The organism is Streptomyces sp. NPDC047453 (genome assembly GCF_040643155.1).
Classification (GTDB): Bacteria; Actinomycetota; Actinomycetes; order Streptomycetales; family Streptomycetaceae; genus Streptomyces.
Genome location: NZ_JBEYTS010000010.1, coordinates 1 through 56,427, shown reverse-complemented (window position 1 = coordinate 56,427; position 56,427 = coordinate 1). Strand labels below are relative to the sequence as shown.

Here is a 56,427-nt window from a genome sequence, read left to right as displayed (position 1 = left end):
TCAAGGGGGTCGGAGCGACGAAGCGCCGAGCCTGTGAACTGGCCCGGGGCGAGATCCTCGTGGAACTCGACCACGACGACCTGCTGGCGAAGGCGTGTCTGGCAGAGCTCGGCAAGGCGTTCGACGCCCACCCCGAGGTCGTCTTCGTCTACAGCAACACCGCGCAGATCACCGAGGACGGCAAGCGGGACAACGATCGCTTCGACGCGAGGTTCGGCTGGGAGTACGAGGAGGTGAGGGTCGACGGCCGCAAGTACTTGCAGGCCATCTCCCTGGCGCCGACCCCGCACAACGTCGCCTACATCTGGTACGCGCCCAACCATGTGCGGGCGTTTCGCAGGGAGAGCTACGAGAAGGCCGGCGGCTATGACGCCGCCCGTGCGGTCCTGGACGACCAGGACCTGATGTGCCGCCTGTTCCACGTCGGCGACTTCCACCACATCAACCGCTGTCTGTACCTCCAGCGGGTGCACCCGGCGAACACCCAGCGCGATCCGGAGATCAACGCACACATCCAGAGCGAGACGGTCACCTTGTACGACAAGTACATCGAGGCCAACGCCCTCGCCTGGACCCAGCGGCGCGGGCTGCTGGCGCTGGACTTCCAAACGGGCGGCCGCAGGCCGCCCGGCTACAAGGGCGTGGGCCGGGCCCCGGGGAAGAACGTGGACATCGTCGCGTCCCTGCCGGGGAAGCTGGACCTGGCCGACGGCTCCGTCGGCCTGATGCGGGCGGTGGACTTCTTCCCGCACGTGCCCTCGAAGGTGGCGCTGATCAACGAGCTGTACCGGCTGCTGGCACCCGGCGGCATGCTGCTCAGTCTGACGCCCAGCTCCGACGGCCGCGGCGCGTACCAGGACCCGTCGCACGTCGCCCACTACAACGAGAACTCGTTCTGGTACTACACCGACAACCAGTACCGGTCCATGGTTCCCGAACTCGAGGCCCGGTTCCAGTCCTCCCGGCTGGTCACCTACTTCCCGACCGAGTGGCACTCGAAGAACAACATCTCCTACGTGGTCGCCAACCTGATCGCGATGAAGGAGGGCGCCGCCCGGTGCGGCGGACTGCTGCTGGTCTAGGACCCGCGGAACAACAGGCGCCCGGTGGACCATGAGGTTCCACCGGGCGCCTCTGACATCCTGCCGCCTCAGACCCCGACGAATTCCCTTGAGCGCAGGTGACGTCGTGCGAAGTCGAGATTCTCGATCACACGCTCGCGATGCTCGGGGGGCAGCTTGCCGCCTGCCAGCAGGCGTTCACAGCATTCCTCCGCTTCCTGGTACTCCCCGACCCAGTAGGCGGACACCGCGAGTTCGTCGAGTGCGCGCCACTCGTACCAGTCGGACGCGACGAACAGGTGGTCGTCGCTCGGATACGGGAGGCGTGCCGCCTCTCGCGCGAACAGGTGGGCGAGCGGCCAGCGCTGCCCGTTGAGACGGCACCAGCGCGCGAGTTCGCCGAGCGCTTCGGCGCGTTTGGGGCGGCTCTCGTGCGCACCGAGGTAGCGGTCCATCACCTCGGCCGGCGGCCGCCCCAGCTCTTCGGCGAACAACGCCGCGTACAGACGGGAGCAGAAGACCTCCTCGTCCCAGCCGCCCATGCCCGCCCGGCGGTCATAGGCTTCGATCGCCTTCTCGAGCTCACCGGCGCTGCGCCAGGTCTGGGCCAGGTAGAACACATAACGCTCGTTGTCAGGCTCCTTGATCAGACCCTGCTGGAGGATCTCTGCGTCTCCCAGGTACTTCTCCCGCGGGCTTTTGCCCCTGCTGCGTCCCCCTCCGCCCACGATGACGATGGTGGCGCCTTCCAGATTCCCCTGGGTGTACTGCGAACCGCAGTCGAGGTACTCGTGCAGGACGCCGACGTAGCGCCACGGCAACCGGGTCGAGACCAGGGCGCGGCGCCGGTATCTGATGCGCCCGCTGCTGACGCCGACCCAGTAGGCGTCGCGCGTCAGCTCCGGCATTCGAGGGCCGGGCGCCACGTCCATCATGTCGTCGGCGTCCATGAAGAGCAGGTAGTCCGCAGCGGAGCGGGCGAGTTCGATCGCCTCGGTACGGCTGCCGTCGAACCCCTTCCAGGGCCGTTCATGCAGTTCGCCGGGCAGGTCGCTGTAGACGTCGCGGATGATGTCCTGCGTGCCGTCGGTGGAGCCGGTGTCCACGATGACCCAAGTGTCGATCAAGGGCCGTACGGATTCGAGACAACGCCGGATCACCGGAGCTTCGTCCTTGACGATCATGTTCAGACAGACCGTTGACTTCACGGGTGCCATCCAATCCAGCCGCTCAAAGCCACGCAAACAGGCTGGGCCGACACAATCACGACGGCTCGTGCATTCGAGTGGTCTGAACGGCCCGAGCGCCTGCCGAACGGCCGCACCACCAAGGCCGCCTCGTAACGTCGGTGCCGGCCACCTGAGCCAGGCCAACTCCATCCGTCCGCCACCCTCCACGAAAAGTGACCCAGTGAAACGTACGAGATTGTGGGCAGGACTCGCCGCGGCCACGGCGGTTGCCACCGGGGTGACCGTCTGGGCGATTCACTCCCCGTCGGCCGGGCCGTCCGAAGCCAGAGCCGGTTCAGTGGCCGGGAACGCCAAGTCGGCAAACGAGCTTCTGCAGTCCGCCCTTCAGCGCCAACTCAACCGGGATTCTCTTGGGGCTGCCCAGGACTACCGGCGCGTTCTGGAAGTCGACGCCAGGAACAAGAACGCCTGGTACGGCCTCGGGATCATCGATCAGCAGGACGGTAGGACGGCAGATGCCCGGGCAAACTTCGAGAAGGCTCTCGAAATCGATCCGCACTTCATGTCCGCTCTCTACAGCGAGGCGTACATGCTGAGATCGAGTGACCCCGACCGGGCTGTTGAACTCCTCAAGCGGGCCGCTGCCACCAATCCGAAGGCGGCCACGATCCATCTGCAACTGGGTCAGCTCCTGGCGGCGAGGGGCCGCAAGAGCGAGGCCGGCGATGCGTTCCGTCGTGCGGTCGCGGTCGATCACAAGCTCCTCTCCCAGGTGCCGGAAGAGTTCCGGGACGCCGTGAGCCGGTGATTTCCTGGCGGCTCCGCAGGCGCCCGGCGGACCTGAGGTTCCGCCGGGCGCCTGCTACGTACGCCGGGTACTCGTGCGCGCCGCTGCGGCCAGGGCGGCGAACTCGGGTGCGTTCAGTGCGGCCGTCAGTTGGTCGTCCCACGGAGGAAGGGGGACGAGGCCGGCCCGCAGCCAGTTGCCGTGCCCGAGGACGCCGAAGGCCGGGCGGGCGGCCGGACGTGGGAACTTGTCCGAGCCGACCGGGTGGATCCGTTCGGGATCGAGGCCGCTGAGCCGGAAGGCCTCACGCGCCAGACCGCACCACGTGGTGCGGCCGGCCGCAGTGCCGTGATAGATGCCGGCCGGTGCCCACCCGGTCAGCGCGGCACGGCCGAGGGCGGTCAGTTGCCGGGCGAGCGCCCGGGACCAGGTCGGCTGGCCGTGCTGGTCTGCCACCACGTCCAGGGTGTCGCGCCGGGCGGCGAGTTCGAGCATGGTGCCCACGAAGTTCGGGCCATGGGCGCCGTAGAGCCATGCGGTGCGCACGATGTAGCCGGTGTGCGGCAGCAGTTCGACGACGGCGCGCTCCCCCGCCAGTTTGCTTCGCCCGTATGCGTTGAGTGGCCCGGTCGGCGCGTCTTCGGGGTAGGGCCGGCGGGCGTCACCGGGGAACACGTAGTCGGTGGAGACGTGTAGCAGGAGGGCGCCGCTGTCCGCGCACGCGTGTGCCAGGTGACGGACGCCCGTGCCGTTCACGGCCGTGGCCGCCGCCTCGGACCGCTCGGCGGCGTCGACGTCCGTCCAGGCGGCGCAGTTGACGACCACCCGGTGACCGGTGACGGCCACGCGAACGGCCCCCGGCTCGGTGATGTCCAGCTGCTCCCGGCTCAGTCCCGTCACGACGGCGTCCGGATCGGCGGCGAGTTCGGCCAGCACGTCCTGGCCGAGGAGCCCGTGTGCACCGGTCACCAGCCAGGTCGTGCTCATCGCAGCGCGGCCCCCTCCTTCAGCGGCTCCCACCAGGAGCGATGCGTGCGGTACCAGTCGACCGTGGCGGCCAGGCCGTCCGTGAAGGACACCTGCGGGGTGTAACCCAGTTGCTCGCGGATCTTGCCGTCGTCCAGCGAGTAGCGCAGGTCATGGCCCTTGCGGTCGGCCGCGTACTCGACCCGGTCCCAGCCCGCGCCGACCGCGTCCAGCAGCAGCCCGGTGAGCTTGTGGTTGGTCAACTCGGTTCCGCCGCCGATGTTGTAGACCTCTCCGGCCCGGCCGCCCCGCAGGACCAGGTCGATGCCCCGGCAGTGGTCGGAGACGTGCAGCCAGTCGCGGACGTTGCTGCCGTCGCCGTACAGGGGGACCGTTTTCCCGTCGAGCAGGTTGGTGATGAAGAGCGGGATGACCTTCTCGGGGAACTGGCGGGGCCCGTAGTTGTTGGTGCACCGGGTGACCACGACGTCGAGGCCGTGGGTGCGGTGGTAGGCGAGAGCCAGCAGGTCGGAGCCGGCCTTCGAGGCGGAGTAAGGGGAGTTCGGTGCCAGTGGCCACCCCTCGGTCCACGAGCCTTCGCTGACCGAGCCGTACACTTCGTCGGTGGACACGTGGACGAATCGGCCGACGCCGTGCCGGTGGGCCGCGTCGAGGAGCACTTGAGTGCCCATCACATTGGTGCGGACGAACGGACCGGCCCCGTCGATCGACCGGTCCACGTGCGACTCGGCAGCGAAGTGCACCACCGCGTCGTGGCCCGCCATCACCTGGTCGACCACGTCCGCATCGCAGATGTCGCCCCGGACGAAGGCGTAGCCCGGGTGTTCCGCCACCGGTGCCAGGTTCGCCTCGACGCCGGAGTAGGTGAGTTTGTCGAGGACGGTGATCCGCGCCGTCGGATCCGGGTCCAGCTGCCGCCGGACGTACTCCGAACCGATGAATCCGGCACCGCCGGTTACGAGGATGCGCATCATTCTCCGATTTCCTTGCTGCCCGCGACTCCGGCACCGGTGTCTCCTTCCGGTGCCGGAGTCGCGGGCGCGGGCACAACGCGGACGGCGCCCCGGAGCCGAGGCCCCGGGGCACTGTCACTCATTCGCGGGTGAAGCCGGCGGCCGCTACGGTACCGGCGATCGCCCGGGGGTTACGTCGGGTGAACGCAGACCACGTACGCGACGATGTCGCCCGTGTCGTTCGAGGTGGTGGTGGCCTGCCAGCCGATGGGCGGGTTGGTGCCCACTGGGAAGGTCTGGATGAGGTTGCCGTGGCCCTCCACAGCCATCGCACCGCCGCCGGTGGCGAAGTCACCGGTGTGGCAGTCCACGGTCACCGAACGCGTACCCGTTTCGCTCACGACGTAGGTGGTGCCGACCGTACCCTGTGCGCCCTGAGCGCCCTGGTGGCCCTGGTTGCCCTGCTCACCCTGCTCACCCTGGTTGCCCTGGTTACCCTGCGCACCCTGGTTGCCCTGGAAGCCCTGGGGGCCCTGGTTGCCCTGGAAGCCCTGAGCACCCTGGTGGCCCTGGAAGCCCTGGAAGCCCTGGTTACCCTGCTCGCCCTGGAAGCCCTGAGCACCCTGCTCGCCCTGGAAGCCCTGAGCACCCTGGTGGCCCTGGAAGCCCTGGAAGCCCTGGTTACCCTGCTCGCCCTGGAAGCCCTGAGCACCCTGGTGGCCCTGGAAGCCCTGCGGGCCCTGGTTGCCCTGGAAGCCCTGAGCGCCCTGGAAGCCCTGGCCCTGCGCGCCCTGGTTACCCTGCGCGCCCTGTTGCCCCTTCTTGCCCTGTGGGCCCTGCGGACCCTGTTGCCCCTTCTTGCCTTGTGGGCCCTGCGGACCCTGCGGGCCCTTCTTCCCCTGTGGGCCCTGCGGACCCTGCGGACCCGGCTTGCCCTGTGGACCCTGCGGACCTCGCTTGCCATCGTGGCCCTTCGGACCCTGGTGACCTCGCGGACCACGGTCGTTGCGGTGCCCCTCGATGGTTCTTACGTCGTTCGGATCGTCCGTCGCCACCGCCGTACGAGCGTTGGATCTCTCGATCGCGTCGGCGATGGCGACGGTACTCGGGGCGACGTTGAGCGCCATGGCAAGCGCGCTCGCCGACACCAGTGTGGCTGACCTCAAGCGTGAACTTCGGATCGTTCTACGGTTCAAGAGAACCTTCCTCAGCAACTGGGAGGGACCAAACCGCAAGCGCGCGCACTTGGTGCGCTTCGTTCGCATGCGTGTCACGTGCCGTTGGCCACGGACTAGAACATTCTTTGCTCACCGCGGCCGGGAATTTGCGAAGCCAACACACAGCGGGCTGGGCAAATCACCCGAGCAGCCTCAACCGATATCGTTTCCGGCTTCGGATACGTGGCGTGTGCGAATTCGCGTGACACACCTGCCTCAGGCGCTGCCCACGAGCCCGCCGCGATAGCCGCGGCAGTCCTCGAAGGAAGGCAGCAGGCCCTGCCTCTCGGCTTCGTCCAGCGTGGGTGCCGCGGCGTCCTTTTCGGAAAGCCGCATGGCGACGCCCTCGGGCCAGGCAATAGCCAACCTCGGGTCGAGCGGGTTGATGCCGTACTCACGTTGCGGCGCATATCCCTGTGAACACAGATATACGACCGTGGAGTTGTCCTCCAGCGCCATGAAGGCGTGGCCAAGTCCCTCCGAAAGATAGACACTGCGGTGCGTCGTGTCATCGAGTCGAACCGCCTCCCATTCCCCGAAACTCGGGGAGCCGGTGCGGATGTCGACCACGACGTCGAGGATCGCGCCACTGATGCAGGTGACGTACTTGGCCTGCCCGGGCGGGACCGACGCGAAGTGAATACCGCGGACAGTACCTCGAACGGAGCGCGAGCAGTTTGCCTGAGCGAGCCGGAGTCCCTGGCCGGTGGAATCCTGGAATCCCTCGCCCTTGAACCACTCGTGGAATCGTCCTCTGTCGTCCGTGAAAACCTGGGGCGTTTCCACCCAGGCCCCTTCGATGCGAAGTGGTCTCACGTGCACAACTCCTTTCCGCCGGCCGTCACGCGGGAACGCCCGGCCCGGTTGGCAGCAGTTCTTCCCGGCGCAGCCCGCTGCCCGGCTGGGGCATGACGACGGACCGGGGGTCCTCCAGCAGGCCCAGCAGATAGTGGCCGTATCCGCTCTTGAGCAGCGGCTGGGCCAGTTCGTGGAGCCGGGCGTCGTCGATCAGGCCGGCCCGCCAGGCCGCCTCCTCGACACAGCCGATCTTGAAGCCCTGGCGTTCCTCGACCACACGGACGTACTCCGAGGCCTGGACCATGGAGGCGAAGGTCCCCGTGTCCAGCCACGCGGTGCCGCGGTCGAGCCGGACGACGTGCAGGCTCCCGGACTCCAGATAGACGCGGTTGAGGTCGGTGATCTCCAACTCGCCCCGGGCACTGGGCCGCAGGCTCCGGGCGATGTCAACGACCTGATTGTCGTAGAAGTACAGACCGGGCACGGCGTACCGGGACCTGGGCCGGGCCGGTTTCTCCTCGATGGACAGCGCCCGACCGAGTTCGTCGAACTCCACGACGCCGTAGGCCGAGGGATTGGCCACCGGGTAGGCGAACACCCGGCCGCCTTTCAGATCCACGTTGCGGGTGAGACGGGTACCGAGGCCGCTGCCGTGGAAGATGTTGTCGCCCAGGATCAGGGAGACCGGCTCGTCGCCGATGAAGTCGGCCCCCAGCAGGAAGGCCTGGGCGATTCCTTCCGGGCGTTCTTGCGCCATGTACGTGAATCGCAGACCGAGTTGACTTCCGTCGCCGAGCAATCGGAGGAATTGCTGCCGGTCTTCCGGGGTGGTGATGATCAGAACCTCCCGGATTCCGGCCATCACCAGTGTGGAAAGCGGGTAATAGATCATGGGCTTGTCGAAGACCGGCAGCAGCTGCTTCGACACCGTGCGGGTCAACGGCCACAGTCGCGAGCCGGTGCCCCCGGCCAACAGGATTCCGCGCATGGCATCACCATAGGTGAATTGCCCACGAATGCGGCTTTTTGGGCGCGGCTTGCCGCGTCTGCGCCGGGCGTGCCCGCACAGCGCCGCGCGCACGGGCCCGATCGCCGCGGGTACACGCGCGCACGCCGAAGAGGCCGGGTGCGCACGCCATTGTGCGCACCCGGCCTCTTCGGGGGTGTCGCCGCGGCCGGCCGGGCGACGTTGCAGGTCAGGGCAGGTCGGTCAGCCGGCCGCGGGGCTCAGGAGGGGGTGGGTCGAGGACCGCGTCAGCCCAGGCGCTCGACGAGCGAGCGGTACTGGTCCCACAGTTCCTTGGGCGTGTGGTCGCCGAAGGTGTTCAGGTGCTCGGGGACCAGGCCGGCCTCCTCGCGCCACACGTCCTTGTCGACCGTGAGCAGGAACTCCAGGTCGGACTCGGACAGTTCGAGGCCGTCCGTGTCCAGGGCCGCCTTGGTCGGCAGGACGCCTATCGGGGTCTCGACGCCCTCGGCCGTACCGTCCAGGCGCTCCACGATCCACTTCAGGACGCGGCTGTTCTCGCCGAAGCCGGGCCAGACGAACTTGCCTTCGTCGTTCTTGCGGAACCAGTTGACGTAGTAGATCTTCGGCAGCTTGGACTGGTCGCCGTCACGCTGCTCGGCGGCCTTGCCGACCTTTATCCAGTGGCCCATGTAGTCGCCCATGTTGTAGCCGCAGAACGGCAGCATGGCGAACGGGTCGCGGCGCAGCTCGCCGACCTTGCCCTCGGCGGCGGCCGTCTTCTCGGAGGCGACGTTGGCGCCGAGGAAGACGCCGTGGTTCCAGTCGAAGGACTCCGTCACCAGCGGCACCGCGGAGGCGCGGCGGCCGCCGAAGAGGATCGCCGAGATCGGCACGCCCTTGGGGTCCTCCCACTCCGGCGCGATGATCGGGCACTGCGCGGCGGGCGTGGTGAAGCGGGCGTTGGGGTGGGCGGCGGGCGTCTCGGACGCGGGGGTCCAGGAGTTGCCCTTCCAGTCGGTGAGGTGCGCCGGGGTCTCCTCCGTCATGCCCTCCCACCACACGTCGCCGTCGTCGGTGAGGGCGACGTTGGTGAAGACCGAGTTGCCCCACAGCGTCTTCATGGCGTTGGCGTTGGTGTGCTCGCCGGTGCCGGGCGCGACGCCGAAGAAGCCGGCCTCGGGGTTGATCGCGTAGAGCCGGCCGTCCTCGCCGAACCGCATCCACGCGATGTCGTCACCGATCGTCTCGACGGTCCAGCCGGAGATCGTCGGCTCCAGCATGGCGAGGTTGGTCTTGCCACAGGCGCTCGGGAAGGCGGCGGCGACGTACTTGGCCTCACCGGTGGGCGGGGTGAGCTTGAGGATCAGCATGTGCTCGGCCAGCCAGCCCTCGTCGCGCGCCATGACGGAGGCGATGCGCAGGGCGTAGCACTTCTTGCCGAGCAGCGCGTTGCCGCCGTAGCCCGAGCCGTAGGACCAGATCTCGCGGGTCTCGGGGAAGTGCGAGATGTACTTGGTGGAGTTGCACGGCCACGGGACGTCCTCCTGGCCCTGCTCCAGCGGGGCGCCCAGGGTGTGGACGGCCTTGACGAAGAAGCCGTCGTCGCCGAGCTCGTCCAGCACCGGCTGTCCCATGCGGGTCATGGTGCGCATGGACACCGCGACGTAGGCGGAGTCGGTGATCTCGACGCCGACCGCGGACAGCGGCGAGCCCAGCGGGCCCATGCAGAACGGGACGACGTACATCGTCCGGCCCTTCATCGAGCCGCGGAAGATCCCTCCCTTGCCGTCCGCCCCCTGGAAGATCTCCCGCATCTCGGCGGGCGCCTTCCAGTGGTTGGTCGGACCCGCGTCCTCCTCCTTCTCGGAACAGATGAACGTCCGGTCCTCCACGCGGGCCACGTCGGACGGGTCCGACGCCGCGTAGTAGGAGTTGGGGCGCTTGATCGGGTCGAGTTTCCGGAAGGTGCCCTTCTGGACGAGCTCCTCGCACAGTCGCTCGTACTCGGCCTCGGATCCGTCACACCAGACCACGCTGTCCGGCTGCGTCAGTTCGGCGATCTCATTGACCCACGAGATCAGTTCCTTGTGGTGGGTGGGGATGACGGGGGGAGCCGCGATGTCGCGCGCCACGATCGCTCCTAAATGAGGGGTTTTTGTCTTGTCGCCCCGTGGGGGCTGCGACCCGGATGCTTCGTAGCCGCTCATCCGGTGCCGACCGCACTCATTTGATCATCCGACGAGAGCGCCCATCTGTCCAGGGGGCGTCACAGGTGAGCGACGTGAGTAATGCCACGATTCCCGCGATTCTTTGCGTCCACGTTGGATTCGGCTGGAGGTCTTTTTGCGTTCGGCCCGTTCGCCGCTGCTCACCGTCCGGCACTGATTCACGACTTACGGTGTCGTAGGTACGATGCGCGCATGACTGCGTCCGCCTCCGACGCGCCCCTGGACACGCCGGTCGCCGGCCGCGGTCCCGTCGCGCCCTCCCTGCCGCACCAGGTCAAGCCGAAGCTGCGCGGCTGGCTGCATCTCGGCATGTTCCCGGCCGTACTCGTCGCGGGGCTCGCACTCACCGCGCTGGCCGACTCCACCCGCGGACGCATCGCCTGCGGGATCTACGTCCTCACCGCCTGCCTGCTCTTCGGTGTGAGCGCGCTGTACCACCGGGGCAACTGGGGGCCGCGCATGGGCGGCGTGCTGCGCAGGCTCGACCACGCGAACATCTTCCTGATCATCGCGGGCACGTACACACCGCTCACCCTGCTGCTCCTGCCCAGCGCCAAGGGGCAGTGGCTGCTGTGGGGCATATGGGTCGCGGCCGCCGCCGGCATCGCCTTCCGCGTCTTCTGGGTCGGCGCCCCGCGCTGGCTCTACACCCCCTGCTACATCGCGATGGGCTGGGCGGCCGTCTTCTTCCTGCCGGACTTCCTGCGCACCGGCGGCATCGCCGTCCTGGTCCTGGTCGTCGTCGGCGGGCTCCTCTACAGCGCGGGCGGCGTCGTCTACGGCATCAAGCGGCCGAACCCGTCACCGCGCTGGTTCGGCTTCCACGAGGTCTTCCACAGCTTCACGCTGGCCGCCTTCGTGGTGCACTACGTGGGCATCTCGCTGGTGGCCTACCAGCACGCGTAACGCCTCACACCCTTCCCCACCCGGCCACGGCTCACACGAGCCGTGGCCGTTTCCGTGTGCCTGAAAACCCCGAGGGGCCCGGACCGGCGCCGGAAGGAGCCCGGAGCGCATTCGACAGTCGACACCGATTGACATAGCCTCGATTTTGAGAGCTACTCTCATTTACATGGCTACTCTCACCCACGCCGAAGACGTAAGGCGCGATCCCCGCCGCTGGTGGGCCCTCGCGGCCCTGGTCGCGAGCATGCTGGTGCTCGGCTTCGACATGACGATCCTCAACGTCGCCCTGCCGACCATGGCGAGGGAGCTCGGCGCCTCGACCGGGCAGCAGCAGTGGATGGCGGACGCGTACGTCGTCGTCTTCGCCGCGCTGATGCTCCCCGCCGGACTCCTCGGCGACCGGTTCGGACGGCGGCTGATGCTGATCGCCGGGCTCGCGGTCTTCCTCGCCGGTTCCGTGGTGGGCGCCCTGACCGGCGACGTCGGCGGGGTGATCGCCGCCCGTGCGGTCATGGGCGTCGGCGCGGCACTCGTCATGCCGCTGGCGCTGTCCGTGCTGCCCTCGATGTTCGGGCCCGAGGAGCGCGTCAAGGCCGTCGGCGTCATCTCGGCCGCCTCGGCGCTCGGCCTGCCGCTCGGCCCGATCATCGGCGGCTGGCTGCTGAACCACTTCTGGTGGGGCTCGGTCTTCCTCATCAACGTGCCCATGGCCGGCCTCGGCGTCGCGGCCTGCCTCCTGCTGCTCCCCGAGACCCGCGATCCGGCCTCCCCCAAGGTCGGCGCGCTGTCCACGGGGTTCAGCGCGACCGGTCTCGGCGCGCTCGTCTACGCGATCATCGAGGCGCCCGACCGCGGCTGGGGCGACCCGCTGGTGCTCGCCGCGTTCACCGCGGCCGCCGTACTCCTGGCCGGGCTCGTGCTGCGCGAGCGCCGCGAGGCCCGGCCCATGCTCGACATGACGCTGCTCGCCCGGCGCGGCTTCCTGTTCAACGTGATCGCCGCGACCCTGGTGATGTTCGTGCTGAGCGGCCTGATGTTCGTGCTGCCGCCCTACCTCCAGGCCGTGCTCGGCCACGACGCGCTCGGCACCGGTGTGCGGCTGCTGCCCATGATGGGCGGGCTGCTGGTCGCCGCGAAGGGCGCGCAGCCGGTCGTCGCCCGGTTCGGACCGCGGGCCGTGGTCGCCGCGGGACTGGTGGTGCTCGCCTTCGCCGCGCTGCTGGGCAGCCGGACGACCGTGGAGTCCGGCTACGGCTTCACCGCCCTGTGGCTGTCGATCGCCGGTGTCGGCTTCGGTTTCTCCGTCGTCCCGGCCATGGACGGGGCGCTGGCCGCCCTGCCCGCCGACCGGGCGGGCAGCGGATCCGGTCTGCTGATGACGCTGCGCCAGGTCGGCGGCGCGGTCGGCATCGCCCTGCTCGGCAGCCTCCTGGCGAGCGTCTTCCGTCACCGGCTCGACGTCACCGGGCTGCCCGTCGAGACCGCGCACACCGCCGGGCAGTCCGTGGTCGCGGCCCACCTGGTCGCCGAGAGGACGGGCTCGGCGCAGCTGGCGGCCTCCGCGAACGCGGCGTACGTGCACGGCATGGGCCTGGTGCTGCTGGTGGGCGGGATCGCCTCGGTGGTGGCGGCGCTGCTGGCGGCCGCGTTCCTGCCGGGCGCCGCCCAGGGCGCCGTACGAGCCGAGCCGGAGGAGGACCCGGCCATGGCCCGACCCTGACCCTATGCCGGACAATGACCTTCATGACGGCCGCACGTACCACGACCCCAGCCGACCGCCCCCCGATGGGGCTGAGGGAACGCAAGAAGCTCAAGACCCGGCAGGCGATCCGTACGGCGACGTACGCGCTGATCGAGGAGCAGGGGTACGACGCCACGACGATCGAGCAGATCGCCGACCGCGCCGAGGTGTCGCCGTCGACCGTCTTCCGTTACTTCCCGACCAAGGAGGACATCGTCCTCACGGACGAGTACGACGAGATCATGCTGGAGGAGCTGCGGGCCCGGCCCGTTGACGAGCCGTGGATGGACTCCCTCCGGCATGTGATGCACAAGGCCCTTGCGCTGGGAATGACCGACGAGCCCGAGGTGTCCCGGCTGCGCGCCCGGCTGGGCGTCGAGGTTCCCGCGGTCCGCGCCCGGATGATGGAGAGCATGTCGGAAGCCGGCCTGCTCATTCGCCAGGCCATCGCGGCCCGCACCGGCCTGGACCAGGACAGCCTGGAGGTGCGGGTCTTCGCCATGTCCCTCATGGGCGGCCTGATGGAGGTCTCCCTGTACTGGGCCGAGAACGGGTGCAAGGGCGAGCTGGGCGACCTCATGGACCAGGCCATGGACGTCCTGGAACACGGCCTGCCCACCGGAAATCCGTGAGCCCGCGGCCTCGCACCCGTGCCATCCTGTCGGGGTGAACGGTCCCGAGATCCACGTCGGGTTCGCCCCCGGCCTGCACCTGTTCGTCCCGCACGCCCGGCGCCACGGCGCCACGGCGGTCGTCACGGACGGCGTCTCGACGCTCGGCCACGTCGTGGAGTCCCTGGGCGTGCCGCTCACCGAGGTCGGCGCGCTGGTGGTGGACGGCCGTGAGGTGCCGGTGTCGCACGTGCCGCGGGCGGACGAGACGGTCCAGGTGCGCGCCGTCGCCCGGCCCCAGCACGTCCCCGGCGCTCCCCTGCGCTTCCTCCTCGACGTGCACCTGGGCACCCTCGCCCGCCGGCTGCGCCTGCTGGGCGTCGACACGGCCTACGAGTCCACCGACATCGGCGACCCGGCACTCGCCGCCCGCTCGGCCGCCGAGAAGCGGGTCATGCTCAGCCGCGACCGCGGCCTGCTGCGCCGCCGTGAACTGTGGGCGGGCGCCTACGTCTACAGCACCCGCCCCGACGACCAACTCCACGACGTCCTCGACCGCTTCCGCCCCGAGCTGCGCCCCTGGACCCGCTGCACCGCCTGCAACGGCCTGCTGCGGGACGCCACGAAGGACGAGGTGGCAGACCAGCTCGAGCACGGCACTCATCGCACGTACGACGTCTTCGCCCGCTGCGGCGACTGCGGCCGCGCCTACTGGAAGGGCGCCCACCACGACCAGCTGGAGGCCATCGTGGAACGCGCCCTGGCGGGGTACGCCGACCGGAGCTGACGTCCGGGGCCCGTCCCGGGGCCGGCGTCCGGGCCCGGCTCAGCCGCCCAGTGCGGTGCGCAGGCGGTCCGGGTCGGTCGTGGGGGCGTCGCAGGTGAAGTTGCGGCAGACGTAGGCGGCCGGCTCACCGTCCACGAGGGGGCGGTCGGCGAGCAGCGGGAACTCCTCGCTCTCCGGGGTGCCGTACGCGACGACCGCGCCGGGGGCGGTGCCCAGAAGTGCCGTACGGTGCAGGGCCTTGGCCGCCTTGTCGTCGAGGGACGGGCCGACGACCGCGACCTCGCGCGGACCGTCCAGCAGGGCCTCGGCGACGGCGAGGCCCCAGCCGATGAAGCGCGGAACGCGCGGGCCGAGCGCGCTCACCACGCCCAACGCCCGCTCGGCGGCGGTGCGGTGGACCTCAGAACCCGTGTGGGCGGCGTAGCCGAGCAGGGCGCCTGCGGCCGCCGACCAGCCGGAGGGGGTGGCGTTGTCGGTGGGGTCCTGGGGCCGGCGGATCAGCTGCTCGGCGTCGGCGGCCGTGTCGTAGAGGGCGCCCGACTCCGGGTCGGCGAACCGGGTGAGCACATGCCCGAGGAGCAGCCCGGCGAACTCCAGCCAGACGCCTTCGCCGGTCACGGAGGCGAGGGCGAGGAAGCCCTCGGCGACGTCGGCGTAGTCCTCCAGCACTCCGGCGTTGGCTCCGGCCCGGCCGTCCTTGCTGGTACGGCGCAGCCCCGCGTGCTCGTCCATGTGCAGCCGGACCAGGAGGTCGGCGGCGCCGACGGCGGCCTCGACCAGGTCCGGGCGGTCGAAGTAGGCGCCGGTCTCGGCGAGGGCGGCGATCGCCAGCCCGTTCCAGGCGGCGACGACCTTGTCGTCCCGGCCGGGCGCCGGGCGCTCGGCCCTCTTCGCCAGCAGCCGGCGCCGAACGGACTCGACCCGGTCGGCGTCGAAAACGCCCTCCTGCACGGGGAGTTGCAGGACGGAGGAGCCGTGTTCGAAGGTGCCCTCCTCGGTCACGCCGAAACAGCGGGCGGCGAGTTCGGCGTCCTCGGCGCCGAGGGCCTCACGCAGCTGGTCGGGGGTCCAGACGTAGTAGGCGCCCTCGACGTGCCGACCCGTGCCGTCGTCGCTGTCGGCGTCCAGGGCCGAGGCGAACCCGCCTTCGGCGGTGCGCAGTTCGCGCACCATGAAGTCGGCGGTCGCGAGGGCGACCCGGCGGGCGAAATCGGAGCCGGTGGCCCGCCACAGGTGAGCGTAGACCCGGCACAGCAGGGCGTTGTCGTACAGCATCTTCTCGAAGTGCGGCACCACCCAGTCGCGGTCGACGGAGTACCGGGCGAAGCCACCGCCGAGCTGGTCGTGGATGCCGCCGCGGGCCATCCGCTCGCAGGTGTCCGCCGCCATCTGGAGGGCGCCCTCGGAGCCGGTGCGGGCGTGGTGCCGCAGCAGGAACTCGATCACCATCGACGGCGGGAACTTCGGCGCCCCGCCGAAACCGCCGCGCTTCGCGTCGTACTCCCGGGTCAGCGCGAGCAGCGCCTGCGCCAGGTCCTCCTCACCGGGGGGCCGCGCGGCGCCGTAGTCGATCTCCCGCTGCGCGAGGTCCCGCACGATCTTCCCGGCGACGTCGGCGACTTCCTCCCGCCGGGTCTGCCAGGCCTGCCGCACCCCTTCGAGCACCTGCCCGAAGGAGGGCATGCCGTGCCGGGACTCGGGCGGGAAGTAGGTGCCGAAGTAGAACGGCTCGGCGTGGGGCGTGAGGAACACGGTCATCGGCCACCCGCCCTGCCCGGTGGCGGCCTGCACGGCCTCCATGTACACGGCGTCGACATCGGGGCGCTCCTCGCGGTCCACCTTGACGCTGACGAAGTGCTCGTCGAGGAAGGCGGCGGTGGCCGGGTCCTCGAAGGATTCGTGCGCCATGACATGGCACCAGTGGCAGCTGCTGTACCCGACGCTCAGCAGCACGGGGACATCGCGCCGTCGGGCCTCCTCGAAGGCCTCCGCCGACCACGGCCACCAGTCGACCGGGTTGTCGGCGTGCTGGAGCAGGTACGGGGACGTCTCGTGGGCCAGTCGGTTCGGCATACCTCCATCCTGCCTCACCCGGCCCCGCCGGACGCGGATGGTGATCGCCCCGCGACTCCTCGTGTGACCCGCGCCCTCCTCTCCGGGCGGTCCGCACCCGATCGGGGCCATCGGTGATCGCCGCCCCCTCGCGCTCCCGGCCGACCCGAAGGACACTCGTACGAAAGGGAGTTGTCGCCGGAGGGGGACGGGACATGCGGGATGGCCATCGGGCGGACGCCGAGCGGCTGCTGACTCGGGCCGTGGAGGAGGAGGTTCGCCGCTCGGGCGGACGGGTGGACGGAAGTGTGCTGCTGTCCCGGGCGCGCGGCGCGCTGGACACCATGGCCGGGACCGCGGCGGAGGAGTACGAGGCCTACACGCGGGCGCTGGACGAGTCGGGGGCCGGGCAGCTCACGTTCGCCCAGCGCTACGCGCGCGAGGGCGGCGGAACCCCCCTGCTCGTCGCGGGAGTCGCGGGACTCGCCGCCATCGTGGCCGACCTGGCGCTGGGCACCGACGGCGGCACCGCCGTCGGCGCGGGCGTCACCGTCGGGGTGGTGGGCGCCGCCGCCACCGTCGTGAAGGTGACCGCCACGCATCTGCCCGCCGCCCACCGCCGGGCCGGGGCGGCCGGCCAGCCCGGCGGTCCGGAGCAGCTGCGGTTGCAGTGGCTGACCGCGCTGGAGGTGCGCGGCATCCGCCCGTTCCTCGACCAGCAGCGTGTGCTGAGCGCGTCCACCACTCCGAAGAAGGCGGCGCCCCGGCTGCGTGGCACGGACAAGAGCGCGGCGGCCCGCAGACGCAGTGTCCTCGAGCAGTCGTTCGGTCAACTGCCCGACTCGGAGGACGTGTTCGCGGGGCGGCGGGAGGAGATGGCACGGATCCGGCAGTGGGTGCAGGCGGCCCGCGCGTCCACCCAGACCCGGCCGACCGTCGTGGTCCTGCACGGAGCGGCGGGCTCCGGCCGCAGCACACTGGCGGTGCGCGCGGCCCACGATCTGAGGGACCAGTTCCGGGGCGCGGTCGTGGTCGACCTGCGCGGCGGCAGCCAGGACGAGCCGCCGCTGCCCACCCGCGACGCCCTGCTGCACCTGCTCAACCGGCTCGGCGCGCCCCGCGAGCAACTGCTGTTCCGCGAACGCTCCTCCCCCGAGCAGCAGCTCAAACGGCTGGGCGAGCTGTACCACCAGCATCTGACGGGGCTGCCGGTCACGATCGTGCTGGATGACGCCTCGGACGCCGAGCAGGTCCGCGCCCTGATCCCCGAGCGGTCCGACAGCCTGGTCCTGGTCACCGCCCGCGAGCCGCTCCGGCTGCCCGCCGACCTGCCGGCCTGGGTGCACCAGCTGCCCGTCCAGGCCCTGGACGCGGTCGGCGCGGAGGAGCTGCTGACCGCCGCCGCACAGGACAGCTCGGGGCCCTACGACGCGGAGTCCACCGACCGGATCGGGCGGTTGTGCGGCGGGCTGCCGCTGGCGCTGCGTATCGCGGGCTCCTGTCTCGGCCCGCGCTCACCGCGCCAACTGGCCACGGATCTGGGCGCGTACGGCCCGGTGGAACCGGTGGAGCGGGCGCTGTGGCTGCGCTACACCGACCAGTCGGAGCAGGCCCGCCGGCTGCTGAGGCGGCTCGCCCTGGCCGGTCGCGCCTCGATGGGCGGCGCGGCGGCGGCCGCGCTGCTGGCCGCGGACGAGGCGGAGGCGAACCGGCACCTGGCGGCCCTCGCCCGGGCGGGCCTGATCGACCATGTGCGGGGCAACCGCTACCGGCTGCACGACCTGGTGCGGGCCTTCGCGCACGCGCGTCTGCTGGACGAGGAGAACCCCGCCGAGCGGACGGCGGCGCAGGAGCGGCTGATCGAGAACTACGCCGAGCTGGCCGACTCGGTGCTGCGCCTGGTCGACGGGAACATGTCGACCCGCTCGGACCGCTTCAGCCCGCACGGCTTCACCTCCCTGGACGAGGCGCTGCGCTGGCTGGACGACGAGTCGAGCTTCATCACGGCGGCCCTCCGGCACGCGGAGGGCGTGAACCAGGGAACCGTGCTGAACCTGCTCGGCGCCCTGTGCGACTACTGCCTGCTGCGCGGCGACCTGTACCGGCTGGGGGAGATCAGCGAGCTGACCCAGGCCGTCGACCAGGGGCTGCTGGTCCGGTCGGTGCAGTGGCGTACCGGTATCGCGGCCCGCCAGCTCGGCGAGCTGGACAAGGCGCGTACCACGCTGGCCTCGGTCGTCGACCTCTACCGGGAGGCCCACCACGACGCGGGCGCGGCCCGCGCGCTGAACTCGCTCGGCATCACGCTGCACCACCAGGGCAACCTGACGGAGGCGGCGGCCCGGCTGCGGGAGGCCCTCGACCTTCAGGCGGCGCCCGAGCTGGCGACCGACCGCGCCTGGACGATGCACGCGCTGGCGGCGGTGGAGCGGGACCGGGCGCACCTGGCGGAGGCGCTGGAGCTGCTGACCCGGTCGCTGGTGCTGCACCGGGAGGGCGGGTCGGTGCACGGCGAGGCGTGGGCCCACTTCCAGCTGGGCCAGCTCGCGCTGCGCAGGGGTGACGTGGAGCGCGCCGAGGCGGACCTGCGCCAGGCGCTGGACCGCTACCGCCGCACCCAGGACGCCCGCGGCGAGGCCTGGGCCCTCACCCAGCTGGCCCGGGCCCGGCTGGTGGCCGGCGACACGGCCGAGGCGGTGGAGGAGCTGCGGCAGGCGGCGGCACGGCACCGGGACAACGAGGACGCGCGCGGCGAGGCGTGGACGCTGTACTACCTCGGTCAGGCGCTGGAGGAGACCGGCGGGCTCGACCAGGCGGTACGCGAGCTGGAGCGCGCCCGCACCATGTTCTCCCGGATGCGGGACGTGTACGGGCTGGCCTGCGCCCGGCATCACTCGGCCCGGGTCACCCGGGACCAGCGGGCGGCGCAGACCGGGTCACTGCGCAACTCCGGTTTCGCCCGCCAGCTCCTCGTCGACGCCCGCGCCGACTTCCAGCGCATCGGTGTCGCGCACGGCGAGGCGTGGACGTGTCTGGAGCTGGCCGTCGTGGACGCCGGGAACGCGCGCACCCAGCAGGCGCTGTCCCTGTGCGACGAGGCGCTGGCCCTGTTCGCCTCCTACGGCGACCGCCGCGGTGAGGACTGGGCCAGGTTCCTGCGCTGCACCCTGCTGCCGTACGCGGCCCCCGGCGGTACGGAGGTCGGCACGGCGGTGGCCCAGGAGGAACTGGCCCAGCTCGCCCGCGGCGGCCATCCGCTGCGCGACGGGAAGCTGAACGACTACGTCGAGGCCTACCGGCTCCTCCTGGAGCGCGGCGTGAGCCTGGAGGCGGGCTGGCAGGCCTGGCGCCTGGGCATGGTGCCCGAGCGGCACGCGCGGGAGGTGATGGGGGTGGCGGTCCCGGACGGCGGGAGCTGAGAGCGGCACCGCCCGCCCGGGTGTCAGCCCCGCTCGGCCTTGGCCTCGCCGGAGGCGGCACCGGGCCGCGCGGCGGGGTCCGGGGCCTCCTTGAAGTCGACCCTGCCCATGTGGCGGTTCATGGACTTCATCAGGCCCCAGACCGCGAGGGCCATCACCGCGAAGACGACGAAGCCGAGGACGCCGGGGGTGACCTTGTTCTTGTCGAACTCGGCGAGGGTTACCAGGTGCGTCATTGCCAGGCTCACGCTTGCACTCATGTCAGGCATTGTCCCTCACAGCTGCCGGACACCCGCAAAGAGGTCGTCCTCCGGGAGCGAGGTGTCGACGAGCGACTTCGCGAGCTCGTACTCCTCCGTCGGCCAGACCTCCTTCTGGACCTCCATCGGCACCCGGAACCAGCCGCCGTCGGGGTCGATCTGCGTGGCGTGGGCGATCAGCGCCTTGTCGCGGATCTCGAAGAAGTCGGCGCAGGGGACGTGCGTGGTGAGCGTGCGCTCCTTGTGGCCCGAGTCCTCCCAGCGCTTGAGCCACTCGCCGTAGGGGGACTCCAGGCCGCGGTCGAGCAGGGCCTGGTGCAGCGCCTCGGTACGCAGGCGGTTGAAGCCCTGGTTGTAGTACAGCTTCAGCGGCTGGTAGGCCGGGCCGTACTCCGCCTCCGGGTACTTCTCGGCGTCCGCGGCGCCCTCGAAGGCCACCATCGAGATCTTGTGGGTCATGATGTGGTCGGGGTGCGGGTAGCCGCCGTTCTCGTCGTAGGTGGTGATCACCTGGGGGCGGAAGGAGCGGATCCGGCGGACCAGCTCGCCGGCCGCCTTGTCGAGGTCCTCCAGAGCGAAGCAGCCCTCGGGCAGCGGCGGCAGCGGGTCGCCCTCGGGCAGGCCGGAGTCGACGAAGCCGAGCCAGTCCTGGCTCACCCCGAGGATCTCGCGGGCCTCCTCCATCTCCTTGCGGCGCACCTCGTGGATGTTCTCCTCGATGTACCTGTCGCCCTGGAGCTTGGGGTTGAGGATGGAGCCGCGCTCTCCGCCCGTGCAGGTCACCACCAGCACGTCCACCCCCTCGGAAACGTACTTGGCCATGGTGGCCGCGCCCTTGCTCGACTCGTCGTCGGGGTGCGCGTGCACGGCCATCAGTCGCAGCTGGTCAGTCAAGGCTCAGTCCTCAGGTCAAGTCGGTGCCCGGCTCGGCGGGCAGTCAACGGGGTGCCGTCCCGCGGGGAGATCGGTCCGGGGTGGCGGTCGGTCGGTCGGGCGGGGGCTTCTATAGTGACCGAATCGGGGGGCGAATAATTCCGGGGTCCGGCTCCGGAAGCCCCCCGCGGGACGCCTGTCCCGCACCGGCCGAGAGGACGATCATGAGCACGGCGAGCACCCGGCTGCCCGAGGGCCGCTACGGCCGCTCCCCGGACGGGCGCGCCGACCACAAGCTCAAAATCGCCGGTGCCGTCCTGGGCGCGGCCCTGCTCGCCCTGATCGGCTACTTCGCCTACCACTACGTCGGCCAGAACAAGATCAGTGCGCAGGTCATCGCCTTCCAGACGTCGGACGACTCCGTGCGGATCCATCTGGAGGTCCACAAGGACGTCGGCGCCCGCGGCTACTGCACGCTGCGCTCGCAGGCGGCCGACGGCTCCGAGGTCGGACGGGCGGACTTCCGCTTCGACGAGCACGCCTCGCAGGTCGACAAGGTGCTCACCCTGCGGACGACGGCCCGGGGCACGACGGCCGAGCTGCTGGGCTGCAGCCGCGGGTGACGCGTCGGCGCGGACCGGAATACGTGGCCGCTGACCTGCGTTGACATAGGTCTCACGGCTTATGTCCTCCCCCTTTGAGCCCTGAATTGTTAGGCTCGTGGTTTCGCCCACCCATGAGGGAACATTCTTCTGGGTAGGGCGATGCTTTGTATTCCCAGCACCGACGAGGAGCACCTGTGACCCAGACCAGCGAGAACGTCACCTGGCTGACCCAGGAGGCGTACAACAAGCTCAAGGACGAGCTTGCGCACCTTACTGGTCCTGCGCGCACGGAGATCGCCGCCAAGATCGCGGCCGCGCGCGAGGAGGGCGACCTGCGCGAGAACGGCGGGTACCACGCGGCCAAGGAGGAGCAGGGCAAGCAGGAGCTCCGCGTGCGCCAGCTGACCCAGCTCCTGGAGACCGCCCAGGTGGGCGAGCCGCCTGCCGCGGACGGTGCGGTCGCGCCGGGCATGGTCGTCACGATCGCCTTCGACGGCGACGAGGACGACACCCTGACCTTCCTGCTGGCCTCGCGGGAGTACGCGAGCGCCGAGATCGAGACCTACTCGCCGCAGTCCCCGCTGGGCTCCGGCGTGATGGGCCACAAGGTCGGCGAGGACGCGGAGTACGAACTGCCGAACGGCAAGATCGCCTCGGTGAAGATCCTCAAGGCCGAGCCGTACAGCGGCTGAGTCCCGCACCGCACCGCCTTCCGGCGAAGCCCCCGGCGCTCCGCGTGAGCACCGGGGGCTTCGTCATTGTCCGGACCATTCGTCATGTCCGGAACATCGGAGGGCCGGCTCCGCCGTCGCCCGCGCTCAGGCCGTGGCCGAGCGGTACTTGCGTACCGCCAGGGTGCGGAACATCACGACAATCAGCACGGACCACAGCAACGATGCCCACACCGGGTGCTGCATGGGCCAGGCGTCCGGCACCGGATATCCCGCCGGGAGGTTGCCGAACAGCTGGCGGCATGCCTGCACGGTGGCGCTGAACGGGTTCCAGTTCGCGATGGTCTGCAAGAACGAGGGCATGTTCTCCGACGGCACGAACGCATTCGAGATGAATGTCAGTGGGAACAGCCAGATCAGGCCGCCGGAGGTGGCCGCCTCGGGGGTGCGTACGGACAGGCCGATCAGTGCGCCGATCCACGAGAACGCGTAGCCGAGCAGGAGCAGCAGGCCGAATCCGACCAGCACCTTGCCGAAGTTCTCGTGCGTGCGCCAGCCGACCAGGACGGCGACGACCGCGAGGACCACCAGGGTCAGCGCCGTCTGCACCAGGTCGGCGAGGGTGCGGCCGGTGAGGACCGCGCCGCGGGCCATGGGCAGCGAGCGGAACCTGTCGATGAGACCCTTGTGCATGTCGTCGGCGATCCCCGCGCCGGCTCCGGCGGTGGCGAACGTGACGGTCTGCGCGAAGATGCCCGCCATCAGGAACTCGCGGTATCCGGTGGGGCTGAGGCCCGCACCCGGGACGCTGATCGAGCCGCCGAACACATAGCTGAACAGCACCACGAACATAATCGGCTGGATCAGCCCGAAAATAAGCATCTCGGGGATCCGGGTCATGCGGATCAGATTGCGCTTGGCGACGACCATCGAGTCACGGACGGACTGGGTCAGGGCGTTGCCGGACGGCGCGATCCGCGCACTGTCGGTGGCGGCACTCACTTGACGGTCTCCTTCTTGCGCCGGCGGTCCCTGGCGTCGGCGCCCTGGGCGCCGCTCGTGCCGTTCTCACCCTCGGCCTCGGCCTCGGCCACATGGCCGGTGAGGGACAGGAACACGTCGTCGAGGGTCGGGCGGCGCAGACCGATGTCGTCGATCTCGATGCCGCGGGTGTCCAGCTCCCGGATGATCTCGGCCAGGAGCTTCGCGCCGCCGGTGACGGGCGTGGTGATCTTGCGGGTGTGATCCTCGACGGTGGTGTCGCCCTTCCCGAAGCCGCGCAGCACCTCGGCGGCGGTGGGGATGTGCTCGCGCTGGTGGACCACGACCTCGACGCGCTCGCCGCCGGTGCGGGCCTTGAGCTGATCGGAGGTGCCGCGGGCGATGACCCGGCCGTGGTCGACCACCGCAATCTCGTGCGCCAGATGGTCGGCCTCTTCCAGGTACTGCGTGGTGAGCAGCAGGGTGGTGCCGCCGGAGACCAACTGCTTGATGACCTCCCACAACTGCTGGCGGTTGCGCGGGTCGAGACCGGTCGTCGGCTCGTCCATGAACATCACCGGCGGGGAGACGACGAGCGCCGCCGCCAGGTCGAGCCGGCGGCGCATGCCTCCGGAGTAGGTCTTCGCGGGCCGGTCCGCGGCGTCGGCGAGGTTGAACTGCTCCAGCAACTCCCCCGCCCTGGTCTTCGCCGCCGCGGCCCTCATCTGGTACAGCCGCCCGACCATCTCGAGGTTCTCGCGGCCGGTCAGATACTCGTCGACCGCGGCGAACTGGCCGGACAGGCCGATCGAACGCCGCACCTCGTTGGGCTGCTTGAGAACGTCGAGACCCGCGACGACGGCCTTGCCGCTGTCGGGTCGCAGCAGCGTGGTCAGGCAGCGGACGGTGGTGGTCTTGCCCGCGCCGTTGGGCCCGAGCAGTCCCAGCACCGTGCCCTCGGGGACGTCGAGGTCGACGCCGTCCAGAGCCCTTACGTCGCCGAAGGTCTTCACCAGACCTTCGGCATAGATGGCGCCTGGCATATGAGTCTCCGCGTCGTCGGGGATGGTCGGAAAAGCCTAGAGAGGCAGGTGTTGTTTCGCTGGGAATTTTCGCCGCGCCACGTCCGGGCAGGCCGCCTCGCGAACACGACACACCATAACGCGATGTATCGCGTCCACTCAACGGATTTACTCGAATGAGTGATGAAGAGCTGATGACCTCCGCGTTCCGCCCGCCATCCGTCCGCCCGGCGGAGGGCGGGATCAGTCGATGACCGTGTAGCCGGCCTCGCGCAGGGCCTGGCCGACCTCGGCGCAGTGCGCCGGACCCTTCGTCTCCAGGTGCAGCTCCACCTCCGCCTCCGCGAGCCCGAGCCGGGGGTCGGTCCGGACATGGCTGACGTCGAGGACGTTGGCGTCGACCGCCGACAGCACCCCCAGCAGCGTGGCGAGCGCGCCCGGCCGGTCGGTCAGCCGCAGGCTGACCGCCAGATAGCGGCCCTGCGCGGCCATGCCGTACCGCAGCACCCGCTGGAGCAGCACCGGATCGACGTTCCCGCCGGACAGCACCGCCACCACCGGACCGGCCACGGGGCCCGAAGAGCCCAGCAGCGCGGCGACCGGACTCACCCCGGCCGGCTCGACCACCAGTTTGGCCCGCTCCAGGCACAGCAGCAGCGCGGCGGACAACTCGTCCTCGGTGACCGTGCGCACCTCGTCCAGCAGTTCGCGCAGGATCCCGAACGGCACATCGCCCGGCCGGCCGACTCTGATGCCGTCGGCCATCGTCGCCGGAGTGCCGACCGTCACCGGGCGGCCCGCCGCCAGCGAGGGCGGGTACGCGGCCGAGCCCGCCGCCTGCACCCCGATGATCCGCACGTCCGGCCGCAGCGACTTCACCGCCACCGCGATGCCGGCCGCGAGCCCGCCGCCGCCGATGCCGACGACGATCGTGCGCACCTGCGGGCACTGCTCCAGGATCTCCAGGCCCACCGTGCCCTGGCCCGCGATGATGTCGGGGTGGTCGAACGGGTGGATGAACACCGCGCCCGTCCGGGCCGCGTACTCCTGGGCGGCGGCCAGCGTCTCGTCGACCACCTGGCCGTGCAGGCGCACCTCGGCGCCGTAGTCCTGCGTGGCGCTGATCTTCGGCAGCGGGGCACCCTTCGGCATGAACACGGTGGAGTGCACCCCGAGCAGGGACGACGCCAGCGCGACGCCCTGCGCGTGGTTGCCGGCGCTCGCGGCCACCACCCCGGCGGCACGCTCCTCGGGCAGCAGCCCCGCGATCCGGACGTAGGCGCCGCGCAGCTTGAACGAACCCGTCCGCTGGAGGTTCTCGCACTTCAGGTGCACCGGCGCGCCCACCAGGTCGGACAGGTACCTGCTGCCCTCCATCGCGGTCACCCGCGCCACCCCGGAGAGCATCTTCTGCGCGCCGCGCACGTCGTCCAGGGTGACGGGCCAGGGGGAGCCGGCCGTGCTGTAGCTCATGCCTCAAGTCTCGCAGTTCACGGGCCGCGGACGCCGTTGTGACCATCCTCCGAGACCGGATAGCGCAGTGCCGGTACGACTTGCCCCCCAGCCGCGTAACCTGTCCCCCAACCCAGCAGCTCTCCAGAAGTGAGCCCCCGGCCATGCCCACAACACCCGACATGTCGACGGACATGACGACCGGCGGTGACACCGGTCTGCTCGACACCCTCCAGCACGAGGTGGCGGTCTTCGCCCGCCGGGCCGAGCAGACCCGACTCGGCGGCGTCGGACAGGTGCGCAACTCCATGGACCGCGCCGCGTACCTGCTGCTCAACCGCCTCGACAAAGAGGGCCCGATGGGCGTCAAGGCGCTCGCCGCGAGCATGGGCATCGACTCCTCCACCGTCACCCGTCAGGTGGCGCCGCTCGTCGACACCGGCCTCGTCAAGCGCACCTCGCACCCCGAGGACGGGCGCGCCGTGGTGCTCCAGCTCTCCCCGCGCGGGCTGTCGCGGCTGGAGGAGGTCCGCTCGTCCAGGCGGCAGCTGATGGCCGAGCTGACCCAGGACTGGGAGCCGGCGGAACGCGAAGCCTTCTGCTCACTGCTGACCCGCTTCAACGACGCCCTCTCCGCCCGCCAGGGCATACCGCAGACGGACTCGCCCTCGGCGTCGTAGAGCCGCGACCGGGCGCGGGCCGACGGGTGTGAACGCGGCTCTTGACCGACGGCCGGTCCCTCCCCTCATATGAGACCGGGCCCTCGTCGTACGCGTTTCAGGAGGCGTACGAGAACGGGTCCCTCGGTCACGGTCGCCCTTGGGGGGAGGTGTCGTGCGAGAACGGCAGGCGGCCCAAGGGGCTAGCCGGGCCCGGGAGTTCGAGGCGTTCGTCGCGGGCGCGGCCGGGCGGCTGCTGCATGCCGCCACGCTGCTCACCGCCGAGGCGCCCGGCGACAACCCGCGCGCGCGACGCCTGCTGACCCTCGCCCTGGCGCACACGTACGCGTGCTGGGACCGGCTGCGCGGCGAGGACCCGTACAACCACGCCCGCCGGCATCTGGCCTCCCGCTTCGCCCGCGAGGCGTGGCACCAGCGCGGCGGTCCGGGCCGCGCCCGCCGAAGGCCACCCGGCGCCTTGGCCGCGCTCACTTCCCAGGAGCGCCTGATCATCGTCCTCAGGCTGTACGAGGGGGTGGCCGAGGAACAGGCGGCGGCCCTGCTGGGCCTGCCCACGGACCGCGTCCGCGCCATCTGCGACCGCGCGATCACCACGCTCACCCGCACTCCGGTGAGCCCGGCACCGGCGGTCGGCGACGCCGAGGCGGCAGCGTCGTGAGTGGAACGAAGGGCGTGAGCGGCATGTGCGACTTGCGGGGCCAGCGTATGCGACACGAGTGGCCTGTGCAGCCTGTGCGCCCTGTGCAGCCTGGGGGAACGACCGGACGAGTGGAGGCGGCCGTGAACGGGCTCGAACGGGAGGCGGCCGTACGGCGGATCCTGGAACAGCGTCCGCCGCAGGTGCCCACCGAGTTGTACGAGGAGGCCGTGCGCCGCGGAGGACGGATGCTGCGCCGCCGCACGGCCGCCCGCCGGTTGATGTGGCTGGTGCTGGCCGCGGCGGCCGTCGCCTTCACGGTGTGGGCGCTGACGGCTCGCCCGTGGGTGGAGCCGCCGTCGCAGACGACTCCACCCGTGACCGGCTGGTGACCCTTAGTGCTGTGACCGGAAAGGTTTGCGGGAAAGCTCGCGGCGTCCGGTGCTGGGGGCACCTCCCACGCCGTTCAGGCTGTGGGGGAGCCGTGCCGGGCGTCGCGAGCCGGTGAACCTTTCCGGTCGCAGCACTAGCCGAGGGCCTGCCTCAGGTCCTCGAGCAGGTCGTCGACGTTCTCGATGCCCACGGACAGGCGCACCAGGTCCCCTGGGACCTCGAGGGCGGAGCCCACCACGGACGCGTGCGTCATGCGCCCGGGGTGCTCGATCAGCGACTCGACGCCGCCCAGGGACTCGCCGAGCGTGAACACCTTGGCGCGGTTGCAGACCTCGACGGCCGCCTCCTCGCCGCCCTCGACCCGGAAGGAGACCATGCCGCCGAACGCCTTCATCTGCTTGGCGGCCACCTCGTGACCGGGGTGCTCCGGCAGGCCCGGGTAGAGGACCTGCGTCACGCGCGCGTGCCGGGACAGCATGTCGGCGACCTTCGTGGCGTTCTCGCTGTGCCGGTCCATGCGCACCGCGAGCGTCTTGGTGCCGCGCAGCACCAGCCAGGAGTCGAAGGGGCCGGCGACGGCGCCCATCGCGTTCTGGTGGAACGCCAGTTCCTCGCCCAGCCCGGCGTCGCCGACGATCAGCGCGCCGCCGACGACGTCCGAGTGACCGCCCATGTACTTGGTCAGCGAGTGCACGACCACGTCCGCGCCGAGCGCGAGCGGCTGCTGGAGGTACGGCGTGGCGAAGGTGTTGTCGACGACGAGCTTGGCGCCCGCGTCCCGTGCGACCTGAGCGATGGCGGCGATGTCGGTGATGCCGAGCAGCGGGTTGGAGGGAGTCTCCACCCACACGGCCTTGGTCTTCGGGGTGATGGCGGCCCGTACCGCGCCCGGGTCGGAGGTGTCCGCGACCGACCACTCCACGCCCCACCGGGAGACGACCTTGGCGAACAGGCGGAAGGTGCCGCCGTAGGCGTCGTTGGGGATGACGACGTGGTCGCCGGGGCTGAGCAGCGTACGCAGCAGGCAGTCCTCGGCCGCCAGTCCTGACGCGAACGCGAGTCCGCGGCGGCCGCCCTCCAGGGCGGCAAGGTTCTCCTCCAGGGCGGTCCTGGTCGGGTTGGCGCTGCGGCTGTACTCGTAGCCGTCGCGCAGACCGCCCACGCCGTCCTGCTTGTAGGTCGAGACCTGGTAGATCGGCGGGACGACCGCCCCGGTCCGGGGGTCGGCGGTGTTGCCCGCGTGAATCGCGAGCGTCTCGAAGTGCTCACTGATGTGCCTGTCGCTCATGGGCCCGAGGGTAGTGCGCTTGTGGGGGTGGTGGCGGACGGCGGGCCCCGGGCCGCACGGGAGGCAGGGTTATCCACAGGCTCGCGGTACAGGTTGGCCAAGTGTCGGCGCCGTCTGGTTCGCTTGTCGCATGGAGATTTTCTGGGTCCTGATGGCGCTGGCCATGCTGGGCTTCGTGCTGGTCCCGTTCCTCAGGCGCAGGCGTGCCGGCATCGAGCAGGTAGCGCCCGGGCATCCGGACGCCGCGGATCCGGCGAACTACGGCTTCGTCCGGCAGGAGGAGCTCGACGTCCGCATGCCCGGACCGGACCAGGACCTGCTGGATGTCCTGCAGCTGGTGCAGCGCACGCAGGACTACCGCGCCGCCTCCCAGCTCCTCGCGGGCACGGAGAAGGAGGGCGAGCTGCGCTGGCAGCGGATCCAGGCCTTCGCCGGGGCGGCCTCGCTGGAGCTCCAGCAGCGGCCGGGCGGGGTCAGCGAGGCGCCCGGCGGGCAGTGGCTGCAGGTGTGGCGGGCCGAGGCGCCCAAGGACCCGGGCGGCGCGGCGGTGCACGCCGAGTTCCTGGTGCAGCAGGCGTGGCGTACGGCGACGCCGGGCACGGACGAGTTCCGGATCATCATGGAGGAGGCGCGGGAGGCGTGCGGGCAGGCGGCTCTGTTGGCCCCGGGCGACCCGGTCCCGTACATCGTCGAGCTGTCCGTGGCGCGGGGCCTGGCGTACTCGCAGCCGGAGTTCGAGAAGTTGTGGCTGAAGATTCTCGACCGGGCGCCGGCCCACACGGGGGCGCATCTGGCGGCCCTGCACTACTGGTGCGAGAAGTGGCACGGCTCGCGTGAGCTGGCGTACTCCTTCGCGGAGGCCGCCGCGGCCCGTGCGCCCCGGGGCTCGCTGCTGGCGGCCATGCCGCTGTTCGCGGTCTTCGAGCACCTCCCCGAGGTCAACCTGGTCAGGGGCTTCTACCAGAGCGAGGTCGTGACCAAGGCGGTCCACGGCGCGCTCTTCGCGGTGCACGCGGCCCGCCCCGACGACCCGATGCTCGCCCACGTCCGCCATCTGCTGCTCTTCTTCCTGGTCCGTTCCGAGCGCTGGGCGGAGGCGATGAGCCAGCTGATACACGTCGACGGCCATGTGGGCGCGGTGCCGTGGACTCTGTCCGAGGACCCGGCGGCGGAGTTCGCCGTCTACCGGGCCCTGGCCGTGGCGGGCTACGAGGCCAACGGCGGCAGCCCGGCGACGCTGCTCCACTGAGCGGTCCCGGCCGCGCGTCCGGACAGGCTCGACCACCGGGTCGACCGCCTGAGCTTGCGGCGGCGGAAGCCGATGCGCCCGCCGGAATGACGGCGGCGGCAGGATCGTTGTCCTCTATGCCGTCACCCGCGTACGCGGGAGCGGCGAAACCGACGGGCCCGTTGTGACGGACGGGCCCGCCCCAGACCGACAGGGAGACCCCGTGCTCTTCGGCCGAACGCCGCAGCTGCCCACCCCCGAGCAGGCACTCAAGGGGCGGCCCACGCCTGCGTGAGCCCGTATGTCTGGGGGCACGACGACGGTGTTCCGAGGACCGGCCGGGGTCCAGTCGGTCAGCTCGGGCGGCATGAGCGGTTGGCGCGCATGGCGCGGCCGAGGCTCGTCGGTCGGTGGAGGTGAACGGTGCGCCCCACGGCTCGGGGCCGGCCGGCTGATGCCACTCGTGTCCACACCCGCCGGCGCAGTAGCGCCCACGTCGGCGGGTGTCGGGGATGGCCGGCAGCGCCGTCAACAGCCGCGCTTCCGTTCACTGACCGCAGACGCGCTGTCGCGGTGACCGGGCTCTTCAAGCTGGTTGGGCAGTTCCGTGAGTCCCGGACGTCGAGCGATCGAGCACGGGCGTACAGCCCGACGTGCCTCTCTCCGGCGCGAGAAGTCACCAGCGACTAGTCCGCCCGGGCGGCCGCGAGGTGGGCGTCCACGGCTGCGACACCGTCGACACCCTGGCACAGGCCCACGACCACCGGGACAAGACGCGGTTCCGGGACGTGGCCCCGTAGGGTAACGGCACCGTCCCGGACCTCGACCGCGACGGTGCCCTCTTCCAGGCCGAGGATGCGCCCCAGGACGTCCCGCTCGACCTCGCCGCGGATTTCAACGTCGGAGCGGATGAAGGCGGTCAGCAGGTCGCTACGGCTGACGATGCCGGTCAGGAGCCCGTGGTCGCCGACGACCGGCAGTTGCTTGACGTGCCGCCTGCGGAGTTCCCGCGCGGCCCGGGGGATCGTCCAGTCGGCACGGGCGGTGAAGACAGGGCTGCTCATGAGCGCGCCCGCGGTCCGGGCCCGGGCCTTGCCCCACGCGCGCTCGTCGTTCCCGTACTGCCCCTGCGGATCGGGCATGCCGGTCTCATGCCGCAGCACGTCGGACGCGGACACGACGCCGATGGGGGCGCCCTCATCATCGATGACCGGGGCCGCGGCGATGTCATTCGCGTCCAGCAGGGAGGCGATCTCGTGGAACGGTGTGTCGGGGCGGAGGGTGATGACTTCTTCGGTCATCACGTCACCGACCGTGCGGCGGTGCAGCATGGCATCGGCCTCCTCCGTTTCGCGACGGCGCGGCGCCACGGCCTTCGCGGCCGCTCGTCCACGCCCCGTCTCCCTACCCATGACAACACCGCGCCGCTCCGGCGACCAGTGACGTTCGACCTGGCGCCCTTCCTGCCCAACCGGGATCACACCCGCACCCGAGTCCGAGCAGCGGTGGGCACACTTAGGGGTTCGATGGACCGGGGAGCGTAACCGCCCGACGGACGCCCTCGGTCGCTGTTCGCCCGAGTGCAGCTTGGAGCGACGTGGTACGGCACGGGCAGCGGCACTCTTGCGCAGCGTTCTCGCCCAGCTTGACCATGGCCGGACCTCGCTCCCGACCAGCCGGAGGCCCCGGATGCGCCCCGATGACCTCACCGGCCCGGAACTCCGGCTCTGGGAGGCATTCGCCGCAGGGGGTGAAGTCGACCTGCGTCCGCGCGACGTGGATGGCGGACCGGTGACGGACGGTGGCAGTTGGGGGCCTGAACGCCAGGTGCGGGCCTCGGTGATCCGCTCGTTGCTGCTGGGCAGTGCCGACGCCATCAGCGGTGAAACTCCGATGGTCCACCTGGTGGGCGCCCGGGTGTCGGGGAAGCTTCGCCTGCTCTTCGCGGAGGTGGGCTGTGTGCTGTGGCTGGAGGAGTGCTGGTTCGAGGAGGCACCGCAGCTGTACGGGGCCAAACTCCGAGTGACCAGTTTCGGCGGCTCGCGCTTACCGGGGCTTGGGATGGGCGCCACGACGGTTGACGGGAACCTCGACCTGATGAACTGCCGCGTTCAGGGCAGGGTCAGCGTGCCTGACGCCCGAATCGGCGGAAGCCTGCTCCTCCAGAGCGCGCACCTCTCCAATGCCGGCGGTCTGGCCCTGGACGGCACACGCCTTGAGGCGAAGGGTGTCGTCGCGACCGACGGATTCCGCGCCGCCGGGGAGCTGCGGCTGCTCCAGGCGCGCCTCAGTGAAGGTCTGCACCTGCGAGGGGCCTCGCTGCACCGACCTGGCGGTGAAGCCCTGTTCGCCCCCGGTATCCAGGTCTCCACGAATATCGATTGCAGCGAGGGCTTCCGCGCCGACGGAGCGGTGACGCTGAGCAGCGCCACCGTCGGCGGGTCGGTCAGCTTCGACACCGCGTCCCTCATACCCACCCAGGGGAACGCCCTGTCCTGCCATCACCTCCAAGCCGAGGAGCTACTCCTGCGGCCCGCGCGGACCGCAGGAGGCATGGACCTGCGTCACGCCGCCATCGGTGTACTCCGGCTTCATGACGACCCCCACGAGCAGCCACGCCTCCAACTCGATGGACTGGTCTACCGGTCGCTGGAACCGCACCTGCCTGTCAACCACCGCCTTGAGCTGCTGAGCCGTGATCCCGATGGGTACAGACCCCAGCCGTACCAACAGCTCGCCACCGTCTACCAGTCCATCGGCCAGGACCGCGATGCCCGGACCGTGCTCCTGACCCGCCAGCGTCACCGCCGCACGACACTCCCTTGGTACGCCCGCGCTTGGGGGCATGTGCAGGATGCCACCGTCGGGTACGGCTACTTGCCCGAACGTGCAGCGGTGTGGCTGCTGGCCCTTCTCGCCACCGGTGCCACCGTCTTCGCCCTGCACCGGCCCCTCCCGCTGAGAGGTACGCGCCATCCGGTGTTCAGTCCCGTGATCTACAGCCTGGACCTGCTCCTTCCTGTGATCGACTTCGGTCAGCAGCGGGCGTTCCAGCCGACGGGGCCGACCCAGTGGTTTGCTTGGCTCCTGATCGGTGCGGGCTGGCTGCTGGCCACCGCGCTCGTCACAGGCATCACCCGGGTCCTCTCACGCGAATAGCCAGAAGTTGATCACGCACAGGGGCCTCGAACACGATGCTGACCCAGGCGACGGCACAAGCGGCCTCGACGAGCCTGTAGTCGAAGGCACGAGGGAAGCAACGCCTGCGGGGGCACGTGGCAGCACTCGCATCGTGCACGCAACGAGTGCAACGGGTTACATGACGCGGCAGGCTCGGCGGCACGGGCGTCAAGCCGGGTGACCCGTTCGAGACGAACTGGGGAGCCTCCTGCCCCACCGGCGTCGCCACGACCGACGGCTGAGACGCGCGGGTTCAGCAAAGTTGGATCGGGACCGCCGGAGGCCGTCCTGCCCTTGCCCGGCTGTGTCCCGCCGCCGGCACCCGTCGTCCACAGCAGGGCGGCGCCGGCCCCGCAGGCGCGGCCCGGCTGCGGAGCCTCGGCCGGTCGGTCTCCGCCTTCCGCCAAGCCGCCTCGCGGTCAGCCCTCCGCGCGGGCGGGCAGCCGCCATCCCGGGCGCGGGAAGTGACAGGTGTAGCCGTCCGGGTAACGCTGCAGGTAGTCCTGGTGCTCGGGCTCGGCCTCCCAGAAGGGGCCGACCGGCTCCACCTCGGTGACGACCTTGCCGGGCCACAGTCCGGAGGCGTCCACATCCGCGATCGTGTCCTCGGCGATCCTCTTCTGCTCGTCGTCCACGTAGTAGATCGCCGAGCGGTAGCTGAGGCCGATGTCGTTGCCCTGACGGTTCTTGGTGCTCGGGTCGTGGATCTGGAAGAAGAACTCCAGGATCGCGCGGAAGTCGGTCTTCTCGGAGTCGAAAAGAATCTCAATGGCCTCCGCGTGCGTGCCGTGGTTACGGTACGTCGCGTTCGGCACGTCACCCCCCGTGTATCCGACCCGGGTCGCAGTCACGCCCGGGAGCCGGCGGATCAGCTCCTCCATCCCCCAGAAGCATCCGCCTGCCAGCACTGCCCTCTGCGTCTGCGCAGCCATTACGGCCCCTCCAATGTCTGTCAGCTCGGTCGACCGGGCTACTCGGCTCGCACACCACCGGCATCCCATGCCCACTGTCCTCAACGCACGAGTCTTCGAAGCGATTCCGTGCCCGTCCGACCCGCCGTGCGGTCGCCGACCACCACGAGGAGCGCACCGACCGTCCGCACGGTGCCACCGGCACGCTCCGTCACGGTGAACGGCAGTCGAAGATCAGTGGCCACCTGAACCGGCCGACTCGACGCTGTACGCCATGGAAGAACCGCAACGCAGGATCCGTGCGGTCCACTCGGAATACACGATCACCGTCTACCAGGCGTACTGCCGGGAAATCGGCCTGCCCACCGTCCGCGACGGCCGTTTCCCCGCAGCTTGGAAGCGGGACCACATGACATGGATCAAGCCCGAGATCCTCGAACGGTTCCGGGAGTGGTGGAGAGCTCTCGGCGCAGAGACCTGGCCTGCGCCTCGCCGCTCCTTCGCCGAGTTCGTGCCGCACCGGTATGGCCGTGCAAGAAGTTCCAGCAGACCGATGAATCTCCGCGCCCGCGGGCGTCTACAGGTGCAACAGTCCCGAGCAACATGAGACCAGGAGACGAAAAGATGAGCACCGAGCAGACCATCCCGGCCGACGGCTTCTCCTACAAGCTGACTCGAACGCTGGACGCCCCCGCGGTGAAGGTGTGGCGGGCGTGGACCACCCCCGAGCAGTATGCCCAGTGGGCTTACGCCGCTGCCGGCTCCGTCGAGATGGACGTACGGCCGGGCGGAGCGTGGAAGGCCATGATGGTCACGCCCGACGGCGGACAGTTCCCGCTGACCGGCTCCTATCTCGAGGTCGTCGAGAACCGCCTCCTGGTGGTCGGCATGGACGTACCCGGCAAGCCCGCGCCTGCGGCCATGACCGTGGAACTCGACGAGCAGGACGACCGACACACGCAGATCGTGCTCCGCCAGACCTGCGACACCGCCGAGGAACGCGACATGGCCGAGCAGGGCAGCACCATGCTCCTCGACAGTCTGAGCGCCTTCCTGGCCGATGGAGCGAGGGACTGAACCCCGTTCACGGCTCACAGTGGACCCCGGACCACGCGGCGGGCTGGAACACGCCCGGTCCTGTCCGCCGACCGACCGGCTGAGCAGTTCGATCTGGTCCGTCACCAGGACGGGTAGTGCTGCTGAGGTGGATCCACCAAGCCGAGCGAAACGAGGGTCACGAACACGGCTTGACGTGAGTCATCATGCCGCGTTCGCAGCACCCAGCAGCGATATGCCGCCTGAAGCCTGGCCTGCATCAACTCTCTTGGGCTGGCCCGCGCAAGGGTGGATCATGGTACTGCCGCATCAGGCAACGTTCGCCCTGTCAACTACCTGATGCGGTATTGGCTGTCGGCTGTGCGAGCCCTGTACTGCCGGATCGCCGCCAACTTTGCCTCGAACTTGGGGTCGTGCATGCGGGCGGTGAGGGCGCCCGGAACCGTGAGCGCCCTGCCGCGAACTCGGACGATACGCACATCCGACCGCGTACCACTCCGCGCTGGAAGGCAACGCTCTTCAATCCCTGCAACCTCACCCCAGAGCACTGATCTGCGACGGAAGAGGGTGTACAACTCCATGCCCTCAGCCGTGAGGAGCGTCGCACCGTATCCCTGGTTGATCATGGAGAGGATCATGGGCGAACAAAACACCGCGACGCCGCCGACCCACCACCATCGCTCAGCGGCCGGTGTAGAGAGCCCAACCGCCAACGCCACGCCGAGGAAGGTCAGCGACCGAGGTCGGTGATCACCGAGGGCGGAGTTTCCACCCACCCCAACAACCCGACCGGCTCCGTGATCAGCGCCGACGAGCTGGAGGCGGCCGTCGAGATCTGCAAGTCCGCCGGCGTCCGCCTCGTCCAAGAGACAGACCGCATGAACGAGATGGCCGCCGCCGGTCCACTGTGGCTGCTGTGCCGTCGACGGTGCGGCGTCGCCTTCGTGTACAACGAAAACCGGGCCTGGTACGTCATACGAGCAGTACGCCGCGGCCCCGCACCGCGAAGCCTGTGCTCGTCACCGTCGGACCCAGGGGGGACCCATGTCCGCACGCACCGCCCAACTGCTCCTCGTCCTCGCACTCTTCGCCGCAGCGGGCGGGGCGGTCACCGGCTGCGGCAGCGAACAGGGCAGCGGTCGTGGCATTCAGGCCCGCACCCCCGGCCACAGCCCGATGGCGGAGGCCCGCGCTCGTCAGGTCGCCGACGCCTGGGACGGTTCCGAGGCCGCCCGGGCTTGGCGGAAGGGCTACTACCCGATCGGAGAGGTGGTCCAGCTGCCCGAGGACGCCTTCCACGACGCAGCCGACAAGCAGGCCTACGGGAACCAGAACTTCGCCCTGCGCGGCCAACTCCCCGCCGCGCCACGGAGGAACGGCCGGGTGAAGTGGGAGAGCGGGGGCTCGCTCACGCTGCCGCTGATGGAGGCGCGGCAGGCGTACGAGGCCGTGGCCCGCGGCGGCAACGACGGACCGCACTTGACCGTGACCGGGGCGAAGCTGGGTGAGATGACCCTGGCCACCAGCCGCGGCCCGGCGACCGTCCCGGCCTGGCTTTTCACCCTGGACGGCTACGGCACTCCGCTCAAGCAGGCCGCCGTCCGTCCCTGGAAGCCCCCCACGCCGCCGGTCGAGCCGATAGCGGAGGGGCCCAGCGACACGTTGCAGCCGCTTCGGCAGCTGGCCGGGACCGCGAGGGACGGCCGGTCCGTCACGGTGATCGCCGACCACGGGGCCTGTGACGACGGTCCTGCCGTGGCTGTGCTGGAGACGGACGGGAGTGTGGTGCTGTCCGCGTCCGTCGTCGGGAGGAAGGAGGGTCCCTGCACCGACCAGGGGCTCAGCGAGGTGGTGCCGGTGAAGCTGGACCGGCCGCTCGGCGACCGTGTGCTCCTGGACGCCTTCACCGGTCGGCCGGTGCCGTACGGACGGCCATAGGGGGCTCACCGTCTCGCGTCGGCAGCGGTCCAGGACCCCGAGAAGGTCCGGGGCCTGATCGGCGAGCCGGCGGCGCGCGCGGTGCGCCAGCCACTTCGTCCTGCCGAAGCGGCCACGCCGCCCTGGCCGGACAGCACCGCCAAAGCACTGACTGTCATACCGTGAGAAGTCTCAGCAGCCTCGACGGATCCGGGCGGGAGCGGACGCCCGTCATTCCCGCGCACGAGGTGTCCGGTGTCGTGGTCGAGCATGGGGCCGGTGCCCGCCCCGGCCCTGGGCGCCGAGGTGAAGGCGGGGCAGATCTTCGAACTGCCCCGCCCACTGGTTCTACTCCACCTCGATGCCGAAGTCCTGGACGAGCTCTTCCAGGCCGCCCGTGTAGCCCCTGCCGCCCAGGACGAAGTCCCAGTCACCGTTGGGCCTGCGGCGGAAGGAGCCGAGTACCAGGGCGGTTTCGTGGGGGCGGCCGTCGGAGACTTCCAGGCGTCCCAGCTCGGCCAGCCTCGGGTCGAGCAGGCGGATGGAGGCATCCGTGAAGCCCGAGAGGTCGGCGTCCGGGTTGACCTCCGGGTCGATGGCGGCCACGAGTACGAATCGGTCCGCCTCGGCCGGCAGCGCGTCGAAGGAGACGCAGATGGCGGCCTTGTCGGGTGCGTTGGCGGGAAGGGCGCGCACGGAGCCGTCCGGTGTCCGCGGGTTGTTGAAGAAGACGAAGTGGTCGTCGCTGAGGACACGGTTGCCACGGCAGACGAGAGCGCACACGTCCAGGGCGACGCTTCCGGTCCACGACATGCCCAGGACGTTGTGGTCGTCGGGCAGCCCAGTGTCCGCGACCGCCGGCGTCGGCTGAGCCGCGGATTGACGGGCGCCATCGCCCAGGCGTCCGCGCAGCCCATGGCGGTGCAGCAGGTCGACGAGTTCGGTTCCCGGGATCAGTTCCAGCGGCTTGCCGTTGGCGAAGGTGTGTGAGCAGGGGCCGAACCTCGACGTCGTGACGAGCACGCCCTTGTTCGCGCCGACGTCCTGCACGGTCCCGTACAGGTCGCGCACGGCGGTGGGCGGCACCGTGTTCCGGTAGCGCTTGACCTGGACGACGATCTTGCCGCCGCGGATCGGTGCCGGATCCAGCGCGTCGACGTCCACTCCGCCGTCGTTCGAGCGTTGGGTGGTGACTGCCTGCATCCCCATGGCCCGGAAGAGATCGGCAACGAGATCCTCGAAGGCGATCGGATCCATCTCGTACAGGTCGGGTTCCTCATTGCTGCCATGCGTGACGACACGGTTCCCCACCTCCTGCGGCCGGCGGCTCGGCCGTACCGGAGTGAGTTGGTCGGGGCGGGCCGAGAGTTGCCCGCGCAGCGCATCGGCCAGGCAGCTGCAGGCGTCCACCTGCGCCAAGTGCAGATCGCGGAACGTCGAGCGCGGGGCCATGACGGTCGCCAGGTAGATGTTGCCCGGCCGGCCCGTCGTGGGGTCGTGTCCGTCCACGAAGCCGTTCAAGGTTACCGACTCGAGCGCGCCCAGCTCGTCCGCGGCGAAGAGTTCGTGCAGGACGAGCAGCGCGCACTGCGCCAGAACCTCCCGGTAAAGGGCCCTGCGCTGAGTCACCGGCCGGGCGGTCTCCTTGTCCTGGTCCGTCGCGGACACGTACCGGACGGACTTGACCTCGGGGACGACGCCGTAGGCGGGCAGCTCCCAGTCCAGCACCAACTGTCCGGCTGCCGCGTCGTACGCCGCCGCCACCTGGCGTGGGAAACCCTCCGGCCACGCGGTCGACGCGTAGAGAGCGGCGGAGAAGTACTCGACCACGGCGTCGGGATCGCGGCGGCTCACTCCCTCGGTCAGCTCGGCGATGCCGGCGTTGTGCCGCCGCACATCGGCCAGTTGGGCGTCGGCCCACTGCTGGTACTCCCGCTGGTACGTCGCCAACTGCTGCTGCCGCTGCGCCTCCGCCGCCTGCGCCGCGTGCCAGTCCCGCTCGAAGCGCGCCCGAACTTCGGCCTGCGCCTGTGCCCGGCGACTGGCAGTCCACCCGCCCTGCGCCTGGTAGTGATCGGAATTCGGCATGGGCACGGACTGCGCCAGTGGGCCTGGAACGAAGGGCTCGATCTCTTCACGGCGCGTGAGAGAGGAAGCCCTGAATGCGGGAGCCTGACAGCCCGAGGCGAGAAGGCCTTGCAGGGACGCAACCTGTGCGTCGAGTTCCTCGGTACGGCGTCGGGCCTCTGCCTGCCTGTACTCGCGGTGACTCTGTGCGGCTCGCCGCTGATGGGCACGTGCCTGTTGCGCTTCTTGTCGCCGCCGTCGGGCTTCGGCCTCCATCTGGCGCTGCTGCTGCCTCTGCATCTCAGCCCAGACACCGACCAAGCCATTGGAACGACGACTCATGTGTTGCGGGCCCTCCCCGAGGCACTCTGGCTGTCCCCACAACCAGTTGTAACGGGACGACTCTATCCAGCGATGGCCGTCTCGCACATCCGCCCGGCAGGAGCATCCCGCTCAGTCGTCGCCCCTTTCCAGAGTCCCGCACAGGGACGGCCCGACTCCGCACGCCTCAGTCCCGCACCCCCAGGTCCTCCCGCATCATCCTGCGCATCGCCGACAGGCGCGGTTCGGCCTCCTTCAGGTCGAGCAGGGCCTGCTCCGCGCTCTCGCCCTCCCCGGCCAGGCCCCGGTCGAGGCGCTTGGCCGCGGCGTCGACGCCCGCGAGGACCTCGTTCACCGCCCGCGAGGCGCTCAGGATCCGCTCGGGCACCACCATCTGGGCCTCGGCATAGCGGTCGCGGTGGTCGCGCCGCACCTCCTCCAGCCGGCCGCGGTCCTCTTCCGAGTACACGCCGTCGCGGATGCGGTGCAGGGCGTCCTTGAGGAGCGTGTGGAACTGGCGCGAGGCCCGGTTCATCGCCGTGTACGCGTCGCGGCGTTCCTCGAACCGCCGTCCGCGTTCCGCCGCCTCGGCCTCTTCCGCGCGCCCGCGTGCGGTCAGCCGCTGGCTGAGTACGGGCGCGAAGAGCGTACCGAGGACGCCGACGACGGCGGTGATCATCGCGGTCAGTTCGGCTGTCATGGCCACGACTCTAGGCCAACCGAGGCGCGACGAGGCGTGATGAACCCGTTCTTGTTCCCGGTCCCGGTCCCCAGCTCGGGAACGAAAACGGCCCGCCGGAAGCCATGCTTCCGGCGGGCCGCTCGTTCTCCATGGGCTGTCAGGCTGTCAGGCCCGTCGGCCCATCAAGGGCCGTCGACTACCGGCTCACTTGCCGTAGTACGCACCGTAGATCGCGACCGTGGACACGTTGCCCTTCTTGTCCGTGATCTTGGCCTTGTAGGAGATCGCCTTCCCCTTCGCCGGGTTCTTGACGGTGATCTTGCCCTTCGTGACGGTGACCTTCTTCCAGGTCTTGCCGCTGTTGTACGACACCCAGACGCTCAGCGACTTGAGGTTCTTGCCCGCGGCCGCGCCCTCCACGGTGACCGGGAAGGTGGCCTTCTTGCCCGCCGGGACACGGTTGTCCAGGCCGGTGCCCGCCTTGAAGCGGAGCATGGAGGCCGGCAGCTGGACCTCTGCCCGGCCGGACGGCTTCTTGGAACGGAACGTCCAGCTCGCGTCGACGCGGGTGGAGGCGTTCGCGACCTTGGCGCTGCGCTTGACCGAGGTGGTCAGCCGGTACTGGGCGTCACCCGCGGTCACGATGAAGGGCTCGTCCCCGAACATCGGGTCCTTGTTGGAGGCGACCTTCTTGCCGTTGCGGTACAGGGTCGTGTTCGCCGAGGTGAACGTCGAGAGGCCCCAGTGCGCCTGGGAGTCGGAGAACAGCGGCAGGGCGCCGTAGAGCTCGTTCCCATAGCGGAAGATGCCGTAGTTCCGGCTCAGGTGGGGACCGAACACCGCCCTGTTGAAGGTGTTGGTGTAGGTCTTGCCGCCCTTGTAGGTCTTCAGGGCGTCGGACGCGTACAGCGCCTCGGTGATCGGCAGGCCCTTCTTGTCGTGGCCGCGGAACTGCTCCATGAACAGGCCCCACATGATGCCGTTGCCGGTCGACAGGTACAGCGTCCGCGTACCCGGCAGCTTCTGCTCGATGCTGTCCGTGACGACGATGCTGTCGGGGAGCATGCCCAACGGCGTGACGGCGCCGGTCTTGCCGGAGGCGCCCGCGCCCACGTTGTTCTTCACCGTGGCGAGCTCACGCGCGGCGTAGTGGCGGACCTTGCCGCCCTGGAACCGCTTGACCGTCGCGGAGGTCGCCACGTCGTACTCGGCCTTCGCGCCCTTGGTCCACTGGCCGCTCCAGGCCTGGGTGAGCCCGGTGACGTCGCCGCCCACGGAGCCGGTGCGCAGCTCGGACCAGGAGCCGACGACCATGGAGAGGCTGATCATCGCCGGGTCGTAGACGTAGCCGATCGTCCCGATGTGCTGCCGTGCGGTCTTGTCCGGCACGGTGATGTCGGCCTTCTTGGCGTTGCGGGCGTCGACCGTGACCGTGACGTTCCCGGTGACGGTCAGCTTCGGCTGGACCAGCCAGTCCAGGCCGCCCTTGAAGGTGGTGAAGTCCTTCGCGATCCAGGCGTCCAGCAGGTAGGTGCCCTTGGGCACGCGCACGGTCGACGTGCCGGATCCCGCGGGCACCTGGTAGGCGCGGTCCGCGCCGAGGCCGGTGTAGCCGAACAGGACCGTGTCGTAGCCGGTGGCGGGCTTCCCGTCCCGGCCGATGTGCTTGACGGTGACGTCGTACGACTCGACCTCGCGCTGCACGGCCGCGGCCGTGCGGACGGTCTGCCCGCCCCCGGTCGCCGTCACGTACGCCGAGTACGCGCCGTCCAGGGTGCCGCCCAGCCGGGTGTTCACGGTCAGGTCGACGGAGGCCTTGTCTCCGGCCGGGACCGTCACCTCGGTCGCGCCCAGCGTGAAGAAACCGGCCGGGGCGGGCTCACCGTTGGGGCCGGTGGGCGTCATGGCCAGGCTGAACGTGACGTCCTCGGTGCCGAGGTTGCGGTAGGTCAGCTGCTTGGTGACCGGCTCGTCGTCGGTGTGCGGCCAGGCCTGGATGCCGAAGCTCACCGACACCGGGTCTGCGATCACGGTCTGCTGGATCGCCTTGTCGACGGCGATACGGCCGGCGCCCTGCTCGAAGGGGGTGTACGGGCCGCCCTTGGCGGAGCCGGCCAGCGCGCCCTTCAGCTCGACGTAACCCCAGTCGGGATGCTGCTGCTTGAGGAGCGCGGCGGCACCGGCGACGTGCGGGGTCGCCATCGAGGTGCCCTCGATGGTCAGGTAGCCGGCCGGGTTCTCGCCGACCTCCTTGCCGATCAGGCTGTTCTTGGCCGCGGCGGCGGTGATGGCCACGCCCGGCGCGGTGACGTCGGGCTTGATGGCGCCGTCGCCCAGACGCGGGCCGGTGGAGGAGAAGTCGGCGAACCGGTCCTTCTTGTCGACGGCGCCGACGGTGAGGGCGGAGTCGGCGCTGCCGGGCGAACCGAGCGTCTCGGGGCCCTCGTTGCCCGCGGCGATCGCGAAGAGGATGCCCTTCTCGGCGGAGAGCTTGTCGACCTGCGCCTCCAGCGGGTCGACTCCGGGGGTGTCCGGGCCGCCGAGGCTGAGGTTGACGATGTCGGCGCCCTGCTGGGCCGCCCACTCCATACCAGCCAGGATGCCGGAGTCGTCGCCGTAGCCGTCGTCGTCGAGGACCTTGCCGTTGAGGATCTTGGCGCCGGGCGCCACGCCCTTGTACTTGCCGCCCGACTTGGCGCCGGTGCCCGCCGCGATGGAGGCGACATGGGTGCCGTGGCCGAAGCGGTCGGTCGTGCTGGCGGCGGTGGAGAAGTTCTTGGCCGCCACCACCTGGGACTTCAGATCGTCGTGGGTGGCGTCGACACCGGTGTCCAGGACGGCGATCTTCACGCCCTTGCCGGTGTAGCCGGTCTGCCAGGCCTTCGGCGCGCCGATCTGCGGCACGGACTTGTCGAGGTTGACCTTGCGGACGCCGTCGAGCCAGATGTGCGCGATGCCGGCGCTGGTCCGGTCCCCCCTGGTGAGGGCCTTCCACAGCTCGGGCGTGTCCTTGAGGGGCGTCTGCACCGCGTCGGCGTTCAGCGTCTTCAGGGCCCGGCGCAGGGTGCCGGCCTCGCGGACGTCGGCCCGGGCGGTGGTGGCCGCGCCCTGGTAGCCGACGATGACCTTCAGGCCGTTCTTGAGCGACCTGCGGGTGGCGGACTTGTTCAACTCGGTGATGTCGAACAGGCGTTGGTCCAGCTTGCCGGAGGCGATCAGACGGGACGCGTCGGCCGGTACGACGAGGGTGTGTCCGCCCGTCCGGCGGACCTGCACGGGTATCTGCTCGCGGCCCTCGGCCCGGTGCAGGCCGACCACGCGCCCCTTGGCGTCCACGGTGACCCGGTCGCCGGTGATGAGAGTGACGGTGCGCTGGGCCGTGGGCCCGGCGGCGTGGGCCGAGCGCTGCTCGGGCCCCGCCGAGGCGGGGCTGGTCATACCCGCGGCGAGGGCGACGGCCGCCGCAGCGGCGACCGTGCCCACGCACGCTCTTTTCACTTGTCTGCGCAAAACTCCCCCTGGAAACAGAGTGCCGAGCGGATTCCCTGTCCACTCGGCCGGGGCAAGGCTCGCACAAGTGCGCTACACCCCCACCCCCGGAAGACGAAGTATGCCGGGGGGTGATCAACTGCTCAATACCAGGGTGCGGTTGGGCCTCCTCCTCAGGCGCCCGCGTTCTCCTTGACGGTGATGCGGCCCTTGCGGATGGTCGCAACGCGCGGGGCCTTCCTCGCGATGGCGGAGTCGTGGGTGACCATGACGAACGTCAGCCCGTGCTCCTTCCACATGCGTTCCAGTACGTCCATGATCTCGTCGCGCATGGACTCGTCGAGGTTTCCGGTGGGTTCGTCGGCGAGCAGCACCTTCGGCTGCTTGACCAGGGCGCGGGCGATGGCGACGCGCTGCTGCTGGCCGCCGGACATCTCGGACGGCAGGTGCCCGAGCCGCTCGCCGAGCCCGACCGACTCCAGTGCCTCGGCGGCCCGTTCGCGCCGTTCGGCGGCCTTGAAGCCGAGTGGGACGAGGGCGGTCTCGACGTTCTCCTGCGCGGTCAGGGTCGGGATCAGGTTGAAGGACTGGAAGACGAAGCCGATGCTCTCGCTGCGCACCCGGGTGAGCCGGGCCTCGGGCAGCTTCGCCAGGTCGGTGCCGTCGAGGACGACCTGGCCGGAGGTGGGCCGGTCCAGGCCGCCCAGCATCTGCAGCAGCGTCGACTTGCCGCCGCCGGTGGGGCCCTGGATGACCAGCCGGTCGCCGTCGCCGATGGTCAGGTCGACCTCGTCGAGGGCGCGGACGACCTCCTTGCCCCGGGTGTAGTGCTTGGTGACGCCGGTGAGTTCGTACATGGGGGAACAGCTCCTGGGATGCGTGGAGAAGTTGGGCCGACGGCCCTCTGGGTCGCGGCGGGCGGCGCGCTACTCGACGCGCCGCAGGGCGTCGGCCGGGCGCAGCCGGGAGGCCCGCCAGCCGCCGAACGCGCCCGCTATCAGGCCGCCGGCCACGGCGAGGCCGACCGCGAGGACGATGGTGGTGAGGCTGACCGGCGCGGTCAGCGCGACCTCCAGGGACTTCGCGGCCTGCCGGCCGGGTCCGCCGAGGCCCCCGCCGCCGCGGAAGACGCCCTCGCCGCCCGGGCCGCCACCGGAACCACCCAGCTGCGCCTGAAGCGTCGGACTGATCGCGGTCACCGCGTACGCGCCCGCCAGGCCGAGCGCGATCCCGAGGACGCCACCGACCAGGCCGTTGACGACGGCCTCGCCGACCACCTGCCGGGTCACCCGGCCCGACTTCCAGCCCAGTGCCTTGAGCGTGCCGAACTCGCGCACCCGCCGGGAGACCGCCGAGGAGGTCAGCAGGCCGGCGACGAGGAAAGCGGCCACGAGCACCGCGATGGACAGCCACTTGCCGACGGTGGTGGCCAGGTCGGCGGCGGTGGACAGGGAGCCGGAGACGGTCTTGGCCAGGTCGGCGGAGGTGGTGACCGTGGTTCCCGGGACGTTCTTCTGGATGGCGCTCTTGACGGCGTCGATCTGCTGGGAGTCGGCCGCCTTGACGTAGATCGTGGTGACCTTGTCCTTGTCGCCGCTGAGGGTCTGCGCCTGCTTCAGCGGGATGTACAGGTTGGCCGCCGCGTCCCCGCTGCTCGCGGTGGCGATGCCGATGACCTCGTACTTGACGCCCTTGGTGGTGACGCTGCCACCGACCTTGAGCTTCTTCTCCTTGGCGTACGCCGAGTCGGCGACGGCGACCTTGGCGTCGGTCTCGCCGGACTCGAAGGTGCGGCCGTCGGTGATCTTCGAGGAGGTCAGCGGGCCGAGCTCCGGCCGGGTGACGTCGGTGCCGTAGACCGTGTACTGGTTGACGTCGAAGTCGGCGCCGCCGCCCATGACCCGGCCCTGTGGCCCGGAGCCGGGCGCCCCGCGCGTCTCGCCGCCGCCGCCTTGCTGGAACTGGCCGCGGCTGAACTGGCCGTTGACCCTCACCACGTTGAGGCTGAGCCCGCCGACCGCGGAGGAGACACCCTGCTGGTCCGCCACCTTGGTGACCGTGGAGGCGGACAGGGTGGTGAAGCCCTGCGCCATGACCCGGTCACTGCTCTGCTCGCCCTCGTCGCCGTTCTCCTTGGCATCGAACTTGAAGCGCGGGCGCGAGTCGCCGGACGTCGGCGTGGCCGCCTTGCTGACGGTCATGTCCGTGCCCAGCCCGTACAGCGACTGCAGGACCTTGTCCTGCGCCCTGCCCATGCCGTTGGACACGGAGTTGACCACGATGACCAGCGCGATGCCCAGCGCGAGGCCGGAGGCGACGACGAGAGCCGCCTTTCGACGGCGGCGCAGCTCGCGCCTCAGGTAGGTGAAGAACATGCGCCGACGGTAGGAGCGCCGCCTGATGAGGTCTTGAGGCCGTCATAAGAGAAGCATGAGAAGACCGGTGCGTCCCCGAGGGGCGGCACCGGTCTTCACGGGCAAGCGGTCGTCAGGCGGCCGAATCGGCCTTCCACTGCGCCCAGCTCATGTTCCAGCCGTTGAGGCCGTTGTCCGGGGCGACGGTCTTGTCGCCGGTGTTCTGGACGACGACGACGTCACCGACCATCGAGTTGTCGAAGAACCACGAGCCCGGCGTGTTCGGGTCGTTCGCGCCCTTCTTGTCCTGCAGGCCGACACAGCCGTGGCTGGTGTTGACGTTGCCGAAGACGCCCGGCCCGCCCCAGTAGTTGCCGTGGATGAAGGTGCCGGAGTTGGTCAGGCGCATGGCGTGCGGCACGTCCTTGATGTCGTACTCGCCCTTGCCGTCGTCGTCGGTGAAACCGACCGTCGCGCCGTTCATCCGGGTCTCCTTGAACTTCTCGGAGATCACCATCCGGCCTTCGTACGTCTTGTTCTCGGGCGACCCCGCGGAGATCGGGATGGTCTTGACGACCTTTCCGTTCCGCGTGACCTTCATCTGCTTGGTCTTCGCGTCGACGTAGGAGACCTGGTTGCGGCCGATGTTGAAGGTGACCGTCTTCTGCTGGACGCCGTAGACGCCCTGGGCGCCCTCGACGCCGTCGAGGTCGAGCTTCAGCGTGACGGTGGAGTTCTCCTGCCAGTACTGCTCGGGACGGCAGTCCATGCGCTGCACACCGAACCAGTGGCAGGCGACCTCCTGGCCGCTGGAGGAGGTGACGGTGATGCCCTTCTGGACGGCCGCCTTGTTGGTGATCGCCTTGTCGAAGTTGATCGAGACGGGCATGCCGACGCCGACCGTGGTGCCGTTGTCCGGGTTGAAGGAACCGATGAAGCTGTGCGCCGGGGCGACCGTGGTGAAGGAGGCGTTCTCGTGAGCGGCCCGGCCCTTGGCGTCGGTGGCGCTCGCGGCGACCTTGTAGGTGGTGGCGCGCTGGAGTTGGGCGTCGGGCTTCCAGCTCTTCTTGTCGGCCGATATCTGCCCCTCGACGGCCGTACCGTCGGCCGTCGTCATGGTGACCTTCGTCAGCGTGCCCTTGGCAACGATCACGGCAGCGGAGTTGTTGATCGAGGCGTTGTCGGAGCCGTCCGCTGGTGTGATCTTGATCTGGGCCTCCGACGACTCCTCGGCCGCGGCCTTGTCGGCCTTGGCCTGCGAGGTGTCGCCACCGCCGTCGGTCGCGTCGCTGCTGCCGGAACAGCCCGTGAGCACCAGTACACCGCCGAGCAGTGCGGACGCGGCCGTCAGGCGCTTGCGCCGCTTACTGTTCGTCATCACACGCTTCTCCATCGTTGGCGAGTCCCAAAACCCCTCGAGGCCCCCGTCGCGAGTCCTCAACGCTACGACCGTTTCGTCCCGTTCCCACGTCGTGGAAATGTGGGACTCGCCACGTCCGCCGTAGCGGACGGTGCGCTGCCCGGCCTGCACGTTGCCTGAGACGACGAAACCCCGGACGTCGGTTGCGGCCGGGGTCGCCGATGTGATCCGAGAGACGTCAGCCGGAGTGTCCGGCGCCGCCCACCTTCTCGTCGTCCCCGTCCTCGTCGCCCTCGTCGCCTTCCTCGTCGACTTCCTCGTCGTCATCATCCTCGCCGAACTCCCAGTCGGGCGAATCCGGGTCGTACGCGATGGGTTCGCTCGACCAGGAGGCCTGCTGGAGTTCCACCCCCGGCACCTCGCCGACCAGGTCGAACGGATCGACCAGGTACGCCAGGGCCTCGGCGGTGTCTTCCGTCACAGCGCCCTCGGCGTGCGCCCGCTCCGCGGGGTCCAGTTCGCCGTCCTCGATGTGCTCGGCGATCCGGCTGCGGGCCGCCCCGATGACGGCGTCCTCGTCCTCGATCTCGAGGACGAGCTCGACACTGAGGCGTACAAAACGTGAAGTCTCTGGAGTGCTCATGGTCGGAGGGTACGGCTCAAACGTCCCGTGACTTTCCTGTGACCCGCGACGTTCACTAACATCGCCCCACACGGCCAATTCGCCAGCGCCACAAGGGGATCGATATTCCGTGTCATCCGCTCGCCGTACGTTGCTGACCGCCACCGCCGCAGGCACCCTGCTGGGCGCCCTGTGGTTCGTCCCCTCCGCGGACGCGTCGGTGGGCACTCCGGCGAGAGGGGCGGGCCCGGCGGTACCGACCGCCCAGGTCACGGAGCAGGGGCGGCCCGCATCGGCGGCGGAGACGTCCGGCGCCCGGGAGGACGCCTCCGCCGGGAGCGGGACCGAACTCGCCGACACCGGAAGCATCGACACCACTCCGTACGTCGCCGGCGGCACCACGCTCCTCATACTGGGCGCCGGCTTCGTGGTCTACTCCGTGCGCCGGGAGCGCCTGGGCTTCTGAACCCGCCCGGCGCTCCCTCGACTTGACCCCCGGCCCACCGTCCTACTGGAGCGGGCCGGTGACGGTCTCGGCCGCCGCGACGAGCCGGCCGTCCGCCACGAAGGCGTCCGCGGCGGCGAGGTCGGGCGCGAGGAAGCGGTCCGGACCCGGTCCCTCAACGCCCGCCTCGCGAGCGGCGTCGATGACCGCCCGGCTCGCCGGAGCCGGGGTCAGGCCCTCGCGCAGCTGAACGGCGCGCGCGGCGGCGTACAGCTCGACCGCGATGATCCGGTTCAGGTTGCCGACGGCCGTGCGCAGCTTGCGCGCCGCCGACCAGCCCATGGAGACGTGGTCCTCCTGCATGGCGGAGGACGGGATGGAGTCGGCGGACGCCGGTACGGCGAGCCGCTTCATCTCGCTGACCAGCGCGGCCTGCGTGTACTGGGCGATCATCAGGCCCGAGTCGACGCCGGCGTCGTCGGCGAGGAACGGCGGCAGGCCGTGGCTGCGGTTCTTGTCGAGCAGCCGGTCGGTACGGCGCTCGGCGATCGAGCCGAGGTCGGCTGCGGCGATGGCGAGGAAGTCCAGCACATAGGCGACCGGGGCGCCGTGGAAGTTGCCGTTGGACTCCACCCGGCCGTCGGGCAGGACGACGGGGTTGTCCACGGCGGAGGCGAGTTCCCGCTCGGCGACCAGCCGGGCGTACGCGAGGGTGTCCCGGCCGGCGCCGGCGACCTGCGGGGCGCACCGCACGGAGTAGGCGTCCTGGACTCGGGGCGCGTCGCCCTGGTGGTGCCCGGTGAGGCCGGAACCCTTGAGCACGGCCAGCATGTTGGCGGCGGAGGCGCCCTGTCCCGGGTGCGGGCGGATGGCGTGCAGCTCGGGGGCGAGGACCTTGTCCGTGCCGAGCAGGGCCTCCAGGCTGAGGGCGGCGGTGATGTCGGCGGACTTGTACAGGGTGTCGAGGTCGGCGAGGGCCATGATCAGCATGCCGAGCATGCCGTCGGTGCCGTTGAGGAGGGCCAGGCCCTCCTTCTCGCGCAGTTCGACGGGCTGGATGCCGTGCTCGGCGAGCAGCTCGGCGGCGGGGCGTACGACGCCGTCGGGGCTCTCCGCGTCACCCTCGCCCATGAGGGTGAGGGCGCAGTGGGACAGCGGGGCGAGGTCGCCGGAGCAGCCGAGGGAGCCGTACTCGTGCACGACCGGGGTGATGCCGGCGTTGAGCACGTCGGCCATGGTCTGCGCGACCTCGGGGCGTACGCCGGTGTGCCCGGAACACACGGTCTTCAGCCGCAGGAACATCAGCGCCCGCACGACCTCGCGCTCGACCCGCGGGCCCATGCCGGCGGCGTGCGAGCGGACGATGTTGCGCTGGAGCTGGGTGCGCAGCTCCTGACTGATGTGCCGGGTCGCCAGGGCGCCGAAGCCGGTGCTGACGCCGTAGACGGGTTCGGGCTTGGCCGCCAGCGCGTCCACGATCTCCCGGGCCGCCGTGAGGGCCGCCACCGCCTCGCCGGAGAGCTCGATACGGGCGCCGCCGCGCGCCACGGCGAGAACGTCGGACGCGGTGACCCCCGACGTCCCCACCACCACAGTATGCATATCCATATTCAGGAGCGTACGCAGTGAATGCGAAGATGTCACTAGTGGATGCCGGGAGCGGCTCTTACAACTCGCGGCCGAAATCCCCGGTGCCGGTCAGGGCCTGCGGCCCCGGAAGCGGCGCCGCTCCGCCGGGGCCGCCGGTGCGGGCGGGGGCGCGTCGACGAGGCGGACGACCGGGTCCTGCGCGCCCTCACGGCCGGCGACCACGGGCCGGTCGGCGCGCAGCGCCTTCGCCCGGTACTGGGCGGCGTCGGCGAGCCGGAACAGCCGCCGGGCCGACGGTACCGGCCGGATCGCGTGCTCCGTCGAGGCCACCCCGCAGGCGACGCCCTCGCCCAGCTCCAGCTCGGCCGCGCGCCGGCACAGCTCGTCGGCCGCCTTGATCACGTCGTCGGCCGAGGGGCCCACCGCGACCAGGCAGAACTCGTCGCCGCCGAGCCGTGCCACGAGGGCGCCCGGCACCATCGCGCCGCACAGCGACAGCACGGAGCCGAACCGTTCGAGGAGCCGGTCGCCGACGGCGTGGCCGAGGGTGTCGTTGACCTGCTTGAGTCCGTTGAGGTCGCAGACGACGAGGCTGACCACGACGCCGTCCGCGCGGTGCCGCTCGATCGCCTCGTCGAGCATCACGTCGACGGCACGGCGGTTGGCGAGTCCGGTCAGCGCGTCCGTGAACGCCAGCCGGCGGGCCTCCTCCAGCCGCTCGCTCTGGGCGAGCCCGGCGGCGACCACGGCGGCCAGCACGGTGGCGAAGTCGGCGTCGGAGCGGCCGAAGAGGGGGGTGCCGACCGGACGGGCGACGTAGAGCTCTCCCCAGGCGCGTCCGTGCTGCACGATCGGCGCGACCACACAGCAGCCGCGCCCTCGCCTGCGCAGCGCGGCGACGCGCTGGTGGCTGTAGCCGGGGTGACCCGCGGCCGCGCCGTCGGCGGTCTCCACCCAGGCGTCGGGTTCGCCGCCCGAGGCCCACCGCTCGTGCAGGAACTCGGTGATCTCCGGGAACTGGTGCACCGGGTAGGCCTCGCCCTCCGGGAACTCCGCCTCTTCGGGCGCCCGGTCCCCCACGTTCACCAGGACCCGCAGCCGGCCGTGCTCGCGCTCCCACACCGAGAGCGCGGCGAAGCTCCCCTCCAGCGCCCGGCACGCGCCGAGCGCCGCCGCCCGCCACGACTCACGCGAGGTCTGCGCCGCGGCCATCCCCTGCGCCAACGCCACGACGTCCGCCAGCCGCCTGTTCTCGCCCATCACCCCAGGCTAGGGATGTTTCAGATGAATCGAGACATTGGCCCACCTGCCAGTGCGCCGCACACGACTCCGCCGGGCCCACAGAATCCCACACGGGCTCACACGCCCCCGAACCCGCGAGGCACGGCGTCCGGGCCCCGGCCAGGCGCGGCTCGCCGAGCACGGCGGTCACGGCGAAGGGCAGGCGTAGGGCCGCAGGCCGTCCGGGCCCGGCAGACGGGCTCCCGCCCACTCCGGCCAGTGCGCGGCGCAGCCGCCGGCAGCCGCCGGACTGCCGACTCCCCGCCAGAGGCCGACCAGCCACCACCCGCCGACCACAGCGCCAGGCAGCCGCAGCCCGGCCAAGCACCACGACCACAGCCAGGCAGCCACAGCCCCTCCGACACGGCGGCCACACGGCCCGGCGGTCATGCCTGACGGCAAGCGGCCGCGGGCCGTCCGCGCCCGACGGCGGCACCGACCTCTACCGATCAGCGCACTGCACGGCTGCCCGCAGTCGCCGGACGCCGACTCCGGCTCGGCACCGGACAGCCGGCACCGCCGAGCACGACGGCAACAGCGTCGGGCCGCCGCAACCCGGCCGGTACCGCGGTCCCGCCGGACGGCAGGTGTGGGGGCGCGGGCCGTCCGTGCCCTGCGGTGGCGCCCGGCTTCTCCGGTCGGCACGGCGGTCGCCGGACCGTTCGGCGTCGAGTGGTCGCCGTCCCGGTCGGTGTGGGGGCGCAGTTGTCGCGAAGGGGTGGCTACTCTCCCGGCCAGTGCGGGGGGCGCTTTTCGTTGAAGGCTGCCACTCCCTCCGCGCGGTCCGCGGAGAAGGCCACCGAGCGCCAGGCCGCGTCCTCGACCTCCAGGCCGGCCCGCAGGTCGAGGCCGTGTCCGAGTCGCAGGGCGCGCTTGGCGGCGCGCAGTCCGACCGGCGAGTTCGCCGCCATCCGGGAGGCCAGTTCCAGGGCCTCCTCGCGGTCCCGGCCCTCCCCCACCAGGCGGTCCACGAGGCCCAGCTCGGCCGCCTCCGGCGCCTCCAGCCGTCGCGCCGTGAAGATCAGCTCGGCCGCCCGCGCGGCGCCCACCCGCCGGGGCAGCAGCTGCGTACCGCCACCGCCGGGGATCACCCCCACCGAGACCTCGGGCAGCCCCACCACGGCCGTACGGTCGGCCACGATCACGTCGCAGGACAGAGCCAGCTCGAAGCCGCCGCCGAGCGCGAACCCGTGCACCGCGGCGACGGTCGGCATCGGCAGCTCCAGTACGCCGGTGTACGCCCCGCGCGCGACCGGGCGCTGGCGCACCAGGTCGGCGTCACTGAAGGAGTTGCGCTCCTTCAGGTCGGCGCCGACGCAGAACGCCCGCTCGTGCGAGGACGTCAGGACGACCACGCGCGCGTCCCGGTCGGCGGCGAGCGCCGCACACGCCCCTGCGATCGACCGGGCCATGTCCGTGGACACGGCGTTCATCGCCTTGGGCCGGTCCAGGACGAGCTCCGCGACGTAGTCGTGCCGTCGCACCAGCACGAACTCGCCGAACCGCTCCTCGCTCATGACACCCTCCTGGTTAACGCGGGTTAACAAGAAACCTGCCCCGATCATCGCAGCAGGGCCCGCACCGGGGAAGGGGCGGACGAGACACAGGCGCGGCCCCGTTGTCGAGACCCGGCCCCCCGTTCGAGTGACATCCTCGGCCAACTCCCGCCGAACCCCCATGAGAACGCATAACGTGCCTCCGCCATGGCGCATCGGGGGGCGCGAGCGCATCGGGGAGGACGGCGATGACGACGCACACGGCCAAAGTCCGGCAAAACGACAACAAGAACGACGGCGACAAGAACGACAACGGCGATCACTGCGACAGCGCAGGCATAGGCACCGGTGCCACGGCGGACGAGACCGCCGACGCATGGACGCCGCCCTGGGGCCCCCGTGCCCGCGGACGGCACCGCAGGCGCCGGCCGCGCAAGGCGCTGCTGGCCGCCGGTGGGCTCGCGGTGGCCGCCGGCGTGCTGAGCCTCGTAAGGCTGGCGCCCGAGTCCGGGCCGACCCACCTGGGCGCCGCGGAGGCCGAACCCCACGCGGCCCCGGGCCACGACTCGGGCGGCTCCGCCGGAACCCCCGCCGACACCTCCACCACGACCGGGGCAGGTCCGGCGACCGCGCCCTCGGCGACCGTCGCCCTGCACGGGGTGAGCGGCGCACCGGTCCCGGACGGAAGCGCCGTACCGGTGGCGTCCCCCTCCGCGGCGACGACTGCCACGGAGCCCTCGGCGCTCCCGGAGACCACGACCGTTCCCACGGCACTCCCCGAGGACCCGGACCCGCCGGAGTACCCGGAGCCCCCCGAGCACCCCGAGCCCACCACCGCACCACGGCCGTCCGCCAGCACGGCACCGGCTCCGCGCCCCGCACCGGCCCCGAGCCGGAGTACGCAGCCCCCGGCCCCGCCCTCCGGCGGGGGCGGCCTGTGCCTGCCGATCATCGGGCTGTGCGTCGGCGTCGAGGCCGTTCCCGGCCGCTGATCCGGACCGCGACCGCCGGTTACGGGGTCCCGTCGCTCCGCCGGGTGAGCAGCCAGGGCTCGACCACGCCCAGACCGCGCACCGGGCGCTGCCACATCGGCTGAAGGGCGAACCGGTACACCGGCGGCTCCTCGCCCTCCTTCTCCGCGGCCGCCGCGGCCTCGGCGGCCTCCGCCTCGGACGCCGGGGCGTCCCCGGTGCGGATCAGCTCCTCCGCGAACGCGCTGTCCACCAGGACGGCGTCACGCGGCGCTATCGAGGTGAGCCGGGAGGCGAGGTTGACGGTGGTGCCGAACACATCGCCCATACGAGTGGTCACCGTGCCGAACGCCATGCCCACCCGCAGCTCCGGCATCGTCTCGTCGTGGGCCATCGTCTCGACCAGCCGCAGCGCGATGTCCGCCGCCGTGCCGGCGTCGTCGGCGGCGTACAGCACCTCGTCGCCGAGCGTCTTGATGAGCCGTCCGCCGCGCGCGGCCACGAGGTCGGCCGAGGTCGTCTCGAACGCCTCGACCAGCTCGCCGAGCTCCTCCTCCTCCATGCGGCGGGTCAGCCGGGTGAAGCCGACGAGGTCCGCGAAGCCCACGGCCAGCCGCCGGTCGACCATCTCCTCGTCGTCGGCGGCCTGCACGACCCGGCCGGCCGAGGCGGCGAGCTGGCGGCGCCAGACGTAGACCAGGAACTCCTCCAGCTCGGGCAGCAGCAGCTCGACGATCGGGTACGTGACCTCGGTGCGGGTCATGCCGGGCTCGGGCGGCTCGGTCAGGCCCTCCAGGAAGGAGTCCATCTGCCATTCGGCCAGACGGGCGGTGGTCTGCCCGGTGGACCGGGCCACCTGCACGGCCATGGCCTCGCTGAGCAGCCCCGCCTCGACCAGACCGGCGAGCCGCCGCAGGGCCAGTACGTCGGCCTCCGTGAGCGCCTTGGCCTGCCCTATGTCGGCGAAGCCCATGGCCCGCCAGAAGCGGGAGGCCAGCTCCATGGAGACGCCGGCGCTGCGGGCCGCCTGGAACGGGGTGTAGCGCCGCTCCGCGCCCAGGATGAGCTGTTCGAGACGCAGCGCGAGTGGGTGTCCGCCGGATTCGGCGTCGTCGGAGTCCCCCTGCTCGAGCGAGGACGGGAATGGCGGAGGCTCCTCCCGGCCGTCCGCGTCCGCGCCGGAGCCCGTGTCGTCGACGGTCACGCCTGCTGCCCTTCCGATCTGCCACGGTCAGGTATCGACCGGCCTCAACTCTACGGCAGGTGTGCGCCAGCTCACTCCGTCAGGCTGGGCCGAGGGGCGAGCTGACCGGCACCGATTCACACGGGGCGCAGATGCACGATGTCGCCCGCGCCGACCGGCTCCTGCACCCCCTCGTCCGTGGCGATGACCAGCCGGCCGTCGCCGTCCACCGCGACCGCCTCCCCCACCAACGACCGGTCGCCCGGCAGTTCCGCCCGGACCACCCGCCCGAGCGTCGCACAGCCCGCCGCGTACGTCTCCTGGAGACCGCTCGCGGCCGGATCGCCTCCCACCGCCCGCCATCGGCCGTACCAGTCCTCCAGGGAGCGCAGGACCGCCCGCAGCAGCGGATCGCGGTCGGTGCTCACGGCTCCGGCGAGGGCGAGGGAGCCGGCCCGCGGGACGGGAAGCTCCTCCTGCCGCAGCGTGACGTTGACGCCGACGCCGATGACCACGGCGCCCTCGCCGGCCCGCTCGGCCAGGATGCCGCCGGCCTTGCGTTCCTCACCGCCGACGGTGACCAGCAGGTCGTTCGGCCACTTCAGCGCCGTGTCGACCCCGGCGGCCCGGGACAGGCCCGTGGCCACCGCGACGCCGGTGAGCAGCGGCAGCCAGCCCCAGCGGGCCACCGGCACCTCGCTGGGCCGCAGCAGCACCGAGAAGAACAGCCCGGAACGGGGCGGGGCCGTCCACCGGCGGTCCAGACGGCCCCGGGCGGAGGTCTGCTCCTCGGCGACCAGGACAGCACCCTCGGCGGCCTTCCCGGCGACGGCGCGGGCCACCAGGTCCGTGTTCGTGGAGCCCGTGCTCTGCACCACGTCCACCTCGGACCACAGCCCGTCCACCCGCACCAGCCCGCGCCGCAGGGCCCCGGCGTTCAGGGGCGGGCGGTCCAGGTCGGACCAGCGGCTGTCATGCGGCGTGTTGTCGGAGTTGCCGTCTGCTGCATCTCGGGGCGTCATGCAAGCCACCCTAGGTGTGGGAAACGCCGCACTGCCGAACGGCGGACCCCCTACTACGCTACGGATGAGTAACCGTCCCCCCTTGTGAGCAGGCAGGGAGCCGCGATCCCGATGTCCGAGCCGGAAGAGCGCCAAGAGATCGACATTCACACGACCGCGGGCAAGATCGCGGATCTTCAGCGCCGCGTCCTGGCAGCGACGCACGCCGGCTCCGAGCGTGCCGTGGAGAAGCAGCACGCCAAGGGGAAGCTGACGGCTCGCGAGCGGATCGAACTGCTGCTCGACGAGGGTTCGTTCGTCGAGCTGGACGAGTTCGCCCGGCACCGCTCCACCAACTTCGGCCTGGAGCAGAACCGCCCGTACGGGGACGGCGTCGTCACCGGCTACGGCATGGTCGACGGCCGCCCGGTCGCGGTGTTCTCGCAGGACTTCACGGTCTTCGGCGGAGCGCTCGGCGAGGTCTACGGGCAGAAGATCGTCAAGGTGATGGACTTCGCCCTGAAGACCGGCTGCCCGGTCATCGGGATCAACGACTCGGGCGGCGCCCGGATCCAGGAGGGGGTCGCCTCCCTCGGCGCGTACGGGGAGATCTTCCGCCGCAACACCCACGCCTCCGGGGTGATCCCGCAGATCAGCCTGGTCGTGGGCCCGTGCGCGGGCGGCGCGGTCTACTCGCCGGCGAT

The 56,427-nt window shown here is 70.8% G+C and carries 49 protein-coding genes and 1 pseudogene (1 of these 50 only partly in view); 21 read left to right on the top strand and 29 right to left on the bottom strand.

What is annotated here, in order from left to right; all coding sequences use genetic code 11:
- On the top strand, positions 1-1,082 hold the 3' portion of the coding sequence (locus tag ABZ818_RS12140) for a glycosyltransferase (RefSeq protein WP_361413108.1). Its footprint begins 199 nt before the window's first position; the window shows 1,082 of its 1,281 coding nt (coding positions 200-1,281); its start codon lies beyond the left edge, outside the window; the stop codon is at positions 1,080-1,082.
- Between the two features lie 68 nt (positions 1,083-1,150).
- On the opposite strand, the gene ABZ818_RS12135 is transcribed toward ABZ818_RS12140, so the two are convergent.
- Positions 1,151-2,245, bottom strand: a complete 1,095-nt coding sequence (locus ABZ818_RS12135; protein ID WP_361413233.1) for a glycosyltransferase — start codon at positions 2,243-2,245, stop codon at positions 1,151-1,153.
- 343 nt (positions 2,246-2,588) lie between these two features.
- On the opposite strand from ABZ818_RS12135, the gene ABZ818_RS12130 reads away from it, so the two are divergent.
- Positions 2,589-3,059: a tetratricopeptide repeat protein gene (locus tag ABZ818_RS12130; RefSeq protein WP_361413107.1), complete on the top strand. Its 471-nt coding sequence runs from the start codon at positions 2,589-2,591 to the stop codon at positions 3,057-3,059.
- Between the two features lie 54 nt (positions 3,060-3,113).
- On the opposite strand, the gene rfbD is transcribed toward ABZ818_RS12130, so the two are convergent.
- The 3 genes from rfbD to ABZ818_RS12115 form a co-directional block, all read right to left on the bottom strand.
- On the bottom strand, positions 3,114-4,025 hold the full coding sequence (rfbD, locus tag ABZ818_RS12125; protein WP_361413106.1) for a dTDP-4-dehydrorhamnose reductase: 912 nt from the start codon (positions 4,023-4,025) through the stop codon (positions 3,114-3,116).
- Complete coding sequence (gene rfbB / locus ABZ818_RS12120) at positions 4,022-4,996, bottom strand: dTDP-glucose 4,6-dehydratase (protein ID WP_361413105.1); 975 nt, start codon at positions 4,994-4,996, stop codon at positions 4,022-4,024. Before rfbB ends, rfbD begins: the two co-directional genes overlap by 4 nt.
- 173 nt (positions 4,997-5,169) lie before the next feature.
- Positions 5,170-5,379: a hypothetical protein gene (locus ABZ818_RS12115; RefSeq protein ID WP_361413104.1), complete on the bottom strand. Its 210-nt coding sequence runs from the start codon at positions 5,377-5,379 to the stop codon at positions 5,170-5,172.
- A gap of 45 nt (positions 5,380-5,424) precedes the next feature.
- On the opposite strand from ABZ818_RS12115, the gene ABZ818_RS12110 reads away from it, so the two are divergent.
- Positions 5,425-6,138 carry a hypothetical protein gene (locus tag ABZ818_RS12110; RefSeq protein WP_361413103.1) on the top strand — a complete coding sequence of 238 codons (714 nt, stop codon included), beginning with the start codon at positions 5,425-5,427 and terminating at the stop codon, positions 6,136-6,138.
- Between the two features lie 273 nt (positions 6,139-6,411).
- Here the strand turns inward: ABZ818_RS12110 and rfbC are convergent, their stop codons facing one another.
- From rfbC to ABZ818_RS12095, 3 genes are all read right to left on the bottom strand, one after another.
- On the bottom strand, positions 6,412-7,011 hold the full coding sequence (rfbC, locus tag ABZ818_RS12105; protein WP_361413102.1) for a dTDP-4-dehydrorhamnose 3,5-epimerase: 600 nt from the start codon (positions 7,009-7,011) through the stop codon (positions 6,412-6,414).
- Between the two features lie 25 nt (positions 7,012-7,036).
- Positions 7,037-7,981 (bottom strand): glucose-1-phosphate thymidylyltransferase RfbA, encoded by a 945-nt coding sequence (rfbA, locus tag ABZ818_RS12100; RefSeq protein ID WP_361413101.1) that lies wholly within the window; start codon positions 7,979-7,981, stop codon positions 7,037-7,039.
- A gap of 266 nt (positions 7,982-8,247) precedes the next feature.
- A complete protein-coding gene (locus tag ABZ818_RS12095; RefSeq protein ID WP_361413100.1) occupies positions 8,248-10,095 on the bottom strand; it encodes a phosphoenolpyruvate carboxykinase (GTP) in 1,848 nt (615 codons plus the stop codon).
- Positions 10,096-10,383: 288 nt separating this feature from the next.
- Between ABZ818_RS12095 and ABZ818_RS12090 the strand changes: the two genes are divergently transcribed.
- From ABZ818_RS12090 to ABZ818_RS12075, 4 genes are all read left to right on the top strand, one after another.
- Positions 10,384-11,097, top strand: a complete 714-nt coding sequence (locus ABZ818_RS12090) for a hemolysin III family protein (protein WP_361413099.1) — start codon at positions 10,384-10,386, stop codon at positions 11,095-11,097.
- A 166-nt stretch (positions 11,098-11,263) separates the two neighbouring features.
- Complete coding sequence (locus tag ABZ818_RS12085) at positions 11,264-12,817, top strand: MFS transporter (RefSeq protein WP_361413098.1); 1,554 nt, start codon at positions 11,264-11,266, stop codon at positions 12,815-12,817.
- Positions 12,818-12,831: 14 nt separating this feature from the next.
- Positions 12,832-13,470, top strand: a complete 639-nt coding sequence (locus tag ABZ818_RS12080) for a TetR family transcriptional regulator (protein WP_361413097.1) — start codon at positions 12,832-12,834, stop codon at positions 13,468-13,470.
- A 34-nt stretch (positions 13,471-13,504) separates the two neighbouring features.
- Positions 13,505-14,236 carry a Mut7-C RNAse domain-containing protein gene (locus tag ABZ818_RS12075; RefSeq protein ID WP_361413096.1) on the top strand — a complete coding sequence of 244 codons (732 nt, stop codon included), beginning with the start codon at positions 13,505-13,507 and terminating at the stop codon, positions 14,234-14,236.
- A 39-nt stretch (positions 14,237-14,275) separates the two neighbouring features.
- On the opposite strand, the gene ABZ818_RS12070 is transcribed toward ABZ818_RS12075, so the two are convergent.
- A complete protein-coding gene (locus ABZ818_RS12070; protein ID WP_361413095.1) occupies positions 14,276-16,309 on the bottom strand; it encodes a thioredoxin domain-containing protein in 2,034 nt (677 codons plus the stop codon).
- A gap of 194 nt (positions 16,310-16,503) precedes the next feature.
- On the opposite strand from ABZ818_RS12070, the gene ABZ818_RS12065 reads away from it, so the two are divergent.
- A complete protein-coding gene (locus ABZ818_RS12065) occupies positions 16,504-19,707 on the top strand; it encodes a tetratricopeptide repeat protein (RefSeq protein WP_361413094.1) in 3,204 nt (1,067 codons plus the stop codon).
- Positions 19,708-19,730: 23 nt separating this feature from the next.
- On the opposite strand, the gene ABZ818_RS12060 is transcribed toward ABZ818_RS12065, so the two are convergent.
- The gene (locus tag ABZ818_RS12060) at positions 19,731-19,976 is read right to left on the bottom strand and encodes a hypothetical protein (RefSeq protein WP_361413093.1); all 246 of its coding nucleotides are present in this window, start codon (positions 19,974-19,976) and stop codon (positions 19,731-19,733) included.
- 6 nt (positions 19,977-19,982) lie between these two features.
- Positions 19,983-20,861 carry a mycothiol conjugate amidase Mca gene (gene mca / locus ABZ818_RS12055; RefSeq protein WP_361413092.1) on the bottom strand — a complete coding sequence of 293 codons (879 nt, stop codon included), beginning with the start codon at positions 20,859-20,861 and terminating at the stop codon, positions 19,983-19,985.
- Positions 20,862-21,064: 203 nt separating this feature from the next.
- Here mca and ABZ818_RS12050 point away from each other — a divergent pair, with 203 nt between their 5' ends.
- Both ABZ818_RS12050 and greA read left to right on the top strand, forming a co-directional pair.
- Positions 21,065-21,463 (top strand): DUF4307 domain-containing protein, encoded by a 399-nt coding sequence (locus ABZ818_RS12050; protein ID WP_361413091.1) that lies wholly within the window; start codon positions 21,065-21,067, stop codon positions 21,461-21,463.
- Between the two features lie 176 nt (positions 21,464-21,639).
- Entirely contained in the window at positions 21,640-22,137 is a 498-nt protein-coding gene (gene greA, locus ABZ818_RS12045) for a transcription elongation factor GreA (RefSeq protein WP_361413090.1), read from the top strand.
- A gap of 126 nt (positions 22,138-22,263) precedes the next feature.
- Here greA and ABZ818_RS12040 read toward each other — a convergent pair whose 3' ends face one another.
- From ABZ818_RS12040 to ilvA, 3 genes are all read right to left on the bottom strand, one after another.
- The gene (locus tag ABZ818_RS12040; protein ID WP_361413089.1) at positions 22,264-23,118 is read right to left on the bottom strand and encodes an ABC transporter permease; all 855 of its coding nucleotides are present in this window, start codon (positions 23,116-23,118) and stop codon (positions 22,264-22,266) included.
- Positions 23,115-24,140: an ATP-binding cassette domain-containing protein gene (locus ABZ818_RS12035; RefSeq protein ID WP_361413088.1), complete on the bottom strand. Its 1,026-nt coding sequence runs from the start codon at positions 24,138-24,140 to the stop codon at positions 23,115-23,117. Before ABZ818_RS12035 ends, ABZ818_RS12040 begins: the two co-directional genes overlap by 4 nt.
- Positions 24,141-24,362: 222 nt before the next feature.
- Complete coding sequence (ilvA, locus tag ABZ818_RS12030; protein ID WP_361413087.1) at positions 24,363-25,592, bottom strand: threonine ammonia-lyase; 1,230 nt, start codon at positions 25,590-25,592, stop codon at positions 24,363-24,365.
- A gap of 161 nt (positions 25,593-25,753) precedes the next feature.
- On the opposite strand from ilvA, the gene ABZ818_RS12025 reads away from it, so the two are divergent.
- The 3 genes from ABZ818_RS12025 (at position 25,754) to ABZ818_RS12015 (ending at position 27,280) form a co-directional block, all read left to right on the top strand.
- Positions 25,754-26,251 carry a MarR family transcriptional regulator gene (locus tag ABZ818_RS12025; protein ID WP_361413086.1) on the top strand — a complete coding sequence of 166 codons (498 nt, stop codon included), beginning with the start codon at positions 25,754-25,756 and terminating at the stop codon, positions 26,249-26,251.
- 154 nt (positions 26,252-26,405) lie between these two features.
- Entirely contained in the window at positions 26,406-26,909 is a 504-nt protein-coding gene (locus tag ABZ818_RS12020; protein WP_361413085.1) for a sigma factor-like helix-turn-helix DNA-binding protein, read from the top strand.
- Between the two features lie 122 nt (positions 26,910-27,031).
- On the top strand, positions 27,032-27,280 hold the full coding sequence (locus tag ABZ818_RS12015; RefSeq protein ID WP_361413084.1) for a hypothetical protein: 249 nt from the start codon (positions 27,032-27,034) through the stop codon (positions 27,278-27,280).
- A 134-nt stretch (positions 27,281-27,414) separates the two neighbouring features.
- On the opposite strand, the gene ABZ818_RS12010 is transcribed toward ABZ818_RS12015, so the two are convergent.
- Positions 27,415-28,569 carry a cystathionine gamma-synthase gene (locus ABZ818_RS12010; protein ID WP_361413083.1) on the bottom strand — a complete coding sequence of 385 codons (1,155 nt, stop codon included), beginning with the start codon at positions 28,567-28,569 and terminating at the stop codon, positions 27,415-27,417.
- 130 nt (positions 28,570-28,699) lie between these two features.
- Between ABZ818_RS12010 and ABZ818_RS12005 the strand changes: the two genes are divergently transcribed.
- A complete protein-coding gene (locus ABZ818_RS12005) occupies positions 28,700-29,818 on the top strand; it encodes a hypothetical protein (protein WP_361413082.1) in 1,119 nt (372 codons plus the stop codon).
- 665 nt (positions 29,819-30,483) lie between these two features.
- Here the strand turns inward: ABZ818_RS12005 and ABZ818_RS12000 are convergent.
- Positions 30,484-31,128, bottom strand: coding sequence for a CBS domain-containing protein (locus ABZ818_RS12000; RefSeq protein WP_361413081.1), 645 nt, complete (start codon positions 31,126-31,128; stop codon positions 30,484-30,486).
- 358 nt (positions 31,129-31,486) lie between these two features.
- Between ABZ818_RS12000 and ABZ818_RS11995 the strand changes: the two genes are divergently transcribed.
- Positions 31,487-32,956 carry a membrane-associated oxidoreductase gene (locus ABZ818_RS11995; RefSeq protein ID WP_361413080.1) on the top strand — a complete coding sequence of 490 codons (1,470 nt, stop codon included), beginning with the start codon at positions 31,487-31,489 and terminating at the stop codon, positions 32,954-32,956.
- Positions 32,957-33,396: 440 nt separating this feature from the next.
- Here ABZ818_RS11995 and msrA read toward each other — a convergent pair whose 3' ends face one another.
- Positions 33,397-33,909 (bottom strand): peptide-methionine (S)-S-oxide reductase MsrA, encoded by a 513-nt coding sequence (gene msrA, locus ABZ818_RS11990; RefSeq protein WP_361413079.1) that lies wholly within the window; start codon positions 33,907-33,909, stop codon positions 33,397-33,399.
- A gap of 253 nt (positions 33,910-34,162) precedes the next feature.
- Here msrA and ABZ818_RS11985 point away from each other — a divergent pair.
- Positions 34,163-34,315, top strand: a pseudogene (locus tag ABZ818_RS11985) (DUF4291 family protein); the annotation flags it as partial.
- A 197-nt stretch (positions 34,316-34,512) separates the two neighbouring features.
- Positions 34,513-34,965 (top strand): SRPBCC domain-containing protein, encoded by a 453-nt coding sequence (locus tag ABZ818_RS11980; RefSeq protein ID WP_361413078.1) that lies wholly within the window; start codon positions 34,513-34,515, stop codon positions 34,963-34,965.
- Positions 34,966-35,276: 311 nt separating this feature from the next.
- On the opposite strand, the gene ABZ818_RS11975 is transcribed toward ABZ818_RS11980, so the two are convergent.
- Positions 35,277-35,810 carry a hypothetical protein gene (locus ABZ818_RS11975; protein WP_361413077.1) on the bottom strand — a complete coding sequence of 178 codons (534 nt, stop codon included), beginning with the start codon at positions 35,808-35,810 and terminating at the stop codon, positions 35,277-35,279.
- A gap of 178 nt (positions 35,811-35,988) precedes the next feature.
- Between ABZ818_RS11975 and ABZ818_RS11970 the strand changes: the two genes are divergently transcribed.
- Complete coding sequence (locus tag ABZ818_RS11970) at positions 35,989-36,882, top strand: hypothetical protein (RefSeq protein WP_361413076.1); 894 nt, start codon at positions 35,989-35,991, stop codon at positions 36,880-36,882.
- Positions 36,883-37,209: 327 nt separating this feature from the next.
- Here the strand turns inward: ABZ818_RS11970 and ABZ818_RS11965 are convergent, their stop codons facing one another.
- From ABZ818_RS11965 to ABZ818_RS11935, 7 genes are all read right to left on the bottom strand, one after another.
- A complete protein-coding gene (locus ABZ818_RS11965; RefSeq protein WP_361413075.1) occupies positions 37,210-39,270 on the bottom strand; it encodes a restriction endonuclease in 2,061 nt (686 codons plus the stop codon).
- A gap of 166 nt (positions 39,271-39,436) precedes the next feature.
- Entirely contained in the window at positions 39,437-39,949 is a 513-nt protein-coding gene (locus tag ABZ818_RS11960; protein WP_361413074.1) for a hypothetical protein, read from the bottom strand.
- A gap of 186 nt (positions 39,950-40,135) precedes the next feature.
- Positions 40,136-43,369: a S8 family serine peptidase gene (locus ABZ818_RS11955; RefSeq protein ID WP_361413232.1), complete on the bottom strand. Its 3,234-nt coding sequence runs from the start codon at positions 43,367-43,369 to the stop codon at positions 40,136-40,138.
- Between the two features lie 224 nt (positions 43,370-43,593).
- Entirely contained in the window at positions 43,594-44,277 is a 684-nt protein-coding gene (locus ABZ818_RS11950; protein WP_361413073.1) for an ABC transporter ATP-binding protein, read from the bottom strand.
- 69 nt (positions 44,278-44,346) lie between these two features.
- Positions 44,347-45,795 carry an ABC transporter permease gene (locus tag ABZ818_RS11945; RefSeq protein ID WP_361413072.1) on the bottom strand — a complete coding sequence of 483 codons (1,449 nt, stop codon included), beginning with the start codon at positions 45,793-45,795 and terminating at the stop codon, positions 44,347-44,349.
- Positions 45,796-45,907: 112 nt separating this feature from the next.
- Positions 45,908-47,152, bottom strand: coding sequence for an Ig-like domain-containing protein (locus tag ABZ818_RS11940; RefSeq protein ID WP_361413071.1), 1,245 nt, complete (start codon positions 47,150-47,152; stop codon positions 45,908-45,910).
- A gap of 220 nt (positions 47,153-47,372) precedes the next feature.
- Positions 47,373-47,777, bottom strand: a complete 405-nt coding sequence (locus ABZ818_RS11935; protein WP_361413070.1) for a hypothetical protein — start codon at positions 47,775-47,777, stop codon at positions 47,373-47,375.
- Positions 47,778-47,886: 109 nt separating this feature from the next.
- Here ABZ818_RS11935 and ABZ818_RS11930 point away from each other — a divergent pair, with 109 nt between their 5' ends.
- Positions 47,887-48,222 carry an LAETG motif-containing sortase-dependent surface protein gene (locus ABZ818_RS11930; RefSeq protein WP_361413069.1) on the top strand — a complete coding sequence of 112 codons (336 nt, stop codon included), beginning with the start codon at positions 47,887-47,889 and terminating at the stop codon, positions 48,220-48,222.
- Between the two features lie 42 nt (positions 48,223-48,264).
- Here ABZ818_RS11930 and hutH read toward each other — a convergent pair whose 3' ends face one another.
- The 3 genes from hutH to ABZ818_RS11915 all read right to left on the bottom strand — a co-directional run bounded on the left by hutH (position 48,265) and on the right by ABZ818_RS11915 (position 52,589).
- Positions 48,265-49,803, bottom strand: a complete 1,539-nt coding sequence (gene hutH / locus ABZ818_RS11925; protein WP_361413230.1) for a histidine ammonia-lyase — start codon at positions 49,801-49,803, stop codon at positions 48,265-48,267.
- 96 nt (positions 49,804-49,899) lie between these two features.
- Positions 49,900-51,051: a GGDEF domain-containing protein gene (locus ABZ818_RS11920; RefSeq protein WP_361413068.1), complete on the bottom strand. Its 1,152-nt coding sequence runs from the start codon at positions 51,049-51,051 to the stop codon at positions 49,900-49,902.
- Between the two features lie 743 nt (positions 51,052-51,794).
- Complete coding sequence (locus ABZ818_RS11915) at positions 51,795-52,589, bottom strand: enoyl-CoA hydratase-related protein (RefSeq protein WP_361413067.1); 795 nt, start codon at positions 52,587-52,589, stop codon at positions 51,795-51,797.
- 227 nt (positions 52,590-52,816) lie between these two features.
- On the opposite strand from ABZ818_RS11915, the gene ABZ818_RS11910 reads away from it, so the two are divergent.
- The gene (locus ABZ818_RS11910; RefSeq protein ID WP_361413066.1) at positions 52,817-53,560 is read left to right on the top strand and encodes a hypothetical protein; all 744 of its coding nucleotides are present in this window, start codon (positions 52,817-52,819) and stop codon (positions 53,558-53,560) included.
- A gap of 19 nt (positions 53,561-53,579) precedes the next feature.
- Here the strand turns inward: ABZ818_RS11910 and ABZ818_RS11905 are convergent, their stop codons facing one another.
- Entirely contained in the window at positions 53,580-54,743 is a 1,164-nt protein-coding gene (locus ABZ818_RS11905) for an adenylate/guanylate cyclase domain-containing protein (RefSeq protein ID WP_361413065.1), read from the bottom strand.
- A 116-nt stretch (positions 54,744-54,859) separates the two neighbouring features.
- Positions 54,860-55,744: a biotin--[acetyl-CoA-carboxylase] ligase gene (locus ABZ818_RS11900; protein ID WP_361413064.1), complete on the bottom strand. Its 885-nt coding sequence runs from the start codon at positions 55,742-55,744 to the stop codon at positions 54,860-54,862.
- Positions 55,745-55,855: 111 nt separating this feature from the next.
- Between ABZ818_RS11900 and ABZ818_RS11895 the strand changes: the two genes are divergently transcribed.
- A partial coding sequence (locus tag ABZ818_RS11895; protein WP_361413063.1) for a carboxyl transferase domain-containing protein occupies positions 55,856-56,427 on the top strand: 572 nt, incomplete at its 3' end.

What these genes read in the sequence shown, in the direction of transcription:
- ABZ818_RS12135 (WP_361413233.1), bottom strand. Translation starts at nt 2,245, where the DNA reads ATGATCGTCAAGGACGAAGCTCCGGTGATCCGGCGTTGTCTCGAATCC.
- rfbD (WP_361413106.1), bottom strand. Translation starts at nt 4,025, where the DNA reads ATGAGCACGACCTGGCTGGTGACCGGTGCACACGGGCTCCTCGGCCAG.
- rfbB (WP_361413105.1), bottom strand. Translation starts at nt 4,996, where the DNA reads ATGCGCATCCTCGTAACCGGCGGTGCCGGATTCATCGGTTCGGAGTAC.
- rfbA (WP_361413101.1), bottom strand. Translation starts at nt 7,981, where the DNA reads ATGCGCGGAATCCTGTTGGCCGGGGGCACCGGCTCGCGACTGTGGCCG.
- ABZ818_RS12090 (WP_361413099.1), top strand. Translation starts at nt 10,384, where the DNA reads ATGACTGCGTCCGCCTCCGACGCGCCCCTGGACACGCCGGTCGCCGGC.
- ABZ818_RS12085 (WP_361413098.1), top strand. Translation starts at nt 11,264, where the DNA reads ATGGCTACTCTCACCCACGCCGAAGACGTAAGGCGCGATCCCCGCCGC.
- ABZ818_RS12080 (WP_361413097.1), top strand. Translation starts at nt 12,832, where the DNA reads ATGACCTTCATGACGGCCGCACGTACCACGACCCCAGCCGACCGCCCC.
- ABZ818_RS12070 (WP_361413095.1), bottom strand. Translation starts at nt 16,309, where the DNA reads ATGCCGAACCGACTGGCCCACGAGACGTCCCCGTACCTGCTCCAGCAC.
- ABZ818_RS12065 (WP_361413094.1), top strand. Translation starts at nt 16,504, where the DNA reads ATGCGGGATGGCCATCGGGCGGACGCCGAGCGGCTGCTGACTCGGGCC.
- ABZ818_RS12060 (WP_361413093.1), bottom strand. Translation starts at nt 19,976, where the DNA reads ATGCCTGACATGAGTGCAAGCGTGAGCCTGGCAATGACGCACCTGGTA.
- ABZ818_RS12050 (WP_361413091.1), top strand. Translation starts at nt 21,065, where the DNA reads ATGAGCACGGCGAGCACCCGGCTGCCCGAGGGCCGCTACGGCCGCTCC.
- ABZ818_RS12035 (WP_361413088.1), bottom strand. Translation starts at nt 24,140, where the DNA reads ATGCCAGGCGCCATCTATGCCGAAGGTCTGGTGAAGACCTTCGGCGAC.
- ilvA (WP_361413087.1), bottom strand. Translation starts at nt 25,592, where the DNA reads ATGAGCTACAGCACGGCCGGCTCCCCCTGGCCCGTCACCCTGGACGAC.
- ABZ818_RS12025 (WP_361413086.1), top strand. Translation starts at nt 25,754, where the DNA reads ATGTCGACGGACATGACGACCGGCGGTGACACCGGTCTGCTCGACACC.
- ABZ818_RS12010 (WP_361413083.1), bottom strand. Translation starts at nt 28,569, where the DNA reads ATGAGCGACAGGCACATCAGTGAGCACTTCGAGACGCTCGCGATTCAC.
- ABZ818_RS12005 (WP_361413082.1), top strand. Translation starts at nt 28,700, where the DNA reads ATGGAGATTTTCTGGGTCCTGATGGCGCTGGCCATGCTGGGCTTCGTG.
- ABZ818_RS12000 (WP_361413081.1), bottom strand. Translation starts at nt 31,128, where the DNA reads ATGCTGCACCGCCGCACGGTCGGTGACGTGATGACCGAAGAAGTCATC.
- ABZ818_RS11995 (WP_361413080.1), top strand. Translation starts at nt 31,487, where the DNA reads ATGCGCCCCGATGACCTCACCGGCCCGGAACTCCGGCTCTGGGAGGCA.
- msrA (WP_361413079.1), bottom strand. Translation starts at nt 33,909, where the DNA reads ATGGCTGCGCAGACGCAGAGGGCAGTGCTGGCAGGCGGATGCTTCTGG.
- ABZ818_RS11980 (WP_361413078.1), top strand. Translation starts at nt 34,513, where the DNA reads ATGAGCACCGAGCAGACCATCCCGGCCGACGGCTTCTCCTACAAGCTG.
- ABZ818_RS11970 (WP_361413076.1), top strand. Translation starts at nt 35,989, where the DNA reads ATGTCCGCACGCACCGCCCAACTGCTCCTCGTCCTCGCACTCTTCGCC.
- ABZ818_RS11965 (WP_361413075.1), bottom strand. Translation starts at nt 39,270, where the DNA reads ATGAGTCGTCGTTCCAATGGCTTGGTCGGTGTCTGGGCTGAGATGCAG.
- ABZ818_RS11960 (WP_361413074.1), bottom strand. Translation starts at nt 39,949, where the DNA reads ATGACAGCCGAACTGACCGCGATGATCACCGCCGTCGTCGGCGTCCTC.
- ABZ818_RS11955 (WP_361413232.1), bottom strand. Translation starts at nt 43,369, where the DNA reads ATGACCAGCCCCGCCTCGGCGGGGCCCGAGCAGCGCTCGGCCCACGCC.
- ABZ818_RS11950 (WP_361413073.1), bottom strand. Translation starts at nt 44,277, where the DNA reads ATGTACGAACTCACCGGCGTCACCAAGCACTACACCCGGGGCAAGGAG.
- ABZ818_RS11945 (WP_361413072.1), bottom strand. Translation starts at nt 45,795, where the DNA reads ATGTTCTTCACCTACCTGAGGCGCGAGCTGCGCCGCCGTCGAAAGGCG.
- ABZ818_RS11940 (WP_361413071.1), bottom strand. Translation starts at nt 47,152, where the DNA reads ATGACGAACAGTAAGCGGCGCAAGCGCCTGACGGCCGCGTCCGCACTG.
- ABZ818_RS11935 (WP_361413070.1), bottom strand. Translation starts at nt 47,777, where the DNA reads ATGAGCACTCCAGAGACTTCACGTTTTGTACGCCTCAGTGTCGAGCTC.
- hutH (WP_361413230.1), bottom strand. Translation starts at nt 49,803, where the DNA reads ATGCATACTGTGGTGGTGGGGACGTCGGGGGTCACCGCGTCCGACGTT.
- ABZ818_RS11920 (WP_361413068.1), bottom strand. Translation starts at nt 51,051, where the DNA reads ATGGGCGAGAACAGGCGGCTGGCGGACGTCGTGGCGTTGGCGCAGGGG.
- ABZ818_RS11915 (WP_361413067.1), bottom strand. Translation starts at nt 52,589, where the DNA reads ATGAGCGAGGAGCGGTTCGGCGAGTTCGTGCTGGTGCGACGGCACGAC.
- ABZ818_RS11910 (WP_361413066.1), top strand. Translation starts at nt 52,817, where the DNA reads ATGACGACGCACACGGCCAAAGTCCGGCAAAACGACAACAAGAACGAC.
- ABZ818_RS11900 (WP_361413064.1), bottom strand. Translation starts at nt 55,744, where the DNA reads ATGACGCCCCGAGATGCAGCAGACGGCAACTCCGACAACACGCCGCAT.